Below are 57183 nucleotides of genomic sequence, written 5' to 3' on the forward strand. Positions count from 1 at the left end.
CTGCAGGTGCTCGCCGCGGGCGCGGTGGACCGGGCCCGCACCGCAGCGGTCACCGCCGCAGCATCACCCCTCGTCCCCGTCACGGCCGCTGAAGCGGGCCCGGGTCCGGGCGATGACGGCTCCCGGAACACCGTGGAGTTCCTCCGGGGCAGGCTGCGGATCAGCTCCGCCGAAGCCCGCCGCCGGATCGGGCTGGCCGACTCTGTCCTGCCCAGGGCAGGGTTCGGCGGGCAACAGCTCCCCCCGAGGTACCAAGGAGTTGCCGCCGCGGTCAGCACCGCCCAGATCAGCTCCCGCGCCGCAACCACCATCACCCTGGCCCTGGACCGGGCGCAGCATTTCACCACCCCGGACCACACCGCCGTGATGGAACACGACCTGACCCAAGCCGCCGTCGAAAACGACGCCGACTTCCTCACCCGCGTCGCCAAACACTGGGCCGAAGCCATCGACCAGGACGGGACCGAACCCTCCGAAGCGGCCCTCCGGCAAATCCAGGGCGCGTTCATCCGCCGCCCCAAACACGGCCTGCAGCACCTGGAAATTTTCGCCACCACCGAACAGTTCGAAACGCTCACCACCGCCATGAACACCGCCACCAACCCCCGCACCCCGGCCCCTGCAAAAGGCAACGGCAACGACGGGAACGGCGCCGACGGACCAGGCAGTGACGGACCAAGCAGTGGGGCGGGGAACGCTGAATCGGCCAGCCTTGACGGTTGGGACACCGAGGGTGTCCCGGAGGTCTCCCTGGATCACCGCTCACAGGGGCAGATGCGGCTCGACGGGCTCGTCGGCGCCGTCCAGACCGTCCTTACCACCGACATCCTGCCCGCCAACGGCGGACACCGGCCCCAGATCCTGGCCACCATCAACTACCGCGACCTCCTCGCCGACCTTCGGAAGCGACAAGACGCACAATGGGCCCAAGACTCACAGGGGGACCAGGGCACCCAGTGGGACCAGGGCACCGAGGGCCCGCAGCCGGCCTACACCGGCCGGACCAACGCCGGGAGCACCGGCGGCACCGCACTGTTCGCCTTCTCCGGGCCGGTGAACCCGGCCACGATCCGCAAAATTGCCTGCGACGCCGACATCATCCCCGTCGTCCTCGGCAGCCAGGGCCGGATCCTGGACATCGGCCGCGCCTCACGCGTCTTCCCGCCCCACATCCGCAAGGCCATCATGGCCCGGGACCAAGGCTGTGCGTTCCCCGCCTGCACCATCCCGGCTGCGTGGTGCGAAGCCCACCACATCACCTACTGGTCACGCGGCGGAACCACTGGAACCGGCAACGGCGTCCTGCTCTGCAGCCACCACCACCACCTCATCCACAAAGAAAACTGGACCATCGAAGTCACCAACGAGGTGCCCTGGTTCAAACCCCCACCAGAACTCGACCCCCACCGAAAACCCCGCCGCAACAACTACTTCCACTCACGCCCCCAACGGGAATGATCGGGCCAAGCGGGTGGTACCGCTGCCCGACGGCGGTGAGGACTTCCGGAGCGAGGACTACTCGGACCTCATCACGCTGTCCACGTTTCACCGCGGTCCTGGTCCCCGTGCCAGTTCGCGGGGATTTCGAACCCGCCCGGCAGCCGTGTCTCAGAGTTGCCCCGCGCGCTGTTGAGCTGCGGCTGCGTCAGGTACAGGGCGCGGGACAGATCGGCGCCCTCCAGTCGCGCATCCCTTAGGTCTGCGCCCAGCAGGTCCACCGCCGTCAAATCAGTGCCGCGCAGGTCTGCCGCGATGAGGCAGGCGCCCCGAAGGTCGGCGCCGCAGAGCCGAAGCGTCCGGAGGTTCACGCCCGCCAGGTCCGCCGCCGGCTGCAGCCGTTCATCAAGCTCGTCGCCGGCGGCGAAGTAGGCGGCGCGGACTTCCTCGCTGACCTCTACCAGTACCTGCCGCACCCGCTGATGAAGTGTCCCGGAGTCGAGGGCGAGCAGTCCAGGCAGCGGTCCCTTCGCGGCGCTCCCGATGGCGAGCCGCAGCTCCTGCACCGCGGTGCCGGTCTCGGGGTCGAACGCTCGCTCCTCCGCCTCGGCCAAGTACCAGAGCATCTCGTGAAGCTGCCTCATGATCTTGAAGGCAGCGAACATTGCCGACCTGCCGTCCGGCTTATCGCGCCAGCTGACGCCGTCGAACAGCCCCTGCGACACGGCCTGGCCCGCGCCGAAGCAGTCGAAAACGGTGCAGCCGCGGAAGCCGCGCGGCCGCAGCCGGTCGTGGATGCCGCAGGAGAAGTCAGCGGCCAGGTTCGGGCACGGCGTGCCCGCCGGCTTGTCGAGGGCGAAGTCGGCCGAACGGGAAAATCCGAAAGCGGTGCAGCACAGCGCAAAACAGTTGCTGTAGTCGGGGTGCAGTTCGTCCCGGCCAGGAACGGCGGCCGGCTGCAGAAAAGATGTACGTGGAATGGATGTAGTGCCCAAGTGATCTCCCAAGAATGATGCGGATGTGTATGTCGCATGGGGAACTCGTCGTCGAGTTCCCTCGGCGGACACACCGGATCACCGCTCCGGAAAGGAAAGCGGGAGCATTGCCGCGAGAGGGCAGCTGCTGTGAGCTAGAGAGAAGAATGAAGAATCACTGGCTTCAGAATACCTGCATGGCGCCAGGCTGGATGCAGGGCAATCGGCGCTGATCAGCCTGGTAGTAATCCTTCGCTTCCGTAGCTAAGCTCTCTCCGCTGTGACAGCTGTATCCGCAAACCCGATCAGCCGCACCCGAGGAGAGCACCATGAGCGCTACCTACACCTTTGACGTCTTTTCCAGCCTCGATGGCTTCGGCTCCGCCAGCGGCAACTGGGGCGGCTACTGGGGCAAGCAGGGCCCAGAACTGCTCGAGCACCGCTTCGCCTTGTATGGCGGGGAGCAGCGGATGGTTTTGGGGGCCAACACGTATCGGGCGTTCGCGCAGATGCTGGCGTCAAGCACTGAGGAGTCCGACGTCCGTGACCCCTGGGTTACGCGGATGCGGAACCTGCCTGCAACGGTGGTGTCGAGCACGCTGAAAGTACCGCTCGACTGGCCCGACGCTACGCTCGTGAGCGGCGACGCCGTCGACGTTGTCGTGCGGCTCAAGGAGGAGTCTGAAGTGCCGCTGCGCTCACACGGCAGCCTGTCGATGAACCGGGCGCTGATGGCCGCCGGCCTGGTAGACCGCGTCCAAGTGACGATGTTCCCTGTGATCACCGGTCAGACCGGAGAGGAGCCGATCTTCCAGGGTGCCGCCGACTTCGATCTCGAGCTGATCGAGAGCCGGACGCTCGACGGCCGCACCCAGGAGCTCATCTACCGGCCAACCCTTCACGTCTAAGGCCCCTACCGCACCCGCAACGCGTGGGCGTCCGTGATGCGCTGCAGCTCGTTGTAGCTGATGGAGAACATCGAATGGTGGTCGCCGGCCCCGGCCCAGAGCGTTGAGTGCTCTTCGAGTGAGGCATCCAGCAGCGTGCGGATCTTGGCCGGGTGGCCTAGCGGTGCAACCCCGCCCACTTCCTGGCCCGTGTGGCGCAGGACGAAGTCAGGCGCGGCACGGCGGATCCGTCCGGTGCCCAGCTGGGAGGCGACAAGGCGCACGTCCACTTTCGCGGCGCCGCTGGCGAGGATCAGCAGGGGAGTTCCGTCCACTTCGAACACCAGGCTGTTGGTGATCGCCGCAACGTCGCAGCCAAGCGCATCAGCCGCGGCGGCCGCCGTCGGAACGGCGCCGGCAAGAACCGTCACTGTGTCGCGGGCTCCGGCTGCGGTCAGGGCGCGGCGCACGTTGGCCACCGGATCGGTAAGCATGTCCGTGCTCCTGCCGTCAGTAGCCCTGGGCATCCAGGATCGCGTCTTCCTCTTCCTCCGCCGTCGGGCGCTTGCGCTTCCGGGGCGCCGGCGGACGACGGCGGGCTCCCACGGCCACGGCGGCAGGCTCGCCCTCCGACATCCCGGCATCCTCCGCATCCATGGCGGCGTTCCGCGCCTGCTGCCGGGCTGCATAACCGAAGCCCACAAACATGAGGACGCCAAAGGCGAACCACTGCAGCGAGTAGGACAGGTGCGTCCCTTCGTCCACAGAGGGCATGGGGAACGGTTGCGGCATGTCCGCCACCGGCGGCGTTTCCGACGCGAGCTGCCCATAGGCGCCGGTAAGGAGCGGGGAGCCCAGCTCGGCGGAGTAGGCCGGAAGGTCAATGGAGGCGAGCTGGCCCTCCGGGGCACCGCGCTGCAGCGTGGGTTCGCTGTGCTTGAGCCGCACCACTGCCGTGATCTGCCCGGACGGCGGCGCCGGAATGGAGTCCGGCCGGCCAGGGGTCTTGTTGCCGATCGGCAACCAGCCGCGGTCAATCACCACGGTCTCGCCCGAAACAAGCTTGAACGGCACCACCACCTCGTAGCCGGGCTGGCCGTTGAGCGGGCGGTTGCGCACGATCCGCTGCCCGTCGACGTCGTACGTGCCCTGGAGCTTGACCTGGGTCCATTCCCGCGACGGGTCCAGCTGATTGAACTCGTTGCGCGCCTGATCAAACGTGATGGGAGTTGCCGAGTAGTTGGACGTGACCCGCTGGATTTCGGCCAGGGTCTCGGCCCGGCGGTCCATCTGCCAGCGGCCAAGGAAGACGCAGCCGGTGGCGAAGATCGCGGCCAGCAGGAGGTAGCCCAGCCACTTGCTGGAAAACAGGAACTTGTACATTCAGCCGTTCCCGCCGGTCTCTGCGGCCTCGAGCGGCACGGTTTCCTTCCAGAGTCCGCGCGTCTGCAGGTAGTCCTCCAGCCATGCCTTGTGCTCGCCGCACGCCAGCCACACCTTGCGGCGCTCCGGCGTGTGGATCTTGGGATTGTTCCAGAGCAGCTGCCAGGACGCGTCGGCCCGGCAGGCTTTACGCGAGCAGGTGGCCGAGGATGCCGGGCCGGCAAGATCGCCGCTGCCGCAACCCAGGTTGAAAATGTTCATGAAGCTTTCTGTCCCCGGCCGTCGTCGTCTTCTTGTTCGTCTTCTTCGTCATTGGTGATGAGTTCGCCTTGGAGCACCGTCGGTTCATCCTCCGTGTCGGAGCTTTCCGCAGGTTCGGATTCCTCGGCCGCCCCCAGCTCCGCGTACGGCGCGTAGTCGAGCAGTGCGTCGCTGTGGATCTCCGCCTTGTCTGAACCGTTGGCGATCACCACCGCGACCCATGGCAGGAAGACCGCGCCAGCAACGGCAACCAGCTTGAACCAGCCGTCCACCACGAAGATCAGGATCAGGCACACCATGCGGATGGCCATGGCGAGGGCGTACTTGATCATGCGCTCCCGCATGTCTTCGGAATGCGCTGCGGCGGCGTCCGTGATGCTGATTACTTCCGGATTACCGGAGGTGGCATCACGCCTCCCGGGCAACTGCTGACCGGGCTGAGGTTCAGATGTCACGACTGTTTGATCACGCTCCAATGGCTACCCCAATTCTCTCACCATCCACAGGAGGCTCCCAATCGGGCGATAAGATCGGAGGCAGTCAAAAATCCAGCCACCACGGCGGAGCCATGCTCCGCAGAAAACCGGAGCACACATGTCTGAAGCAGCAACCACGGCCCGCAGCGTCCTCATCACCGGCGGCAACCGCGGCATCGGCCTGGCCATCGCGGAGGCCTTCGTTGCCAACGGGGACAAGGTGGCCGTAACCTATCGCAGCGAATCGAAGCTGCCGGAAGGAGTCCTGGGGGTCAAAGCGGACGTGACCGACGAAGCCTCCGTTGACGCTGCGTTCGCCGAGGTTGAGGCCGCCCACGGCCCGGTCGAGGTGCTGGTGGCCAACGCCGGCATCACCAAGGACACGCTGCTGCTGCGCATGAGCGAGGACGACTTCACGTCCGTCATTGACACCAACCTGACCGGGGCCTTCCGCGTCATCAAGCGCGCTTCTAAGGGCATGATCCGGCTGCGCAGGGGCCGCGTGGTGCTCATCTCCTCCGTTTCGGGGCTGTACGGCGCGCCGGGGCAGATCAACTACTCCGCCTCCAAGGCCGGCCTCGTTGGTATTGCCCGCTCCCTGACCCGCGAGCTTGGTTCGCGCGGCATCACGGCGAACGTCGTCGCACCCGGGTTCATCAACACGGACATGACCGCAGAGCTCCCGGAAGCAACCCAGAAGGATTACCTGTCCAGCATCCCGGCCGGACGCTTCGCCGATGCCTCCGAGGTGGCCAACGTGGTCCGCTGGATCTCCAGCGACGAGGCCGCGTACATTTCCGGCGCCGTGATTCCGGTCGACGGCGGCCTCGGCATGGGCCACTAGGCACCAGGCCGGCCCGGGACCTCAGGCCCGGGGCATCAGGGAAACTTCCGCTCACGGTTGGCCGCCGGCTTCTTTGTCGCGTTCCGACAAAGGAAACCGGTGCGGGCGCTGGCATGATGGACTTCAGGCCATCAGCAATTAGACGTTTTGAACAAAGTTATAGCTTTAGACAAGGGAGCCCACATGGGACAGCTGGACAACAAGACAGCCATCGTCACCGGTTCTTCGCGCGGCATCGGCGCCGAAGTTGCCAAGATCCTCGCCGGCGAGGGTGCCGCCGTCGTCGTTAACTACCGCCAGAAGGCGCCGCGCGCCAACAAGGTGGTGGCCGGGATTGAGGCCGACGGCGGCCGTGCCGTCGCCGTGGGCGCCGACCTGACCAGCATCGAAGGTGTGCAGGCGCTGGCCAGCGCTGCCATGGAAAACTTCGGTTCGCTGGACGTCCTGGTCCTCAATGCCTCGGGCGGCATGGAATCCGGCATGGAAGAGGACTACGCCCTCAAGCTGAACCGTGACGCACAGGTCAACATGCTCAACGCCGCCGCGCCCCTCATGAAGGAGGGTTCCCGCGTGGTGTTCGTGACCAGCCACCAGGCGCACTTCATCAACTCGGTCCCCACCATGCCCGAGTACGAGCCCGTGGCCCGCAGCAAGCGCGCCGGCGAGGACGCCCTGCGCGAGCTCCTGCCGAACCTGGCGGACAAGGGCATCTCCCTGGTGGTCGTGTCCGGCGACATGATCGAGGGCACCGTGACCGCCACGCTGCTGGACCGCTCCAACCCGGGCGCCATCGAGGCCCGCCGCGCCGAGGCCGGCAAGCTGTACTCCGTGGAGGAATTTGCCGCAGTGGTTGCCAGCATGGCCACCGCCGACGTCGAATCCGGCCACACGGAATACGCCGGCGGCGCGGACTACTTCGGCAAGAGCGCCGAATAGTCGCTGCCCGCGCGGGTTTCCCGACGCGGGTCCCTGCACGAAGGCCCGGCGCACCAGCGCCGGGCCTTCGCTGTCTCCTAACCGACGCGGAAATCAGGTCCCGTAGGCGTTGTCCGGGCGGCCCGGGGCGCCTAGGGTCATAGCCATGGCGGAGGACGCAGCAGTACCGAAGAGGAGTTATCCGGCCGGCGTGCCGTGCTGGGTGGACTGCCAGCAGCCCGACGTGGAAGCAGCCAAGAAGTTCTACGGGGGACTGCTGGGGTGGGAGTTCGACGCCCGTACGGCGCCGTCCGGGGACACCGGCAGTTACCTGATTGCCCGGCTCGGCGGCCAGGAGACTGGCGCCATCACGGACTTGGGCCCCGGGCCCCACGGCGTCCCGGCCTGGAGCACGTACATCGCGGTCGACGACGCGGACGCCGCGGTGCGGCACCTGCTGTCAGCCGGCGCAACCCTGAAATCAGCCCCTGCCGACACGGGAGTTGGAGGCGTGCGGGCCTCGCTGGCCGATCCTGAGGGCGCGGAGTTCCGCATCTGGCAGGCCGGGGAGCGGCCGGGCGCCCAGGCGGTCAACCTCCCGGGCGGCTGGAACTTCAGCGACCTCCACACAGCGGACACGGATGGCGCCGCGGACTTCTACGCCCGGGCCTTCGGCTGGGAGTTCGACCGCCTCGACTTCGGCATCATGATCCGCCGCCCCGGCTACGGCGACCATCTGGAGGCCACCATCGACCCCGATATCCGGGCCCGGCAGTCCGGGGACATGGTTCCCGCCGGCTTCGAAGACGCCGTGGGCTGGGTGGCACCGGCCGCCGCGGGGGAGCGGCCGCACTGGCACGTCACCTTCACCGTGGCGGACCGGGACCGGGCGGTCCAGGAAGCGGAGCGCCTTGGCGGCCAGGTCTTGGGACAGGATGACACCGAGTGGACACGGACCGCCCTGATCCGTGACCCCGGCGGGGCTGTGTTCACCGCAAGCCAGTTCACGCCGCCGTCGGGCTAGTTTTGATTCTCCGGCTGGGTCCGGATCGCGTGGCACAGTGTGGTGCTGTCGGCCGGCCAGGGATCTGGATCGCTCCGTTAATCCGAGAGTACGCTGTGGCTATGGCTGAACGGGCAGCACTGGCCGGAGAACCGTCGGAGCGGCTTCAGGCTGTGAAGCCGCTCGCCTGGATCATGGCTGGCCTGTGTGCAGTGCTGTTCTTTGGGCTGGTGGACCTGTCCACGCTCTTCGATTTGGCTGATCCCAGCTATCAGTGGGACGTCCCCTTGGAGGCCAGCTGGGGAAGCTTGTTCACATTCGTACTGGCTGGCGCCTACGTTTGGATTGCCGTGGTGCCCAGCCAGTCATGGCCTGCCGTAGTACAGCTTGGGATCGCCGGGACAGGGCTGGTTGCCAGCAGCCTGGCGGGCCTTGATGTTCGCCCGCTCGTGCTTGGCCTCCCCATTGTCGGCTCGGCCGCCTTGTTCGCCTGGCTGTGCCGGGAGCTTTCCGGACCCTTGCCACGCCGCATCTCGGTGCATTGGCCGCTGCTTGTCCTCGGGGCTGGTGGCGCACCCCTGTGGCTGATGTATGCGCTTTACGCCCTCGAGAAATCCCGGACCCCGCACGAAGGTCCCGATTGGGAAGGCCAGACCATGGGCATTGACCACTGGCCCGTGCAGGGCGCGGCTGGCCTCACACTGGCCGCCTGCTCGTTGGTGATGGCTGTGTGGCCGCCCGCTCGGCCATTGATGCGGCTCAGTGTCAGCCTCTCAGCCACTTTCATAGGCGTGGCCATGCTGGCGTACCCATCGAGGGATGGAGCGATGCCCGGCACCGGCTGGGGAATCGCTTTCGCCATTTGGGGAACGCTTCTCGCATTGCCCGCTGCAGGCCTGGCAGCACAAGCCGCAAGCGCAAGCCGCAAGCGCACGTACCGCCGTACCGGAGCGCGGTGAACGCCTAGACGCCGGCGATATGCCGCACCGCGTCGAGGTAGGGCATGTTGATGGCGGCGTCGGCCACGGCGCGGACGGCTGGCTTGGCGTTGAAGGCCACCCCGATGCCCGCGGCGCCGAGCATGTCCAGGTCGTTGGCCCCGTCACCCACCGCGATGGTGTGCTCCAGCGCGATGCCCTCGGCGGCTGCCCATTCGCGGAGGTATTTTTCCTTGGCGGCGCGATCGATGACGGCCCCGAGGACCTTGCCGGTCAGGGCGCCGTCCACGATCTCCAGCTCGTTGGCAATCCAGTAGTCCATGCCGAGGTCCTCCGCGATGGGGCGCAGGATCTGGTTGAAACCACCGGACACCACCGCCACGGCATGGCCTGCGGCCTTGAACGCGGCCACCAGCTCCGCGGCTCCCTCGCTCAGCTTCACTTCCGCTCGGACGGAGTCGACGACGGCGGCGGGCAGCCCTGCGAGGACGGCCACCCGGGCGTGCAGGCTTTGCGCGAAGTCGAGTTCTCCGCGCATGGCGGCTTCGGTGACGGCGGCGACTTCGTCGCGCTTTCCGGCGTAGGCGGCAAGGAGTTCGATGACCTCCTGCTGGATGAGGGTGGAGTCGACGTCCATGATGAGGAGCTTGCGCTCCGCCTTCCGCAGTTCAGCGGGGACGATGGCGGTGTCCACTCCGGTTCGCTCCGCGTTCTCCTTCGCGGCCGCAATCACGTGCCGCAGGCCGGCGATGTCGGCGGCGGAGCTCGACGGCACGGAAAAGTCCAGGGTGCAGACCTCGAAGCGTCCGTCCCCTGCGCTGGAGGCATCCTCGAAGGTGGCGCCGGAGTCCGCCAGCAGGGACCGCAGGTTTTCCGGTTCCGAGGGGGACAGTTTCAGGCCGTAGCTGACCGCAGTCACGTTCGAAGTCATGGCTGCAATCTTATCCAGCGCGGCGCCGCCGCCCGAATCCGTTGCGCGGCAGCTGTGCACGCATCCGTGGACCGCAACCGCATCCAGCGGGCTCCCAGCCAACGTCCGGCCAGCCCGGAGGCACGTCCGGCAGAATGGCCCGATGATCCTTGCCTTGACTGCCCGCCTGCGCCCGGCGCCTCCGCTGAGGGCGTCGCAGCAGGTACTTTTCTGCTGGGCCGGGGCTCTCCTGGTGGCCGGTGACGCTGTTTTTTGGCTCATGTTCGCTGCGATCCAGTCGGATTCGGGGCTGGCAGTCATGGACGGTCCGGTGCACAGCATGTTGGTGGACTCCCGGAATCCCGCCGCCACCGCGTTTTTGGCCGGCCTGACGATCGTGACAGCGCCGGAAGTCCTGACCGTGATCGGCGCCGTGTTCGCCCTGGCGTGGGCTGTCCGGAAGCGCGAACTGTGGCGCCCGGCGGTGCTTATGGGCGCCATGGTGCTGGCCGTGGTGGTGACCACCCTCATCAAGCAACTTGTCAGCCGGTCCCGCCCGCCGTCGTCGGACTTCCTGCTCGGCCCTGACGACGCGCTCTCGTTCCCCTCGGGTCACACAGTGGGAATCGGGGTGTTCACGGTGGTGCTCGCCTACCTCGTCTTGTCACGGTCGGGAACGCGTACGACGGCGATGCTTGGGTTCGCTGCGACCTTTGCCGTTACAGCGCTGGTTGGCTTGAGCAGGCTGTATCTGGGCTATCACTGGCTCACCGACGTCGTGGCGTCGCTAGGGGTAGCGCTGGCTGTTGCAGCGGTGGCCATGTTCACAGACGCCGCCCGGCACGGTTCCGCGAAAGGCCGCTCCGGAGCGCTCAACAGCCGCGCCCCCAACAGCTTGCCGGCTGCTGATCCCTCAGCTCCGGACGCGCAGCCGTAACAGTGCCGCGGCCGCGGCCGCGACAACCGCCGCCGCCAAGGCGCTGACCCCGGAGTAGCCGGTCAGGCCCATGATGGGTCCCGCCGCCGCGCTTCCCACCGCGCCGGCCAGGGACATGGTGGCGTCCGAGAACCCTTGGACGGGAATGCGCTCCGCAGGGGTCAGGGAGGCAACAAGCAGGGTAGAGCCGGCAACGGTGGTAGCCGACCAGCCCAAGCCGAGCAGGATCAGCCCGACGGTGACCGAGCCCATGCTCTGGGACGCCAGTCCGGTCAATGCCGCAGCCGCGAGCAAAGTAAGCAGGCCGGCCAGTGCGGTGGTGCGCGGTCCGAGCCGGTCGGTGAGGGCACCCATCAGCGGTGACAGGGCGTACATGCCCGCGATGTGCAGTGAGATGGTGAGACCGATCAGCGCGATGGTGTCGGGGTTCCCGGCGGCTTGTCCTGCGTGATGCTGCATGTGCAGCGGCGTCATGGACATGACGGCGACCATCACCGCGTGGGCCGCAATGACCGCTGTGACCGCTCCGCGGGCGGCGGGGTGTTCCCCGATGATCCGCCAGCCTTCCCGCCAGGCACCCGAGCGCTGTGCGACGGGAAGGAGGTCTTCCCCGTCGAGGCCGCGCCGGGTCAGAAGCGGGTCCGGATGCAGGGTCAGCGTCACGATGGCAGCGCCCACCACCATCCCCAGCGCCGAGATCAGGAACGGGCCGGCAGCAGGCGGGATGTCCAGCCAGCCTGCCAGGACGGCCCCGGGAGCCACCATGTTGGGACCTGCGACGGCCCCGATGGTGATGGCCCACACCACCAGGGACAGGTCCCGTCCCCGGTGGGCCGGTTCGGCCAGGTCGGTGGCAGCGAAGCGGGCCTGCAGGTTCACCGCGGAAGCCAGCCCCACAAGGAAGGCCCCGCCAAGCAGGAGCACAAACAGTTCCGTGGTGACGGCGGCGACCATCAGGAACGTACCGGCGATCGCAGCGGCCAGGCCGGTGGTGAGGGCCAGCCGGCGTCCCCGCTGCAGGGCCAGGCGGGAGAGCGGAATCGCCGTGACCGCGGTGCCCAGAGTGAGCGCGGTGTTGACCGACCCGGCCCACGCTTCGGAGCCTGACAGGTCAACGGCAAGGATGGAGCCCAGGGCCAGGGTTGAGCCGTTGCCAAGGCCGGAGAAGATCTGTGCGACCGACAAGGTCCGCACGATGCGGCGCTGGGTTGAACGGGTTGTTTCGGCGGTGCTGGTCAAGTCGGATGGTCCCCTCGGACAGATGCTTGTCGTGGAAAACTCCACAGGATAACTGTGGTGTCATGGGTTTATGCAGTTCAACCATGACAATATGCACGGGGTGCGGCTGGCTGAGTCCCTCGTCAACATGCTCGCCGACGGCCCGTGGGACAGCAACGCTCTGCAGGATCTCCTGACCGGCCACCTGTTCCGCTCGCCCCGGATCACCCCCAAGTACCAGGACGAACTTCGGGAGTGGGCCGTCCGGCTGCAGACGGTTTTCGCCGCCGAGGACCAGGAGGCCCGCTGCTCGGCAGTCAACGCCCTGCTGGCCGGGGGCGTGCGGCGCGTGTTTCTGACCACGCACGACGGCATGCTCCCGCACCTGCATTTTGCGGACGCCAGCGAAACCCTGGTCGAAAGAGTGCGAGCGGTGACCGCCGGCGGACTGGCCATCTTCATGACCGAGGCGGCCGGTGAACGGCTTGGCGTCTGCGCCCTGCGGGACTGCGGCCGCGTCTTTGCCGACACCAGCCGTGGCGGCAACCGTGCGTACTGCTCAGCCCGGTGCGGCAACGCCGATGCCGTGCAGCGCTATCGCGGCCGATTGCGGGCCGGTTATCAGTCGCAAGGTGTTTTGTCCTAGTGTCTACTTCTATGAGTGATGTTCTTGAAATGGCCGCCGTCAGCGTTGTGCGCGGAGCCAAAACGCTCCTGAGCAAGGTGGACTGGCAGGTCAGTGAAGGCGAGCGGTGGGTCATCCTCGGCCCCAACGGCGCCGGCAAGACCACTCTGCTGCAGATCGCGGCTGCGCGGCTCCACCCCACCAGCGGCATCGCCGGCATCCTGGACGAGAGCCTCGGAAAGGTGGACGTCTTCGAACTTCGGCCGCGGATCGGCCTCTCCTCGGCCGCCCTGGCCAACCAGATCCCCGAATACGAGACGGTGCTCAACGTCGTCGTCACTGCCGCCTACGGCGTGACCGGCCGCTGGCGCGAGGGTTACGAGAAGGACGACGAGCGCCGTGCGTTCGCCCTCCTGAACGACTGGGGCATGGGCCCGCTCCTGAACCGCAAGTTCTCCACGCTCTCCGAGGGTGAACGCAAGCGCGTCCAGATTGCCCGGGCCCTCATGACCGACCCCGAACTGCTGCTGCTCGACGAGCCTGCCGCCGGCCTGGACCTTGGCGGCCGCGAGGACCTCGTGCACCGCCTCAGCCAGTTGGCCATGGACGAGGACGCCCCGGCGATCGTGCTGGTCACCCACCACCTTGAAGAAGTCCCGCCGGGCTTCACCCACGCCATGCTCATGCGCGACGGCGAAGTGGTGGCTGCAGGTCCGGTCGAAGAGGTCCTCACCTCGGGCAACCTCAGCGAGACTTTCGGCCTGCCCCTCGACGTCTCGGTGAACGCCGGCCGTTACACGGCAACCGCCCGCCGCTAGCGGCGCGGGCGGCACAGCGTGGAGTTTTTCAGCGGCATCCTTGTGTTCTTCGCCGGCCTCTGGGCCGGCACCATCAACAGCGTTGTCGGGTCCGGAACCCTTGTCACCTTCCCGGTCCTGATCGCCCTGGGCATAGCACCGGTGACGGCCTCCATGAGCAACGCCATGGGCCTCGTCGCCGGAGGGGCGGCGGGCGCGTGGGGTTACCGCCGCGAGCTCAAGGGCCGCGGCCGTCAGCTCCTGCGGCTGCTCCCGGCTTCCCTGCTGGGCGGCATCACCGGAGCCTGGCTCCTGCTTCATTTACCGGAGAAAGTCTTCCACTACGCGGCGCCGGTTCTCATTGTCCTGGCCCTGCTGATGGTGGTGTTCCAGCCCAGGCTTCAACGGTGGGTGCGGAACCGTGAGGAAAACCCCGAGCACGCCCTCCGCGACAAACACCACGGCATTTTGCTGGTGGTTCTTGTATTCCTCGCCGGAGTGTACGGCGGCTACTTCGTCGCGGCACAGGGAATCCTACTGGTGGGCATCCTCGGCGTGTTCATGACAGGCACCATCCAGAACGCCAACGCCATGAAAAACGTCCTGGTGCTGGGCGTGAACCTGATCGCGGCCGCCTCCTATCTGCTGTTTGCCTTCGACCGGATCAACTGGGCAGTGGTGGCCATCATCGCCGTCAGCTCCCTGATCGGCGGCCTCCTTGGCGCCAAGGTGGGCCGCCGGCTGTCGCCGCCTGTACTGCGCGGCGTCATCTTTGCCCTCGGCCTGGTGGCGCTCGGCTTCCTCGTTGCGAACCTGCTCAAATAATTAATGGAATGCAAGTGATTCTCGAAATGACCGCCCGGTGACTTTCCACTATCTCGAGTCGGCCGCGGATCCCCGCGTTGCCGACTACACCCAGCTGACGGATGTCCACCTGCGGAAACTCCGCGAACCCGCCGAGGGCATGTACATCGCCGAATCCTCCCGTGTCCTGCGGCGCGCCCTCTCCGCGGGGCACCGGCCGCGGTCCTTCTTCCTCGCGGAGAAATGGCTTCCGGACCTCGCGGACATCTTCGAGCAGTACCCCGATGTTCCGGCCTATATCGGCAGCGCCGCCCTTCTGGAGGAAATTACCGGGTTCCACCTGCACCGCGGAGCCATGGCGGCCATGCACCGTCCGGCGCCGGTCCCGCTGGCGGAACTGTTGGCCGGCGCCCGGCGCGTGGCGGTGCTTGAGGACATCGTGGACCACACCAACGTGGGGGCCATCTTCCGGTCGGCGGCGGCGCTGGACGTCGACGCCGTCCTGGTCTCGCCCCGCTGCGGCGACCCGCTGTACCGCCGCAGCGTCCGCGTCAGCATGGGCACCGTCTTCCAGGTGCCCTGGGCCAGGCTGGACAGCTGGCCGCAGGACCTGACGCTCCTCAAGGAACAGGGCTTCACGGTGGCGGCGATGGAGCTCACCGACGACGCCGTCGACCTGGACGAGCTGGCTGCCAGAAACCCGGACCGGCTCGCCCTGGTGCTGGGTACGGAAGGTGCCGGCATGAGCGCGGACACGCTCGCCGCCGTCGACCTCGCCGTCAAGATCCCGATGCGCGCTGGCGTTGACTCACTCAACGTTGCGGCGGCGTCCGCCGTCGCATTCTGGGAGCTGCGGCCGCGGGCCTAAACTCGCCGGAACGGCGGTTCGTGAGCACCTTCGGCATCGGCTATGATTGATAGCTGGTTCCCCTGTGTTTTTCGTTGGCCTTGTGGCTGACCGGATCGCGGCGGAAGCCATCCCATTCATACCTGGCAGCTGGCAAAATCCAGTTGCGTGAACAAAGGCCCCATTATGAAGTCGAACACTCACCCGAAGTACGAAGCTGTTGTTTTCAACGACCTGGCCTCCGGCACGAAGTTCCTGACCCGCTCCACCGTGTCTTCCTCGAAGACCATCGAGTGGGAAGACGGCAACACCTACCCGGTCATCGACGTCGAAATCTCCTCCGAGTCCCACCCGTTCTACACGGGCAAGCAGCGCATCATGGACTCCGCTGGCCGCGTCGAGCGCTTCAACGCTCGCTTCAAGGGCTTCGGCGGCAAGAAGTAATTCACTTCTCCCCAAGGTTCTTTGGAAAGCCCGCACCGGCAACGGTGCGGGCTTTTCGCGTTTGTGGGGCAGGATGGAAGGCATGAGTGCCATGCCAAGACCTGCAGCGGGAGAGTCGGCCCCCGGGCTGCACGGTGAGTACAAGGTCCCAGGCGGCAAGCTCGTAGTAGTGGACCTCGACGTCGTGGACGGCGCCTTGGCGGATGTCTCCTTGAGCGGCGACTTCTTCCTCGAACCGGATGAGGCCCTGCTGGCTATCAACGCCGCCGTGGGGGGACTGCCGGAAAGTTCGACGGCGGCTGACATCGCTTCCGCCGTGGAGGCCTCCCTCCCGGAGGACGCCGTGCTGTTCGGGTTCTCCGCCGACGCTGTCGCCATCGCCGTTCGCAGGGCGTTGGCCAAGGCTACCGCGTGGACGGACCACCACTGGAACATCATCGCGCCCAGCGTGCTGCCCACGCACCTGAACGTGGCGCTGGACGAGGTGCTGACCGAGGAGGTTGGCGCCGGGCGCCGCAACCCCACCATACGTTTCTGGGACTGGGAGGAACCGTCGGTGGTGATCGGCAGCTTCCAGTCCTACCGCAATGAGGTGCATCCCGACGGCGTGGCCCGGCACGGCATCACGGTGGTCCGCCGCATCAGCGGCGGGGGAGCGATGTTCATGGAGGCGGGCAACTGCATCACCTACTCGCTCTACCTGCCGCAGACGCTCGTGGACGGTATCAGCTTCGCCGACTCCTACGCGTTCCTCGACGGCTGGGTCATGGCCGCGCTGAAAAAGCTCGGCATTGACGCCTTCTACGTTCCGCTCAACGACATAGCCACCGGCCAGGGCAAGATCGGCGGGGCGGCGCAGAAGCGGCTCGCCAACGGCGGCATGCTCCACCACGTGACCATGAGTTACGACATTGACGCCGACAAGATGGTGGACGTGCTCCGGATCGGCAAGGAAAAGCTCTCGGACAAGGGAACCACCAGCGCCAAGAAACGCGTGGACCCGCTGCGCCGCCAGACCGGCCTGGCCCGGGCGGAGATCGTGGCGGCCATGATGGAGGTGTTCGCCGAGCGCTACGGGGCCACGCCGTCGGAGATCACGGAGCAGGAGCTGGAAACCGCCCGTGGGCGTGTCGCGTCAAAGTTTGGCACGGACGCCTGGCTGCACCGGGTCCCCTGACAAGCCTAGACACGCCCACCCGCTGCTCCGTAAGTGCCCTTTCAGGGGTTATTAGGGCATCTAGGGAGCACTCGATGGGGTTTTCACCGACAGTGCCTGCGCGGATAGCGCACGGTGCAGGTGGCTCCGCTGCTCGATGATGATCCGGCGCAGGGCACGCGGGGCGTCCTGGTGCTCTGAAAGCCAGCGGTCGGTGCGTGCCACCACCGGATGGTCCTCCGGTGCCCCGGCCGAATCCAGGTCCTGGACGGCCGGGTAGAGACCGCGGACGATCCGGCTTGCGATTTCGATGCTCCGCTCCGCCCACACCGTTTCCAGGCACTCGAAGTAGGGCTCCACAAACGGGTCCAGGAGTTCCTCGGAGGCGGTGTTGAACCCGGCAATGGTAGCGCTCAGCAGCTGGTTGGAGAGCGCCGTCCCGCGGACCGCTGCCTCCCAGGCCGCGGCCTTGACCGCCGCCTCAGGCCGGGCTGCCAGCGCCGTAGCGTGCCCTGCCCGCCCGGACGCCGTCGTGTCCCTGGCCAGCTCGGCGCCGAGCTCCTGCTCCGTGGCCAGGCCACGGGCCGCCAGGGCGTGCCACAGGCTCCAGCGGAGCTCCGCGTCCACGGACAGTCCAGGCACCCGCTCACTGCCGTCCAGCAGCCCGAGCAGGAGTCCGGCCTGGCTGCCGTCTGTGCGGCTGACCGTGGCAAGTGTCCTGGCCCAGGCAAGCTGCCGGTCGGAACCCGGCTCCGCCGCGCGCAGCTCCCGTGCCGCGCCCTCGGCAAAGGACTTGCGCAGTGCGTCACGGTCAGTGGCCGGAACGTACTGTTCAAGGGCCATTGTGGCGTTGCCCAGGATGTTCAGCAGGACGCCGATCCCGGACTCGGCGGCAGCGAAGCGGAGGACGGCGTCCACGTACTGCGAGGCAGGTGTAATGGCGTCCCGGGCCGAATTCCACAGCGCGGACCAGCACAGGGCACGGGCCATGGGGTCGCTGATCCGGTCCAGGGAGGAACGGACGGCGGCCTCCGAGACCGGATCCAGCCGCACCTTGGCATAGCTCAGGTCCTCGTCATTGATCAGGAGCAGGGCCGGGCGGCGCTTCCCGGACAGGGCGCTGACTTGCTCGGCCGCGCCAGCCAGGTCGGTCTCCACGGAGTCAGTCCGGACCAGCCTGCCGGCGGCATCGAAGTTGTAGAGCCCGATGCGAAGCCGGTGAGGGCGCGGCTCCTGCCGGCCGGTGACGGGATCGGGCGCGTCCTGCAGCAGCGTGATCCGCTCCAGGGTCTCAGTTCCGTCCGGCGCTACACTCGTCTCCAGCTCGGCGCTCAGCGTGGAAATGCCCGAGGTCTGAAGCCACTGCCGGGCCCACGTGGTGAGGTCCCGGCCGGAGGAAACGGCCAGGGCACCGAGCAGGTCGGCCAGCGTGGTGTTCCCGTACTCGTGGTCCCTGAAGTACTTCCGGGACCCCTCAACGAAGGCGTCGAAGCCGACGTAGGCCACCAGCTGCTTCAGGACGGAGGCGCCCTTCGCGTACGTGATGCCGTCGAAGTTCTGCTTGGCCGCCTCGAGGTCCGGGATGTCGGCCACGATCGGGTGCGTGGTGGGCAGCTGGTCCTGGACGTAGGCCCAGGCCTTGCGGTTGTTCGCGAAGTTGACCCAGGCGGTGTCCCAGTCCGTGGCGCGGTCCACGCCGAGGGTGCCCATGTAGTCCGCGAATGATTCCTTGAGCCAGAGGTCGTCCCACCACTGCATGGTCACGAGGTCGCCGAACCACATGTGGGCCATCTCGTGCAGCAGGGTGTTGGCGCGGCCCTGGTACTGGGAATCGGCGGCCCGTGAGGTGAACACGTAGTTTTCCGTGAAGGTGACCAGCCCGGGATTTTCCATGGCGCCGAGGTTGTATTCGGGGACGAAGGCCTGGTCGTACTTGCCCCACGGGTAGGGGTAGTCAAACAGCTGGTTGAAGAAGTCCAAGCCGTTCTTGGTGAGCCTGAACAGCTCGGCGGCGTCGAACGAGGGCGCCAAGGAGGCCCGGCAGTACAGTGCCAGCGGCACGTCAAGGCGGGCCCCGCCGTCGTCCGTCCTGCTCCAGTGGTCCTCGGCTTTGAAGTAAGGGCCGGCCACCACCGAGGTGATGTAGGTGGACATGGGCAGGGTGGGCACGAAGTCCCAGCGGGCCGCGGCGGCATCGTCCGCCAGGGGCAGGCGCGCCGCCTCGGCGCCGTTGGAGGCCACCTCCCAGCCCACCGGGGCGGTGACGGAGAAGGTGAACCGGGCCTTGAGGTCGGGCTGTTCGAAGTTCGCGAAGACCCGGCGGGCATCGGCCGGTTCGTACTGGGTGTAGAGGTAGCACTGGCCGTCGGCGGGGTCAAAGAACCGGTGCATGCCCTCGCCCGAGCTGCTGTACAGCGCGGTTCCGGTGACAGTCACCCTGTTCTCGGCCTGCAGGTTGTCCAGCCGGATCCGTGCCCCGTCCACCACGTCGGGGACCGGCAGCTCGACGCCGTTGAGGACCACGCTGTGCACGTCGCCGGCGATGAAGTCCAGGAAGGTGGATGCTCCCGGCTTCTCTGCCGAGAAGGCGATGGTGCTGCGGCTGGTGTAGCCGGCCGTGTCCGGATCCGGTGCTCTGCGGACGTCGAGCGCGACGTCGTAGCTGTGGGTGGTGATCAGGGCGGACCGCTCTGCCGCTTCGTTGCGCTGGAGGTTCTGGTTCGACACCAAGCTATTGAATCATGGGGGCTAATGCACCAAGATCAGGTACTGCACCAAGACCAGCTACTGCACCATGAGCAGCGCGGCGGCCAGGCCCAGGACCGCGATCAGCAGCCATGCGGCGAAGGCGGCCAGCACGGCGCGGGCCCCGGTGTGCATCAGGGTGCGGATCCGCACCGCCGAGCCGAGGCCAAACAGGGCAGCGCCGAGCAGCACGTCCTGGAGGCCGGCCGCTGCTTCCAGCCAGCCGCTGGAGAGCCAGCCGCTGGAGCGGAGCGCCACCATCACGATGAACCCGACGACGAACAGCGGGACAAGCGGAGGCTTGCCCGCGGCGGTGCCGCCGGCCCGGCCGCCTGCCTCCCGGCGGTGCCGGATCCGCTGCTCTGCACCGGCCATGGCCACCACCGGCGCCAGGAGGATCACCCGGGTGAGTTTGACGACGACGGCGAGGGCCAGTGCCGCCGGACCCGCGGTTTGCGCCGTGGCCACCACCTGCCCGACGTCGTGGACCGAGGCTCCGGTCCACGCCCCGAAGGCGTCGGCGCTCAGCTGCAGCGGATGGACCAGCAGCGGGAGCACGCCGATGGCCAGCGTCCCGCACAGCGTCACCAGCGCCACGGGCAGGACCGTGTCCCGGTGGCTAATGCGCCGTACGGCGGCCATCGCACCGATCGCCGATGCGCCGCAGATGGAAAACCCGGTAGCGATCAGCAGCGCAGTGTCGGCCGGAAGCCGAAACAGGCGGGAAATCCCATAGGTTCCCGCGAAGCTGGCCACCACCACCGCAGTGATGAGCAGGAGGGCCAGCCAGCCGAGGCCTAACACGTCCGAAAGGCTCACCTTCAGTCCCAGAAGCACGATGCCGCCGCGCATCAGGTGCTTGCCGGCGAAGTCCAGCCCCGGGCGGGCCCGGCCGGCCGTCCACACGGCCGTGCCGGGAAGGTTGGCTGCCAACAGGCCAAGCACCACGGCAAGGGTCATGGCCGGTAGCGCAGGCACGGCGGCGTGTATTGCGAATGCGAAGGCCAAGGCAACGACGGCGGTCAGCAGGCCGGGCAGAATCCGGGTAAAGTTTTGATGCGTCATCCCGCGCAACTGCGACAGCAGCGGCGGCGGAAGTCGGAAGTCTGGCACCTCCCAACCTTGCCGGACGCCGCCGCCAAAGACCAACCGGAAGCCCGCCAACACGCCAGGGCGGGACGGGAAATGAATTCGCAACAAAAAGGTGGTTGGCTAATGACCATGTCTGACCTATTCCAGGATTACTCCGAGGCTGCCGGCCGCACCGGCGCCTACGACGAGATGTTTGCCCCCGGGCAGAAGGCACGCCAGTCGTATGGCCAGGTTGCGGGTGCCCTGCGGGAGCTGTCCCTGGCAGACGTCAGCGCGCGGGCGGACTCGATGGCGAGGACGTTCCTGGACCGCGGTGTGACCTTTGACTTCGCGGGGGAGGAGCGCCCGTTTCCGCTGGACATCGTGCCGCGAGTCATCCCCGCCGACGAATGGGACGTGCTGGAGCGCGGCGTCGCCCAGCGCGTGCGCGCCCTCGAGGCGTTCCTGAACGACGTCTACGACAAGATGACAGTGGTGTCCGACGGCGTGATCCCGCGGCAGCTGGTCACCACCAGCGCGCACTTCCACCGCGCCGTGCACGGCTTCGAACCGGCCGGCGGCGTGCGGGTGCACATCTCCGGCATCGACGTGGTGCGCGACGCCGCCGGAACCTTCCGGGTCCTGGAGGACAACGTCCGCGTGCCCTCGGGCGTGAGCTACGTGCTGGAGAACCGGCGGGCCATGGCAAAGGGCCTGCCGGAGGCCTTCGGCCAGCAGCTCATCCGCCCGGTGGAGGAATACCCGCGCCGGCTGCTTTCGGCGCTCCGCAAGACGGCGCCGTCGGGCGTGGACGACCCCACGGTTGTTGTGCTGACCCCCGGCGTCTTCAACAGCGCGTACTTCGAGCACACCCTCCTGGCAGGACTGATGGGCGTGGAGCTCGTGGAAGGGCGCGACCTCATCTGCCGCGGCAACCGGGTGTACATGCGCACCACCGCCGGCGAACAGCGCGTGGACGTCATCTACAAGCGCATCGACGACGACTTCCTCGACCCCCTGCAGTTCCGCTCCGACTCCATGCTCGGCTGCCCTGGCCTCGTCAACGCAGCCCGCGCCGGCGGCGTCACCATCGCCAACGCGGTGGGCAACGGCGTGGCGGACGACAAGCTCGTCTACAGCTACGTGCCGGACCTGATCCGCTACTACCTCGGCGAGGAACCGGTGATCGCCAACGTGGACACCTTCCGGCTGGAGGAGAAGGAAGCCCGCGAGCACGTCCTGGACCGCCTCCACGAACTCGTGGTCAAGCCGGTTGACGGCTCCGGCGGCAAGGGCCTGGTCATCGGGCCGGACGCGTCCAAAGAAGAGCTCGATGCGCTGCGCAAGCGCGTCATCGCCGACCCGCGCGGCTGGATCGCGCAGCCGGTGCTGCAGCTGTCCACCGTGCCCACACTCAGCGGCGACAAGTTCGGCCCCCGGCACGTGGACCTCCGGCCGTTCGCGGTCAACGACGGCGACGACGTCTGGGTGCTGCCCGGCGGGCTCACCCGCGTGGCCCTGAAGGAGGGGTCGCTGATCGTGAATTCCAGCCAGGGCGGCGGGTCGAAGGACACCTGGGTGCTGGCCGGTTCGCCGCAGGTGCCGGTGGAACGGCTGCCGCAGCAGTCGATCACCGTGCGCGAGCGGGTTTCCGTGTGGCCCGTCGAGAGCAACTGGCGAGACAGGCAGTCGGAACAGCAGCAGCAGCAGATTTCTGACGCGCAGGAGGTAACCGCGAATGCTTAGCCGAATTGCCGAGTCCCTGTTCTGGATCGGCCGCTACGTTGAACGGGCCGATGGCACGGCCCGCATCCTCGACGTCCACCTCGAGCGCCTGAACCACCTGCCCACCGAGGAGCGGCGCAGCGTTGCCCGTGAGCTGCTCGGGGTCATGGGGGCGCGCCCGCAAAGTGAGGACTTCGGGCTGGAGGAACTGCTCCACGCCCTCGCCTACGACAAGCACAGCGCCACCTCGATTGCCGGGTCCCTCGGTGCCGCCCGCGAGAACGCCAGGCGCGCCCGCGAGACGGTCTCCTCCGGCCTCTGGGAGAGCCTGAACACCACCTACTACGGGCTGAACCAGCACCGCAAGGACGTGGTGGGCACCTACCGCTTCTGCCACTGGGTGCTCGAGCGCACCGCCATGGTCAGCGGCCTGGCCGACACCACCGTCAGCCACGACGACAGCTGGCTCTTCCTGGCGCTCGGCCGTTCGCTGGAGCGGGCCGACATGACCGCCCGGATGCTCTCCACCCGTGACGTCCTCTCCGCAGGCATGTCCTGGGTGAACATGCTCCGCTGCGCCGGCGCCTACGAATCGTTCCTGCGGACCCGCCGCGCGGCCTTCGGCGACCAGCATGCGGCCGAGTTCCTCCTGCTGGACCGGCTGTTTCCGCGGTCCATCGTTTACGCCCTCAGTGACGCCGACGAATGCCTGGCCAAGCTGGACCCCTCGGCCCAGCGCGTCGGCTTCATCAACGACGCCCGCCGGATCGTGGGCCAGGCCCGCACGTTCCTGGAGTTCCACCGCACGGATGACCTCATGTCCGAGCTTCCGGAGCACATGGAGCGCGTCCAGAAGGCAGTCGCGCAGGCGTCGGACGCCATTTCCCGTAAGTACTTCAATCAGGCAGATGAACTGGCCTGGGTGGGAGAAGTTTCATGACCCGGCTGAGCATCGTCCACAGGACAGGCTACAAGTACAAGCGGCGCGTCACCCTGTCCTACAACGAGGCCCGGATGACCCCGCTGACCGACCCCCAGCAGGTGGTGCTGGAGTCCTCCATGAAGGTCACGCCGTCGCAGGCAGCGATCAGCAGCTACCGCGACTACTGGGGTACCCGGGTCACCGCGTTCGACATGCAGATGCCGCACGAGCACCTGGAAGTCCTGGCCACCACCACCGTTGAGGTCCACCGGGCGGTGCGTGTACCGTCCGAGGCAGACATCGTGGGCTGGGACGACCTCGCCTCCCCGGAGACACTCAACCAGTTCAGCGACTGGGCGCCGCAGTCCCAGCTGACTGGACCGGGGGAGGAAGTCCTGGCCATCATTCCGGGTGTGGTCGAGGGCAAGAACCCGCATGAGGCAGCCCTTGCCATCTTCGCCTGGATGCGCGGCGAGATGACCTATATGAAAGGCACCACCGGCGTCACCACCAACGCCGAGGAGGCCTGGACGCAGCGCCAGGGCGTGTGCCAGGACCTGGCCCACCTCGCCATCGGTGCCCTGCGCAGCTGCGGCATCCCGGCCCGGTACGTCTCCGGGTACCTGCACCCGCGGTCGACGGCGGACATCGGCGAGACGGTGGCCGGCCAGTCCCATGCGTGGCTGGAATGGTGGGACGGCGAATGGCGCAGCTGGGACCCCACGAACCACAAGCCAGCCGGCGACTTCCACGTGACGGTGGCCCGCGGCCGCGACTACCGGGACGTGCCTCCGCTGAAGGGCATCCTGTCCGGCGGCGGCGGCTCAAACCTGAGCGTCAGCGTGGAGATCACCCGCCTGGCCTAGGCGCACTGTCTGGGCCTGCGCGGCGCTCTACTCGAGAGTCACTCGGCCGAGGACTTCACCGCGCCGCTCAGCTGGGTCCACCAGGTGAGCGGCGGTGTGACCTTGAAACGACGGCCGGTGACCGAGTCGGGCGTGATGCGGATGAAGTGGTCCTTCTGTCCCGCCTGCCACGGGAAGAGGTAGAGCGAGGCGGAATCGAGCACTTCCTCGATCCCCGTGACCGGTGCCGCCTTGCCTTTGACCACCACACTCCACGCCATCCCGGAAACCGCATCCACGCCGTCGGCCTCCAGCGCCACCGGCGCTTCGCCCAGCGCGCCGCCCAGCTTGGTTCCCGTGCCTGTCCGGAACACCAGCGTTCCGTGGTCAACCGTGTAGTTGAGCGGGAAAATATCCGGATGGTCGTCCACCCACACGGCGAGGCGGCCCACCGAAACCTGCCTCAGCAGGTCCCAGCACTGCCGGGATTCGAGATGTTCCACCGACTCCGGGGAGGGGCCGGGTGACGGGTCAGCTGCCATGCACCAGAGCCTACGCCGGAGCCGCCTGTCCTGCCAGAGTCGGGGCAGCCTGCCACTGCGTGGCGCCTTCGGGAGGCGCTACCTACTCGAAGGACGCCCTGCGCTGGTCCTCAAGCCGGGTTGACCAGATGTGCGGAGCAGCAACCCTGAAGCGCCGGCCGGTCAGCACTTGCAGTGACAGGCGGACGTAATGGAATTTGTCGCCGGGCTCCCATGGCTCCAGGCCCAATGCGTCCGCCGCGGCCTGCTCCGTAGTGCTATCCACCAGGGTGGTGGTGCCGTGTGCCACGACGCTCCAGGCCTCCTGGCTGTCCGCATCGTAGCCGTCGATCTCAAACGCCGCATGCGTTTCCTTGCTGGATTGCCAGAGCTTGGTGCCGCCGGCGGTGCGGAAGACTATGCTGCGGTGCTCGATGACAAAATTGACCGGAAATATTTCCGGGCGGCCGTCCACGATGAGGGCGAGCCTGCCCACCACCGAAGCGGCAAGCAGGTCCCAGCACTGGTCGAAGGTGAGCTTTCCGTCCTGCGGTGCGCCGTCCTGTGATGCCGTGTTCATGGAGCCATGCTACAAAACGGCGGCAGCAGCCGCGAGGATTACCAGGGGCTGGACTTGTAGTCCTTCAGGAACACCCCGTACTGGTCTTCGCCCTTTTCGCCCATGACGATCGGATCGTAGACACGGGCTGCACCGTCCACCAGGTCCAACGGCGCGTGGAAGCCTTCCTCCATCAGCCGGACCTTGGTGAAGTGCGGGCGTTCGTCGGTGATCCAGCCGGTATCGACGGCGGTCATGAGGATCCCGTCGGAGTCCAGCATCTCCTGGGCGCTGGTCCGGGTCATCATGTTCAGGGCCGCTTTGGCCATGTTGGTGTGCGGGTGCCCCGGTCCCTTGTAGGCCCGGGAGAACTGGCCCTCCATGGCGGAGACGTTGACGATGTACTTGCGGTGCGCAGTGGACCGCTTCATGGCATCCCGCAGCCGGCTGACCAGCAGGAAGGGCGCGGTGACGTTGCACAGCTGCACCTCGAGCATCTCCAGCGGATCCACCTCGTCCACCACCTGCGTCCAGCTGTTGATGGTGGCAAGGTCCGGAACCAGGCCGCCGGCGTCGATGGCCGTTCCGGCGGCGATCCGCTCCAGCGACGCCGAACCGGTGGACAGGGCAAGGGACGTGACGGCGTCGCCCGCCAGGACCGGGTGTTCAGTGACGCTGCTGGCAATCGCGAGCGGGTGCTTGTCATGCGCATGGCCGAAGGTGACCAGTTCCGGACCACCGTTGGCTGCTTCCAGGGCTGCGGGAAGAGGCTCGTCCTCGGCGTCCACCAGCGGCTTGTACGCATTGCCGGAGCGGCGCACCGTCTGGGCGGCGTTGTTGATGATGATGTCCAGCGGCCCGGCGGCATTGAGGTTGTCGGTGAGGGCCATGACCTGCGAGGGGTCGCGCAGGTCGATGCCCACGATCTTCAGCCGGTGCAGCCATTCCGCGCTGTCCTCCATGGCCGCAAAGCGCCGCGCGGCATCTTTGGGGAAACGCGTGGTGATGGTGGTGTGCGCGCCGTCGCGGAGCAGCCGCAGGGCGATGTACATGCCGATCTTGGCGCGGCCGCCGGTCAGCAGGGCACGCCGGCCTGTGAGGTCCGTACGGGCATCGCGTTTGGAATGGCTGAAAGCCGCGCACTCAGGGCACAGCTGGTGGTAAAAGGCGTCCACCTGGGTGTAGTGCTGCTTGCAGATGTAGCAGGGCCGGGACCTGATGAGGTGGCCGGCGACCTTCCCCGTGGCGGACGTGGCGAGTTTGTTGCCACGCGTCTCGTCGTCGATCCGGTCCGGAGCAGCGGTGGCGGTCTGGGCCAGCACGGCGCGGTCCGCTTCGGCGATCAGGTCCCGCTTGGTGACGCGGCGGTGCCGCTTGACGGCCTTGAACATTTTGCCTGTGGCGCGGCGCACCGAGACGTAGTCAGGGTGCTCCTCGTCGTAGACGTGGATGGTGTTCAAAACCTTGAGGCAGGCCTGAATCTCTTCAGGCGTCAGATCGGCGGAGCTCATTGATCTGATTTTACAGCCTGTGGAGGGTCAGACCTGCCTCAAGGGAGTTGCTTGAACAGGGATCAGGAACGGACGGCCTGCTGCGGGGAGTTCACACCAGCGGCGGCGGCCTGCACTTTGCCCACGTGCTCGGCTGAGCTGCGGATCTCGGGCCAGTTCTCGGTGGCGGCCTTCACAGCGTTCGGGACCAGGTGCAGGTTCGCCGCGGACAGCGCACGCTCGGCGTCGTCCGGTTCCGGCACGACCTGGTGTTTGGAGAGCACCGTGATGCCCGAGTCCGTCACCTTGAAGCCGCGGGCGCGGTCGAGGTCCGGGTCCAGGCCGATGGCCGCTCCTGCGGGGACCTTGACGTTCTTGTCGATGATGGCCCGGCGCACGACGGCGCCCTTGCCGATCGTGACCTTGTCCATGAGCACCGAGTCAATGACGCGGCTGGCAGAGCCGACATAGACGTCGTTGGACAGCACAGAACCTTCCACGATGCCGCCGGAGATGACAACGCCGCTGGCCACGATTGAATCAAGGGCCGTTCCCACGGTGTTGTTGTCGCCGCGGACGAACTTGGCGGGTGGGGAAATGCTCTGGCGGGTGTAGATGGGCCACTCGGAGTTGTACAGGTTGAACACCGGCAGCGGCGAGATCAGGTCCATGTGGGCGTCATAGAAGGAGTCGATGGTACCGACGTCACGCCAATAGGTCCGGTCCCGTTCGGTGGAGCCGGGAATATCGTTGAGGGTGAAGTCGTAAACGCCGGCCTGACCCTGGTTGACGAAGTAGGGAATGATGTCCCCGCCCATGTCGTGCTTGGTGTCCAGCCGCTCGGCGTCAACGTGGAGCGCATCCACCAGGGCGTCGGCGTCGAAGACGTAGTTGCCCATGGAAGCCAGGAACTGGGTGGGGTCTGCGGCCAGCCCGGGGGTGGAGGCGGGCTTCTCCACGAATGCGGCGATCTTCTGGGGGTCCTCGGGATCCACCTCGATCACACCGAACTGGTCGGCCATGTTGAGGGGCTGGCGGACCGCCGCCACGGTGGCCTTGGCGCCGCTCTTGACATGCTGTTCGACCATCTGGGAGAAGTCCATCCGGTAAACGTGGTCCGCGCCCACTACTACGACGATGTCGGGGTTGGCGTCGTGGATCAGGTTCAGCGACTGGTAGATCGCGTTGGCGCTGCCGAGGAACCAGCTCTTGCCCACGCGCTGCTGGGCCGGAACGGACGCGACGTAATTGCCGAGCTGCGTGGACATTCGCCACGTCTCGGAAATGTGGCGGTCGAGGCTGTGCGACTTGTACTGCGTCAGGACCACGATCTGGAGGTACCGGGAGTTGACGAGATTCGACAGCGCGAAATCGATGAGCCGATAACTGCCGGCAAATGGCACAGCAGGTTTGGCCCTATCTGCCGTCAGCGGCATGAGTCGGTTTCCCTCGCCCCCCGCGAGGACAATGGCCAGGACTTTCTTCGTTGACGGCATGGTCGCTCCTGTACGCCTTCGTATCTCCCCAAAAAATCCGGTTTGTCCGGACTTTCTTCACACTAGAACAGTTCAACCGTAACGACTACCTTGGGTAACGTGCGAATAGACATTGTGACTAAAGAGTTTCCGCCCGAAATCTATGGGGGCGCGGGAGTCCACGTGGCCGAGCTGAGCCGGGTCCTGGCCCAGCATGTCGACCTTCAGGTGCGCGCTTTTGGCGCGCCCCGGGATGCCGACTACCATGGCGCCGCCGTGACCTCCTACTCGGTGCCCGAGGATCTGGGTGCGGCGAACGCCGCCGTTCAGACCCTCGGCGTGGACCTGCGCATCGTTCCCGACGTTGCCGGAGCGGACCTGGTGCATTCGCACACGTGGTACGCCAACATGGCCGGCCACCTGGCATCGCTGCTGCACGGCATCCCGCATGTGCTCAGCGCCCACAGCCTGGAACCGCTGCGGCCCTGGAAGGCTGAGCAGCTGGGGGGCGGCTACGCCCTGTCCTCGTGGGTCGAGAAGACCGCCTATGAAGCGGCCGCCGCGATCATCGCGGTGTCCGAGGGCATGCGCCAGGACATCCTGCGCAGCTACCCCGAGGTTGACCCGGCGAAGGTCAAGGTGGTGCACAACGGCATTGACGTCAGCCTGTGGAACCGCGACGAAAACGACGACGTCATCCGCACCCTGGGCATCGACCCCGCCCGCCCCAGCGTAGTTTTCGTTGGGCGCAACACCCGGCAGAAGGGTGTCCCGTACCTGCTGCGGGCCGCCGCCAAGCTCCCCGCGGACGTCCAGCTGGTCCTCTGCCTCGGCGCCGCGGATACGCCGGAACTCGCAGCGGAGACCGCCCGCCTGATCGAGGAGCTGCAGAGCCAGCGCAGCGGCGTGGTCCTGATCGAGCGCATGCTTCCCCGCAATGAGCTGATCCAGGTGCTGAGCCACGCCACAGCGTTCGCCTGCCCCTCCATCTACGAACCGCTGGGCATCGTGAACCTTGAAGCGATGGCCTGTGGCGCTGCCGTAGTGGCCAGTGCAACCGGCGGCATCCCCGAGGTGGTCAACCACGGCGAGACCGGCCTGCTGGTGGAGCTCGAGCAGGTGACCGACGGCACGGGCACGCCGCTGGATCCGGAGAAGTTCGTCACCGAATTCGCCGCGGCCCTGACCGAGGTTGTGTCCGACCCGGCCCGTGCACGCGAAATGGGCCAGGCCGGCCGCAAGCGCGCCGAGGAGCACTTCTCCTGGGAATCGATCACCCAGACCACGCTGGACGTCTACCGTTCAGTCCTCAAGTAGCACAACGCCATGAACGCCCGACGGCGGAGACCTCCTTTGGTGGGTCCCCGCCGTCGGGCGTTGTGCTTAATTAGCGGTGCGGTGTAAGTAACTTTTCCGGCACGGGGGCTGTTCCGCTGGCGCGCTGGACGCGGTAGTAGTCCCGAGCCTCGTCCTGGCGGACCTTTTCGGCGCCGGTGGCGATGGCGGCGCGGAGGTGCGCCGGGCCGTAGCCGAAGGCGTCCACAAGGTCCAGCGCATGCGGGCGCAGCTTGACCAGGAGCCGGTTGATATAGCCGCCTACCGTCCGTGCGCGCTGCATCGAAAGCCTGCCGTTCATCAGGTACCACGACAGGTTGTCCTCGATGAGGGACAGCCCAAATAGATCCCGGAGCCAGGTCAGCACGGTCCTGGTTCCCGGATCGGTGACTTTGCCCAGCGCCTCGGTGAAGGCTTCCCACTGCAGGAGTTCAGCGTGCGCCCGGGCGGCATCGATGAGCTCGTCCTGGTGCTGGTTGAACATCGCGGATGCCTCGCGCTGCGGAAGCCGGTTGGCGCCCCTAAGGGCAGCGGCTGCTTCGGCAACCATCGTCTGGACGCGGTCCGTGAGCAATGCGCGCTGGCTTTCCTCATCGCGGAGGGCAATGGCCGCCTTCTGGACGGAGCCGTTGTCAGCCACGAACTGGGCCACCTGGCGCAGGCCCGTCCGGTGGACGGCGGTGCCGGCGGCCTGGTTGACCACATACCGTGCCAGCACACCGAACGTGGCGCTGCGGAATTCCTTGGCGTAGTCGGCCAGCAGCCGCTTGGCCACGAGCTGCAGCAGGACGGTGTTGTCGCCCTCGAACGTGACATAGACGTCCAGGTCGGCGCGGAGCGAGGCGAAGCGGTTCTCGATCAGGAACCCGGCTCCGCCGCAGGCTTCCCGGCATTCCTGCAGGGTGTCCAGAGCATGCCACGTACTCAGCGGCTTCAGCGCGGCGGCCAAGGTTTCCAGGTCCTGGCGGTCCTCGTCGGAATCGTGGGCGCCGGAAAAGACGTCGTCCAGCTTTTCGAGCAGCTGATCATGCGCGAAGCCCGCGGCGTAAGTGGTGGCCAGCCGGGTGAAGAGCCGGCGCTGGTGCCGCTGGTAGTCCAGCAGCACCTCTTCCTCGACGGGGGACGAGGCGTTGAACTGCCGCCGTTCGGTTGCGTAGGTGATGGCGGTCTTCAGGGCGAGCTTGGACGCGGCGACGGCGGCACCGTCCAGGCTCACGCGGCCCTGCACCAGCGTGCCGAGCATGGTGAAGAACCGCCGTCCGGGGCTCGCAATGGGCGAGGTGTAGTTGCCTTCCGCGTCCACGTCGCCGTAGCGGTTGAGCAGGTTGGTGCGGGGGATGCGGACATGGTCGAAGTGCAGCCGGCCGTTGTCGATGCCGTTGAGACCGCCCTTCACGCCGTCATCCTCGCCGCCGATCCCCGGCAGGAACGCCTTGCTGGCGGGGTCGCGCAAATCCACATAGAACGCGTGTACGCCGTGGGTGACACCGCGCGTCACCAGCTGGGCGAACACCACGGCGCCGAGCCCGTCGATGGCCGCGTTGCCGATGTAGTCCTTCCAGGCGGCACGGAACGGCGTGTGGATCACGAACTCCTGCGCGTCCGGATCATAGGTTGCCGTGGTGGCGATGCTGGCGACGTCTGATCCGTGCCCGGTTTCGGTCATGGCGAAGCAGCCCGGGATGTCCAGGTTCATGATGCCCGGCAGCCACTTCCGGTGGTGCTCCGCGGTGCCGAGGTGCATTACGGCCGAACCGAACAGGCCCCACTGCACACCGGCCTTGATCTGCAGCGACGGGTCGGCGGTGACCAGTTCCTCAAAGCCGGCAATGTTGCCGCCGTGGTCGTCGGACCCGCCGAAGCTGGCAGGGAAGGCGCGGTGGACGGCGCCGCTGTCCACCAAGTGCTTCAGCTGCCCGAAGGTGCGAAGACGGTGCTCCGTGTGCGTGAGTCCTTCCACCTTGTGCAGCTCCTCGCGTGCCGCCAGGTCGCGCGCCTGCCGGCGGACGTCGGCCCACCTGCCCAGCAGCAGCTCATCCAGGGCGGCGACATCGACGGCGGGCAACGGCCCTGCCGTCGCTGGGACCTCCGGCCGGCCGGACGCTGCATGGGTGGTTGTGCCCGCCGGGCGGTCCGCTATTTCAGTCATGTCGATCCCTTCGTTGGTACGGGTCCTTCGTTGGTCCTGGCCGCTTCCGGTGCTATTGAACGTCCGTGAGTTCCGGCGCGATGCCGACGCACAGCCAGTCGGTGATCTGCCGCGCCATGGTTTCCTGGTCAGGTTTGGCGGGGGAGTCCGGAGTGGCCAGCCACTGCTCGCCGGCGTTGCGCACCAGGCCGATGGCTGCGTTGGGCCAGTAGCCGATCACAGATTCCTTGCCTTCGCCGAGGTGGGTGCGCATGGGCGTGGCGATCATGTCCGCAATGGCCTCAAAGAAGTGGCCCAGGGCGCCCGCCGTGGTGATGGTGGTGGGACCGCCGTCGGACTCCGCAGCGGAGTATCGCGTGACAAAGATGTAGACGTTGGGGCTGGTTTCAGCCATCTGGAGGTAGGCCGAGACCATGGCGAACAAGCCCTGCCGGGGCGTCTGCGCGCTTTGCGCCGCCTCCTTGATGCGCTGCTGCATCTGCCCCAGCACTACTTCCCCCACCGCCTGCTGCAGGCCGGCCTTGTCACCGAAGTAGCGGTAGAACACCGACTTCGATGTGCCGGCCGCCGCGGCAATGTCCTCCATGGAGGCATCGCTGCCGAGCGCGTGGACCGCCCGCCGGGCGGCCTTGATGAGTTCCCGCCTCCGTTCTTCGCGGTGCCCCTGCCAGCGCGAGGCGCGGCCGTCCACGGGTTCAGCGGGGGAGTCCGAAGACACGGGCGGAGGAATCAAGTTCACGATACCCAGCGTATCAGGTACGCTGGGTATCGATAACCAGCCGGATCAAAGGAGATAGCACATGCCCGTGGATGGACAGCCTCAAAGCGTGCGGAAGGCCGTGGTGGTCGGCGGCAACAGGATCCCGTTCGCCCGGACGGGCGGCGCGTACACCAAATCGTCCAACCAGGACATGCTCACCGCCGCCCTGGACGGCCTGATCGCCCGCTTCGGCCTGCAGGAGGAGCGCATCGGCGAGGTGGCGGCGGGCGCCGTCCTCAAGCACTCCCGGGACTTTAACCTGACGCGTGAAGCAGTCCTCGGCTCGGCGCTGTCACCGGAAACTCCCGCCTATGATCTCCAGCAGGCCTGCGCCACCGGCCTGGAAACAGTGCTGGGCCTGGCCAACAAGATCAGGCTCGGCCAGTTGGACTCGGCCATCGCGGGCGGTGTGGACTCCGCGTCCGATGCCCCCATTGCCGTCAGCGAAGGCCTCCGCGAGGTGCTGCTGGACCTCAGCCGCGCCAAGACGCTCCCGCAGCGGCTCCAGATCCTGGCCCGGCTGCGCCCCAAGGATCTCGCCCCGGACGCGCCGAACACCGGAGAGCCCCGCACCGGACTGTCGATGGGTGAGCACCAGGCCCTGACCACGGCCCAGTGGAACATCTCCCGCGAGGCGCAGGACGAACTTGCCCTCAACAGCCACCGGAACCTCGCCGCCGCCTACGAGGCCGGGTTCTTCGACGATCTCCTCACGCCCTACCGCGGGCTCACCCGGGACTCCAACCTCAGGCCGGACACGAGCCCCGAAAAGCTGGCAACGCTGAAGCCCGTGTTCGGCCGGAACCTGGGCTCGGAAGCCACCATGACTGCCGGCAACTCCACGCCGCTCACGGACGGCGCCTCCACCGTGCTGCTCGCTTCGGAGGACTGGGCGGACGGGCACGACCTGCCCAAGCTCGCCACCGTCCTGGACGGCGAGGCTGCCGCCGTGGATTTCGTCCACGGCAAGGACGGGCTGCTCATGGCGCCGGTGTTCGCCGTCCCGCGCCTGCTGGCACGCAACGGCCTCACCCTGGACGACATCGACTTCTTCGAGATCCACGAAGCCTTTGCCGGGACGGTACTGAGCACGCTGGCCGCGTGGGAGGACGAAAAGTTCGGCCGCGAGCGCCTCGGCCTGGATGGCGCCTTCGGCAAGGTCGACCGGTCCAGGCTGAACGTCAACGGATCGTCGCTGGCCGCCGGGCACCCGTTTGCTGCCACGGGCGGCCGCATCGTGGCCACCCTGGCTAAAATGCTGCATGAGAAGGGAACTTCCGGCGGGCGCCCCGCGCTGGGGCTCGTGTCGGTTTGTGCCGCCGGCGGCCAGGGCGTCGTCGCACTGCTTGAGGCGTACTCGGCAGGAACTACCCCGGGGGACATCCATGACTGACACCTACGCGAGGCTGGTTAACCACGGCCTTGGACGGGACCTGGCCCGGAAGCTCGGCCTGCCGCAGCCGGCCGAGCTTCGGCGCTACCACCCGGGCCAGCCACTGATCGACGGGCCGGTCCTGGTCGGCGGCTCCGGACCAGGCGCAGACGGGATCGCGGCGGCGCTGCTTTCCTGGGGCCTCGACGTCCGCCGCCACGCCGTTCCCAAGGAAAAGCTTGGCGGAATCGTGCTAGTCCTTGATGCCGTCGAAGCGCCCGTCGACCTGCAGCAGCCGGTCCTTGCGGCAGCGCCCTCACTCCGCGACCTTACCCCCGGCGGCCGCGTGGTAACGGTCTCGCGCGTGCCCGGCGGAACGCCGTCCACGGCCGCCGCCAGGCAAGGCGTGGACGGGCTGCTGCGGTCCCTGGCCAAGGAACTGCGCGGGGGCGCCACCGGCAACGGCATCCTCCTGGCAGAAGACATCAGTCCCACCGCCCCGTCAGCCCTGGGCGCGCTGCGCTTCTTCCTCTCCGGCCGGTCAGCGTTCGTGGACGGCCAGTTCGTCCGCGTCAGTTCCGCGGACGGCAGGATGCCCGACGACGCCGACGCACCGCTCGCGGGGAAGGTCGCCGTGGTGACCGGGGCGGCCCGCGGGATCGGCGCGGCCATCGCCCGGACACTGCACCGCGACGGCGCCACCGTTGTGGCGGTGGACGTTCCCGCGGCCGGGGACCACCTGGCGGAGGTCGCAAACGGGATCAGCGGGACCGCGCTGCAACTGGACATCACCCGCGACGATGCCGGGCAACGAATCATTGAGCATGCCGTGCAGCGCCACGGCCGGCTCGACGTCGTGGTCCATAATGCCGGCATCACCCGCGACAAACTGCTGGCCAACATGGACCAGGCCCGCTGGGGTTCGGTCATAGATGTGAACATCGGCGCCCAACTGCGCATCAATGAGGCGCTCCTGGCCTCCGAGCACTTCCGTTCCGCGCCGCGCATCGTTGCGGTTGCCTCCACAAGCGGCATTGCCGGCAATCGCGGACAAACCAACTATGCTGCATCCAAGGGCGGGGTGATGGGCATGGTCCGGGCCACCGCGCCCCTGCTGGCCGAATACGGCGGTTCGATCAATGCCGTGGCGCCTGGATTCATCGAGACAGAGATGACCGCGCGGATTCCCTTCGCCACCCGGGAGATTGCCCGGCGTCTGAATTCGCTGCAGCAGGGCGGGCGGCCGGAGGACGTCGCCGAGGCGATTTCCTTCCTCGCGGGCGATTCCGGAGGGGGCATTTCCGGAGAGGTGCTGAGGGTGTGCGGACAAAACCTGGTGGGGGCATGACCGCCAGCCAGCCCCTCATCCTGGGGGAAATGCCGTCCCTCTCCAAGCTGTACGTGAACGCGGCGGCCACGGCGGCGCGCCGCCGGATCCTGGGCTCGCATGCCGACGGCGTGCTGCCCGCCGTGAGCCACGAAGTCCGCGACGTCCGTCCCGACGTCGAAAACCTCACGGCCTACCAGCACCTGCTGGGAGAGACTGCCAGTGACGTGCTCCCGGCAGGGTTCATCCATGCCCTGGCGTTTCCTGTGGCCATGAGCGTCATGAACCGCGACGACTTCCCGCTGCCCCTGCTGGGGATGATCCATCTGCGGAACGTGATTGAGTACCGCAGGCCGGTCAGGTTCACTGAACCGCTGGACATTGTGGCGAGGGCGGCGACGCTCCGGGCCCACCGCGCCGGAACGCAGCTGGACATCGTGGCGGAGGTTCGCGCTTCCGGTGGCGGCGACATCTGCTGGAGCGGCGTGTCCACCTACCTGGCCAAGGGGGTGTTCCTGCCGGGCATCGACAAGGCCTCGGCCGCCGTCGCGCCGCAGGGTTTTTCGGCTCCGGACCCCACGGCCCTCTGGCAACTTGGCGTGGACACCGGCCGTGCCTACGCTGCCGTGTCCGGGGACTTCAACCCGATCCACCTGAGTGTACTTTCCGCCAAGGCACTGGGGTTTCGCCGGTCCATCGCCCACGGCATGTACCTGGCGTCGAGGGCGCTGGCGGATGTGGGCGCTGCCAAAGGCGACGCGTTCCGCTGGGAGGTGGCGTTCGAGGCCCCGGTTTTCCTTCCCGCACGGGTGGCGCTGGACATTTCGACGGCGGAGACCGGGGACGGCGGCTGGCTGCGGTCCGGCTACGTGGCCTGGAGTCCGCGGTCCGGCCGCAAGCACTTCAGCGGATCGGTGGCGGCGCTGTAGCAAGGCGTGGTGCGGTGCGGTGCGGTACTGCAGCCTGGGTGGTGCAGTCGGGCTACTTGGCGTTCGGGTTGGCGACCCGGAGGATGCGGTGCAGGCTAAGCAGGATTGATCCTGCCGCGCTCGGCGTGCCGGCCCCGTTGCCTTCGGCGGCGGTGCGGTCTTCGAGGGAGGCGACCGCCGCATGGGCTGCCTGGAACAGCTCTGCCTGCCGGTCGGCGTCGTCCTCCTCCGCCGAACGAAGCACCTCGCCCACGGCGAAAAGGGCCTCGGCAAGCGGTTCGCTGTAGGGCAGGGGGATGGTGAAGGGCATGTCCTCGCTCCAGATGACGTCGGCCAGCACCTCTGTCATGTCCTGGATGTGGAAGGTGATCTGCTCGAGGTCGCGGACGCTCTGGTAGTCCTTGTCCACGTCGCGCGGATGGAACCGGCGGCGCGGATTGGCCTCCCGGCTGGCGTCAGCCTTCTGCACGGCTGCCCGCACGGAGCGGGCTGACTGCGCCAGGTCCTCGGACCGGCGCGACCAGTCCTCGTGTTCGGGCGGCCATTTTTCGTGCATGGCCGCCCCCATATCCTGCAGCTGCCGGGCCAGGGACAGCCGCAGCTCCGCCAGGCTCAGGGCCGCGGCGTTAAAGTGCAGTGGAGGAAACACGAGCAGGTTGACGGCGACGCCGACCACCACGCCCACGCCCATCTGCAGCAAGTAGCCGTAAGAGAAATCGTCCGGGTTCTGCCTGCCCACCAGCAGCACCAGCAGGGCCGCCGTCGGAATCCAGTCCCGACCCGCGCCCAGGCGCGGGAGCCCTGCGAGCAGGACGCCCAGTGCCATGACCAATGCCACAGTGAGAGGCGTGGCCCCGAAGCTGATGAGGAGGAAAGCCAGTCCGACGCCCGCGCCCAGGCCCACCAGGGTCTGGAAACCCTGGCGCATGGAACCCGACACGTTTTCGTACATTGCCACCAGCGCACCGAGCGGGGCGTAGTACGCATAGTGTGCGGCAGACCCGGGCATGAAAGGCGCAACCCAAAACGCGATGCCTGCGGCCAGTCCCGCTTTGGCGGCAAGCTGCAGGCGCGGTGCTGCCAGGGCGCGGGCTACCCTTGTGGACACTGACCGCCAGATCCTGTGCGGCAGCGGATCACGGTGCTGTTTTGGGGTGCTCATCCGGCCCCTGCGGCGCTAACCGGCTCCGTGGCCGGCGGCCACTTCCTCGCCCGCCTTCACCGGGCCTGGCGGAGTGCCGTCGCCGAAGGGGCTTCCTCCCAGGGACTCCCTGCCATGGTCGCTCAGCCAGCCGGACAGCTCCGGGCCCGCGGGGACGATCTGCGTGGGGTTAATGTCCTCGTGCACTATGTAGTAGTGCTGTTTGATCTGCACGAAGTCGATGGTGTCACCGAAGCCGGGCGTCTGAAACAGGTCCCGGGCATAACCCCACAGTGCGGGCATTTCGCTGAGCTTGTTCCGGTTGCACTTGAAGTGGCCGTGGTACACGGCATCGAAGCGCGCGAGGGTGGTGAAGAGCCGGACGTCCGCCTCGGTCATGGAGTCACCCACCAGATATCTCTGGCCGGTGAGCCGTTCCTCCAGCCAGTCCATCGCGTTCCACAGCCGGGTGTAGGCAGCATCGTAGGCCTCCTGGGACCCGGCGAAGCCACACCTGTAAACACCGTTGTTGACCTCCGTGAAAACGCGTTTGTTAACACTGTCGATTTCCCCGCGCAGGTGTTCCGGGTACAGCTGCGGCGCACCCGGGCGGTGGAAATCCGTCCATTCCGTGGAGAAATCCAGAGTGATCTGAGGGTAGTTGTTGGTGACCACCGCTCCGCTGGCGATGTCCACCACAGCAGGAACTGTGATGCCGCGGGGGTAGTCCGGGAAACGCCGGAAGTAGGCCTGCTGCAGCCGCTCGATGCCCAGCACCGGGTCCTTGCCGCCCGTGTCCAGGTCAAAGGTCCAGGACCGGGCATCGTGGGTGGGGCCGGGCTGGCCGAGGCTGATGACGTCCTCGAGCCCCAGGAGCCTGCGGACGATGACGGTGCGGTTGGCCCACGGGCATGCCCGCGCGGCAATCAGCCGGTAGCGCCCCGGTTCCACGGGCCAGCCTGGTTCGCCGTTCGGGCCGGGCGTGCCGTCCCGGGTGATCCGGTCCTCGATGTAGCTGGTGTCCCGGTTGAACTCGCCGCCGGTGACGTACGCGCCCTTGGTGCTGTGTGATTCTTTGCTGTGTGATTCTTTGCTGTGTGGTTCTTTGCTGTCTGGTTCTCTGATGCGGGGCTCGGCGATGTGAAATTCGGTGCCTTGCGGTTCCCCTGCGTGGCGTCCCCTGCCGTGTGCTTCGACTGTGCTGGTCTTCTCACTCATGGCTCCAGACTATGTTGCCGCTCCAAAGACCCGCGACATCGGCTGCCATGCAACCAGCCAGCAGGCCGCCACCACCAGGGAGAACAGGGCGATCCAGACGCCGGAGGGCACTGCAGTGGCGCGGTAGAGGATGTAGGCGTCGGAGGACCGCAGCTGGTCGCGGCGGCGGAGGTGGACATTCGTCAGCTTGAGCAGGTCCCGGACGGCAGCAACGAGAAGGGCGACGCCAAGAATGATGGACACGTGGCCCGTGAACGCGGCGGGCACATTGATGATCATGGCAGCCACCGCCACCACCGACCCAAGGAGGATCAGCACGCCGGCGGCGTTGCGGATGAAGAGCAGTGACGCCAGCAGGATCAGCAGTCCGGCAGACATGGCGGCCGGGCCCCAGCCGCTGAAGCCCGCCCACACCAGGGCAGCGCCGGTCACTCCGGGAACCGGATAGCCCCAAAATCCTGACCACACAGCGGCGGCGCGCCCCCGGGTATAGGACGTGGTGGTGCCGCCGTGATTCAGCTGGAGCCGGATGCCGCCCAGCCGCTGGCCGCTGGTCAGGGCAGCAAAGGCGTGCCCCAGTTCATGGGTCACGGTGGCGAGCAGGCCGAAATATCGCCATGTGGCCTTGGGAACGGACAGTGCAGCCGCGAGGAGCACCACCGCGAGGAGCTCAGTGACGGAGACCGCGGGAACAGCAGTCTGGGTGAATCCGGCCGTCACACGGTCCCACCATTGTTCGGGGAGGGACGGGCCGGGGACTTGCAGGTAAACCATAGGAATCAAGGCTACAGGGGCAGTGCCCTTCGGGCCCTGCTCACAGCCCGGGCAGGGTTGGCGGATCCTCCATCAGCGATGAGGCGTCGTCAGGGACCACCAGATGCAGCATGCTTTCCACGGGGGCTTCGCCCATCGCGATAAGGAGCTCATTGATAGACATCTGCCCGGCAAGTTCACCGGGATGTTCCTCTTCCATACCTAGAACATATGTGCGAAGACCGCCGGCAGCGGAGAAGGACACGCGGCAACACCTGATCCTGGACGGCACCGGCGCCTCGCAGCGCAGGTTTCTGCGCGGTGCGGGGTACTCGGCATTGCTGTGTCCTAGGCGCTACGGGCCTGCGGGTCCACGATTGAGGTACACACCATCGTCGGGAGAAGGAAGCCATGGCCACGCTGAAGGAACGCCTGCACGGGGATGTCGTTGCACATCTGAAGGAGCACAACAAGGTGGCCCTGGGCACCGTGCGCAGCGTCCTGGGCGAGATCGAGACCCGGGAGAAGTCCGGCAAGACGCCGGTGGAGCTCGACGACACGCAGGTGACGGCATTGCTGCAGAAGGAGGCGGCGAAACGGCGCGACACCGCCCGCATTTACACCGAAGCGGGGGAATCGGAGCGGGCCGCTGCGGAAGTCGCCGAAGCAGAGGTTATTGAGGCGTACCTGCCGAAGGCTCTCACCGCCGCCGAGGTGGAGGGCATCGTGGACGAGGTCATCGACGGTTTGCGGGCGGACGGCACGGAGCTGTCCGTGCGGCACATGGGCGCCGTGATGAAGCCGGTGACAGCCCGGGTGGCAGGCCGTTTCGACGGCAAGGCCGTGAGCGATATCGTCCGCCAGCGGCTGACCTGAGCAGGGTGGGGCGGGGCGACCTTCAAACCACCGACGCTGCCTGCCAATCGACACAGAACGGCAATCGACACTGCCCGGCAATGGGAGGACGATGAATGTACACCAACTGTTAGGAGGTCGGTGATGTGCTATTCATCGTGTGAGGGATGGCGGAATTACAGGAAGGAAGCGGCCAAGGAGGCCGAGGGACGCCCGGAAGCAAGGCCTGCCGAGACCCCCGAACCCCAGGTGCAGGCAGAGGAAAGCAGGATGTGGGCCTACCTCGCCCGGCTGGAGGAAACCGCTGACCGTGACCGTGACCGCATCCGCGAGAACGCGTAGGCACAGCAAAGAAAGGCCCCGCCGCTGCGGGACCTTTCTTTCTGCTTGCGGCCATACTTCAGGAGGCCGGATGGCAAGTGCTACTGGTGCCGAAGTCCCGCTGCTATCTCCTGTCCGATCCGGTGCAGCAGTGCGGCGGTAAGTCCGGGGTCTTTGGAGGAGTCCCGGTCCGTGTAGTCCGCCAGCGTGTACACCCGGTTCAACGACATCTCGGACCAGCGCTCCTGCGGGAGCAGCGAGCGCCCGGCCACCGCGATGAGCGGGCGGGCGCCCGAGCGGCGGGCGACAGCGGCGGGAAGCTTGCCGGCCAGGGTCTGTTCGTCGATGCTTCCTTCGCCGGTGATGACGACGTCGCAGCTGTCCTTGCGCGTGTCGAAGTCCAGCAGGTCCAGGAAGTAGTCGGCGCCGGAAACCTGTTTCGCTCCCAGCAGCAGACAGGCGTAGCCGAGTCCGCCTGCGCTTCCCGCGCCTTCGTGCTCCGCCAGGGCAGCGGCGTAGGGCAAACCGGCCTCTGACAGCTTGGCCACGAGGTGCGCCAGGCCGTCATCGAGGGCCGCGATCTCCGTGGACCCGGCGCCCTTCTGCGGTCCGAAGACGGCAGGGGCACCGGTGGGACCGAGCAGCGGATTGTGCACATCGCTGGCCACGATGAACTCTGTATCAGCGAGTTCCGGGAAGTCTCTCCGCTGGATGGAGTGGATCTGGACCAGCGTCCTGCCGTTGCCCTCCAGCTGCCGCCCTTGGACGTCGAGGAAGCTGTAGCCCAGGGCGGTGAGCATTCCCATGCCGCCGTCGGTGCTGGCACTTCCGCCCAGTGCCAGCACGATCCTGGCGGGCTTGAGGCTGAGGGCGAACAGGACGGCTTCGCCGAAACCACGGCTGGAGGCGTTCAGCGGTTCCAGCTTCCCGTCGGGCAGGAGTGCCAGTCCGCAGGTGTTGGCGACCTCAACCACTGCGGTGGAGCCGTCGAAAGCGATGCCGGCCTGGACCGGCTGGCCGGTGGGGCCGGCGACCGTGTAGCTGCGGCGGGTGAAGCCGGAGGCGACGGCGGCGTCGACGCTGCCGTCGCCGCCGTCGGCCAGTGGAAGCAGTTCGCACTGGACCGCTCCGGCCGTGCCGGACACATCAGCTGCGGAGCGGATCCCCGCGGCCAGCGCCTGGGCAACCTCGGCCGCGGTGAGGCTGCCTTTGAACTTGTCAGGGGCAATGAGGGTCCGCACGAATTTCGGGGCGGTGGTGATGGTCATGTCAGACGTTTTCCGAGTAGGCGGGGCGGCGGTCAGCAGACGGTGCGGGTACGACGTCGGCAGCATGCCTGGGAGCCGGATCCCCGGATCCGTGGTGCTTCGGGTTGTGGTGGCCGTATTCGGTCAGGTCGTCGTCGATGTCGGTGACGTCGTCGACGTGCACGGGGTCCTCTGCGGGCATCGGCTCGACGGTTTCTCCGGCGAAGACGCGGCGTGCGCGGTCGGCGTCGAGGGTCCGGTCCCACCAGGCGATGAAAAGGGTGGCAACGGCATTGCCGGTGAAGTTCACGATGGCGCGGCATTCGGACATGAACTTGTCGATGCCGAAGATGAGCATGATGCCGGCGGCCGGGATGGTGCCGATGGTGGTCAGGGTGGCGGTCAGGGCGATGAAGCCGCCGCCGGCGACGCCTGCTGCACCCTTGGAGGTCAGCAGCATGACGGCGAGCAGGCCCAGCTGCTGGCCGATGGTCAGGTCGGTGTTGGTGGCCTGGGCGATGTAGAGGGCTGCCAGGGATAGGTAGATGGCGGCGCCGTCGAGGTTGAAGCTGTAGCCGGTGGGCACGACGAGGCCGACGGTTTCCTTCTTCACGCCGGCGTGCTCGAGCTTGCGCATCAGGCCGGGGAGGGCCGGTTCGGCGGTGGAGGTGCCCAGAATGAGCATGTATTCCTCTTTGAGGTGCCGGATCATCGCGAAGATGTTCAGCTTCAGGAACGCCATCACGGAACCGAGGACCACCACGATGAACAGGATGGACGTGACGTAGAAGAGGGCGATCAATCCGCCCATGCTGGTCAGCGAGGACACCCCGTACTTGCCGACGGCGAACGCCATCGCGCCGAAGGCACCCAGCGGGGCGGCCTTCATGATGAAGCTGAGGATCTTGAACATAACCGCGGTCAGGCGCTGCACACCGTCCAGGACAGGAGCGCCGACCTTGCCCATGGCGTTCAGGGCGATGCCGAAGACGACGGCGATGAAGATGATCTGCAGGATGTCGCCCTCAACGAACGGGCCCACGATGCTGCTGGGGATGATGTGGGTGAGGAACTGCCACCATTCCTGGTGTGCGCCGGCGTCGATGAGCTTCGCGGCGGACTCGGATGTCTTGATGGTGGACGCGTCCGCGTTGACGCCGTCGCCGAGGCGGAAGACATTAATGGCGACCAGGCCAAAGACCATGGCGCAGATGGTGCCGATCTGGAAGTAAGTCAGGGCCTTCAGGCCCGTCATGCCGACCTTCTTCAGGTCCGCGACGCTGGCGATGCCGCCCACGATGGTCAGGAACACGATCGGGCCGATGAGCATCTTCATGGAATTCACGAAGGTAGTGCCGATGGGTTCCATGGCGATGCCCGTGGACGGCGCGAGCCAGCCGACCAGGATGCCGATGAGAATGGCGGTCAGAACCCAGAAGTACAGCTGCTTGTACCAGCGGGTCTTGCGGGCAGGTGCTGCCTGACCGGCGGTGGTGATGTGGTCCATGATTCCTACCTCATTGTGGAACGTCGCTGGAGATGTCTTGAAGAATGAATGTGCGGGACGGGCGGGAGTTCTGCTACCTCGCCGCCCGTCCCGGGGCTGGTTGTGCGCTCGGCGGGCCGGGCGCGGGAGGTGCTGTGGTTAGACGGTTGCCAGGGTGCTGGTCAGGGCCTTGATGATCGCCTCGGTGACGTCCTCGGTGTTGGCTTCGCCGCCGATGTCGCGGGTCAGGTACCCGGCGCCGGTGGTCTGCTCGATGGCGGCCTCCACCTTCCGGGCTTCCTCGTGCAGGCCGAAGTGGTCCAGCATCAGGGCGGCGCTGGCGATCGCGCCGATCGGGTTGCTGATGCCCTTGCCGGCGATGTCGGGGGCGGATCCGTGGACCGGTTCGAACATGGACGGGAAGCGGCGCTCGGGGTTCAGGTTGGCGCTCGCGGCCAGGCCCAGGCTCCCAGCTAGTGCCGAGCCCAGGTCCGACAGGATGTCGGCGTTCAGGTTCGAGGCCACGACGACGGAGAGGTCCTCGGGCTTGAGGATGAACTTCGCGCTCATGGCGTCCACCAGGACGCTTTCGGTCTGTACGTCCGGGTAGTCCAGGGCCACGCGGTTGAAGACTTCGTCCCAGAGGACCATGCCGTACTGCTGGGCGTTGGACTTGGTGACCGAGGAAACCTTCTTCACCGTGCGGGTCCGGGCCAGGTCGAAGGCGAAGCGCATGATGCGTTCGCAGCCCTTCTCGGTGAACAGTGCGGTTTGCAGAGCCACTTCGTTGCCGGGGCCGCGGCCGCTGAGGTTCCGGCCGCCGAGGCCCGCGTACTCGCCTTCGCTGTTCTCGCGGACAACGATCCAGTCGAGTTCGGTGTTGTCGGCCTTGCGGAGCGGGGACTCGACGCCGGGGAGGAACTTGACCGGGCGAATGTTGGCCCACTGGTCGAAGTTCTGGGTGATGTTCAGGCGCAGGCCCCACAGGCTGATGTGGTCCGGGACGTTTTCCCAGCCGACGGCGCCGAAGTAGATGGCGTCGAAGTCCTTCAGGGCCTCCAGGCCGTTGGGGTCCATCATCTGGCCGGTCTTTTCGTAGTAGCCGCAGCCCCAGGGGAACTCGGTCCAGTCGAAGGCGAACTTGCCGCCGGAGTTCTCTGCCAGGGCGTCCAGGACGCGGCGGCCGGCGGAGACAACTTCCTTGCCGACGCCGTCTGCGGGGATTGAAGCGATGCTGAATTTCTGGGTGGCGCTCATGTGCCGACCTCCTCGTTGAGTTTTTTGGCAGCGTGGTCCTGTTAGCGGGGTCACACTGTTTTCTTCCTCTTCAAGTAGACGGCCCGGCGGTTATTCGCGTCCAAGACTTAGTTTGGATACGGCAGATAGGTTCTGCCTATCGCTCCAGCGACCGGTCGGCGTCCGGTTCCTTAACCACGTGCAGCTCAGCAACCTTCAAGAATGCACGGGCAGCGGGTGTCAGGCCGTCCTTCCGGCTCAGGATAGCCACGTCCAGGTGGGAAACGGGCTCGATCTGAAGGGTGCGCAGTCCGGCCTTGTGTGCCGTCGGCGCCCAGGAAGATGGCATGACGGCGTGCCCGACGCCCGCCAGCACCAGGGGCAGGATCGAGGTCCGGTGCGCGACTTCGACGACGATTTCGGCTTTGACGCCATGGGCCAGGGCGTCGTCCACGAGCCACCTCATCAGTGACCCGCGCTGGCTGGCGATCAGCCGGTGCCCGTCCAGGTTCTCCCGCTGCATGGTGCTCCCGGCGGTGAACGTGTCTGCGTGGGGGTTGACGATGAGGATGAGCGGCTGGCGTTCCAGGTCCAGGACGTTGACGCCGGGGACCCGGATGGGACTGGAGGAGCCGGCCAAGCCAATTTCGGTGCTGCCGCTGCGGACCGACTCGATGACCTCCTCTGGAGTGAAGGCGGCGCTGACGTTGAGGCGAACTTCCGGGTGCAGCCTGGTGAACTCGGCGGTCATGGATGTCAGCGGCTCGATGCCGGGGGAGGGCATAGTGATGATGTCCAGGCGGCCGCTCCGCAGGCCGCGGAGCGCCTGCACGGCAGACTGGGCTGCGTCCAGATCCCGCATCACCAGCCGGGCGGGGCCCACCAGTTCCTTTCCGGCCTCGCTGAGGACAGCCCGGCGCCCGATGCGGTGGAACAGCGGCACGCCCAGGTCCTTCTCCAGGCTGGCGATGGTCTGGGACAGGGACGGCTGCGCGATGAGCAGGTGTTCTGCCGCCCGGTTGAATCCCTCGTGGTCAACCACCGCCAGGAAATACTTCAGCTTCCGGGTGTCCACGCCAACTCCTTTTCCCGGCCCGTTCTGCTGTTTGGCCCGGACCTGGGCCTGCCCCTTCGTGGCGGAGGCCGGCCGAGGCTCTGATAGCTTACGCCTATCAGCGGCCGCGGGACGTGATTCGAAAGCCGGCAACGCGCTGGTGAAACTGCTGGAATACTCTGAGCATGGCCGTCACCCTCCAATGCACCTCGCAGACAACCATCGGGATGACCGAACTGTTCGACCTCTCCCGGAGCATAGACGCCCATAAGGACTCGATGGCCCGTTCCCAGGAGGAAGCCGTTGGAGGCGTCACGTCGGGCCTTATCTCATTGGGGCAGGAGGTCACCTGGCGCGCCTGGCACTTCGGGCTGCCTATACGGATGACGAGCCGGATCACGGAGATGCAGGCACCGCACTACTTTGTCGATGAACAGGTCCGGGGGCCGTTCCTTCGCTTTCGCCACGTCCACGAATTCAGTGAAGTTCCGGCCGGAACTGTCATGGTGGACCGGATCGACTTCGCGGCGCCGTTCGGGCTCCTGGGACGGGTGGCGGAGAAACTCTTCCTGGCGCGCTACCTCCGAAAGCTCATTGAGACGCGCAACCAGCACCTGACCGCCGGAGCACGGGCTGAATGATGCTTCGGCGGTCAAGCGCAAGGACCCTGCTTATTGAACTGCGAGTTTCTGCAGGGCAAGCTCCTGTTCTGCCGCCTTCCGGGATTTCCTCGACTGGGCGAAACGAAGGTAGAGCGACGGCACGATAAACAGGTTGAGCAGCGTGGAGGTCAGGAGTCCGCCGAGGATGACCACGGCCATCGGGTATTCAATCTCGTGACCGGGCACATCCCCCATGACGACCAGTGGCACCAGGGCAAGTCCGGTGGCAAGGGTGGTCATGAGGATCGGGGAGAGCCGTTCACCGGCGCCCCGCAGCACGAGCGAGCCGCCGAACGGAACCCCCTCGATCCTTTCCAGGTGTTGGCAGTGGCTGATGAGCAGGATGCCGTTCCGGGCCGCGATTCCCATGACCGTCAGGAACCCCACGAGCGAACCCAGCGACAGTACCCCGCCGGTGAAGTACGCGGCCAGGACCGCTCCTACGAGCGCGATGGGCAGCGTCAGGAGGGCCAGAACGGCCAGCCGCCAGCTGCGGAAGGACGCCTGCAGGAGCACGAGGATCAGAATCAGCGCCGCAACAGCGAAAATCGTGAGTCGCTCAGTGGCTGCCTGCCGCTCAGTGTATTCGCCCAATAGCTGGACGCTGTAGCCGGCGGGCAGGTTGAGGGACTCCAGGCGTTCCTGCAGCTGTGTGACCACGCGGCCGAGGTCCGCTCCGGCGTCGATGAAGGATCCCACCTCAACCCTGCGGGAACCGTTCGTGCGGTCGATGAGGTTCGGGGTGGGCTGCACGCTGACGTCGGCGACGTCGGCGAGGCGCACACGCTTCCCGCTTGGCGTATCGATGGGCAGGTCCTGGATGGTGGTGACGCTTGCCCGGGTTTCCGGTGTACTCCAGACCTGGACGTCGTAGGCCCTTCCGTCCCGGAAGACGTCGCCCACCTCTTCCCCGGCCACGAGTGTCGCAGCAGCGCGCCGCACGTCCCCGGGCTTGAGGCCGTACTTCTCCGCCTCGGCCAGGTTCACTTTAACAGCGATCTGCGGGACGTCGACCTCAAGGGAGATGTGGGGATCGTCGGTCCCGTTTATCTCGCTGAGGATTTGTTTGACCCTCTGGGCCTGCTCGCGCAGCACGTTAAGGTCGTCGCCGTAAACCCGGACGAGGATGGGTTCGCTGGCACCCGTTAGGACTTCTTCGATCCGTTCCTTCAGATACGTCTGCACATCGCGGTGCAGGCCCGGGTATCCGTCCACGACTTCCTGGACGGCTGCGACTGTCTGCTCGTAGTTGGCGTGGCGGTCGATGCTGATCCAGTGTTCACCGGCATTGACGCCAACTATCTCGTCCGCCTGGAAGGCCTGGCCAATATGCGTTCCACAGTTAAGCACGCCGGGCACCTTGAGGAACGCCGCGCAGCCCCGCTGGGCGATGCGGTATTCCTCCGCCGCCGACGTGCCGGGTTCCGACACCCAGTGCATCAGGAAGTCGCGTTCCTTGAACGTGGGAAACAAGGACTGCCCAAGCAGCGGGGCGATCGCCAGACCAACCAGCGCCAGAGCCCCGAACCCGGCATAGCCGTATCGCGGCCGGTTCATGATGCGGGAAAGGACGGTATGGTACCCGCGCTTGAGCACCCGGACCAGCGGCGGGTCGCGTTGCTCCAGCTTTGCCCTGGCCAACAGGATCAGGGCAAGTGCCGGCGTCACGGTCAGGGCCACGAGCATCGATGCCAGGACGGCCAGCGTGTAGGACACGGCAAGGGGCCTGAAAAACACTCCCGTCAGCCCGTCCAGGAAGAAAATGGGAAGGGCAGCCACCACAATGATCAAGGTGGCGTAGACGATGGGGCTCCGCATTTCCAGGGAAGCCTTCAGCACCACAGAGGCCGTCGATTCGCTCCCGCCGCGGCTGCGGTGCTGCCGCAAGCGGCGCATGATGTTTTCGACGTCGATGATTGCGTCGTCGACGACGACCCCCACCGCAATGACCAGCCCGGCCAGGATCATGGTGTTGACCGATCCACCGGTTAAGTACAGCACCATGACGGCGGTGAGGAGGGAGAGCGGAATGGCGATCAGGCTGATGAGTGCTGTCCGCCACTGGAACAGGAACGCGCTGAGGATCATGACCACCAGCAGGCAGCCCAAGAGGAGGGCAAGGCTAAGGTTGGAAACGGCCTCCTCGATGAAGCTCGCCGGACGGAAGATGGTGGTGTCGAAGGTGATGCCGCTCATGCCCGGCTGAAGTTCGTGAAGGGCTTCCTCAACGCCCTTGGTCACGTCCAGCGTGTTGCCCCAGGGGAGCTTCTCAACAATAAGCATCAGTCCATGGCCGTTGTTGATGACTGCATCGCCGATCAGCGGCTGATGGTCCTCGACCACCCGCGCCACGTCGCCCAGATGCAGTGCGGTGCCGTGGTCTTCGCGGATGGTCACACGGGCCAGGTCCGCAGGGCTGGTGATGGGCTGGACGTGGCGGATGCTCATCTGCTGGTTCGGGCTGCCGACGAAGCCGCCGGTGCCGATAAATTTTCCAGGCGAGTACTGGAGCAGGCCTGCGTCCACAGCCCCGGCCGTTACTTCCATGACCTGGTTGAGTGAGACATTCTTGGCTTTGAGCTGCTCCGGCTTGACCTGGACCTGCAGCATCTGGAGCCTCTCGCCCCAGATGGCCACGTTGGCCACGCCGGGGACCCGCAGAAGTCGGGCCCGGATGGTCCAATACGAAAGCATGGACATCTCGATCATGGACCGGCTGGACGATGTCATGCCGATTTTCATGACCCGGCTGGTCGAGGACAGCGGCTGCAGCATCACCGGGGGAGCGGCCCACGTGGGCAGGGCCGCCGTCACGGCGGCCATCCGCTCGGATACCTGCTGCCGCGCGTTGAGCAGGTCTGTGCCCTGCTTGAAGATCAGGATGATCGAGGACAGCTGGGGCACGGATTTTGACCTCAGCTCATCCAGGCCCGGCATTCCGGAGAGGGACGCCTCGATCGGCACAGAGACAAGTTCCTCCACCTCCTGGGCCGTGAGACCAAGGCACGCAGTCTGCACCTCGACCCGCGGTGGCGCGAACTCCGGAAAAACATCCAACGATGCCCTACTGAGCTGGACGGATCCCAGCAGCATCACCACGCAGGCGAGGGCAACTACGATCGTCCTGAACCTGAGGCTGATTCCTACTATCCACCGCATGTCAGCTCGCCACATCCAGTTCAGCGCCGAACAGCTCTGCGGCTCCCAGGGTCACCACAGTCGTGCCCGGGGCCGGACCGTCGCTCAGCGTGGCCTGTTCGCCGTCGATCCGCTCCACCGTGATGGACTGGCGGACGTAGACCCGCGGGCCGGCAATTGTGTAGACCCAGGTTTTTCCTTCGCTGTCGTAGAGGACCGCCAGGTAGGGGACGGTGAGTTTCCCGCTCTTGGCGTCCAGTTTCGTGGCCGACGTCTGGAGGCCGAGGTTCCCGGCGGCGTGTTCGTTCAGTGTGATGCGCTTCAGGTCGGTCCCGGGCACCTCCTCAAGGCTCGCGGCAGCGTCGCCGGCGGCCGCAGTCTCCGGCGAGTGCTGGCTGCAGGCCGGCAATGCCGGTGTGAGGAGACCCAGAACGATAAGAACCATCAGGCCGCGCATCCGCGGCGAGGTCGTTGTCATGATGCATCCCGGCTTTCAGGCGCCCGTCCGGGCTTCGGTGACTTCGGCGTGTGTCGTTGCTGTTCGTGTCCCTGCCTGGCTGCGTTCGAAGCGGAGCAGGATTGCGGGAAGCACGAACAGGACGAAAAGGGTGGTCGTCAGCAGGCCGCCCCAGATGATGATCGCGATGGGCTGGAGGACCTCAGTGCCTGTGACACCGCCCAGAAGCACGAGCGGAATCAGGGCGACGGCCGTGGTCACCACGGAGGCGAGGGTCGGCTTGAGCCTGTCGCGTGCGGCGCGGATAACCACCGATGGCCCCGTTGCTTGGCTATGCCTGGCGCGGAGGTTCCGGACCTCGCCGGCGAGCAGCAGGCAGCCGCGGACTGCGATGCCCAGGACGGCTGAGAACGCGACAAACGCCGTCAGGTAGTTGGCCCCGCCGTCCGCCAGGGCTGCAAAAACTCCACCCGACAGGCACGCGATCAGGCCAAGGAAAACGGCCGCTGCAAGCCGCCACCCGCCCAGCGCTGTCTGCAGCAGCACCAGGATGCCGAAGGCAGCTACCGCTGCCAGCAGCCACAGCCACTGGAAGGAGGCTTGCTGCTGCGCGTACTGGGTCAGGATCTCCGCGTGGTAGGCCACCGGGAACTGGATCTGCTGCAGGCCTCTTTCGATGTCCTGCTGCACATCAGTCAGCCCGCGCCCTTGGATGTCCGCCCTTACATCCACGCGCCGGGAAGTGTCGTCATGCAGGATGACCGCATCGTTTGGAACGACACTGACCTCAGCGACGTCGCCAAGGCGCACATGCCCGCCTTTGGGGGTGTCGATCAGCAGCTCACTGACGCTGGTGAGGCTGTTCCGGGTTGCAGGTGTTCCCTTGACCACCACGGAGAAGACCTTCTGCTGCTCGTAGACGTTGCCCACCTCGATGCCCTGCAGCAGCGCGGCCGCTGCACGCCGGACTTCGCCGGGTACGACGCCCGCCTTCTGTGCCTTCGCCAAGTCCACCTTGACCTGGATGGTCGGCTGTTCGACGGGGGCTTCAACGCGGGGATTCACCACACCGGCCGTGTGCGCGAGAACCTGCCGGACTTCCTCCGCCTTTGCCCGGAGGGTGGCCATGTCGACGCCGTAGACCCGAACGCCAAATCCGGAATCGGCAGCTTCCCGGATTTGGTCGATTTTCTGTTGCGGGTAGGTGGAGACCGTTGCGCTCAAACCCGGGTACCCTGCCACGACCCTTTGTACGTCCTCAAGGGTGCTGGAGTACGAGGCATCCTTCGCCACTCCCACCCACAGCTCCCCGGAACTGATGTCTCCCACGTGGTCGGACGTAATGGCGCGCCCAACCTCGGTGGCCACGTTGGAGACGCCCTGCACCGCCCGCAGTTCGCGGGCCGCGGTATCGGTGATCCGGACCATCTCCTGGTCGGAGGTGCCAGGCGCGGCACGCCACTGGACCACCAGCGTGTTGTCCGCCAGCACCGGCACCACAGGGTGGTTGGGGACCAGCTGCGGCGCCAACGCCAGGGCGGCGAGCGCCATGACCGCCGCGGCGGCAAAGACCAGCGCGGGCCTGCCCGGCCGGCGGGACAGCGTCCGCCCATACCGGATCCGCAGGCGCTGCATGGCTTGGCGCTCGCGGCCCGGAGCCGTTGGGGCCGGCGGCAGCAAGAACGCCAGGGCCGCTGTCACTGTGAGCGCCACGATCATGGCGACCGCCAGCGCCAGCAGATATGCAATGACCAGGGGCCCGAACATGGCGCCGTTTTCGCCGGGGACAAAGAGCATGGGGAGCACGCTCAGTGCCATGATCAGCAGCGCGTAGAACAGGGAGGTGCGGACAGGCCGTAACGCACCCGCGAGCAGGGCGATCCTCGAATCCCCGGGGCCGCTTGCCTTGGATGCCCGGTAGGCCCTTGCGGCGCAGTTCAGGTCTTCCGCTACATCCCCGATGATGACGCTCAGGGCGAGGATCATGCCGGCGAAGACCATGGTGTTCAGCCCGGCCCCGCGCAGGGTCAGCAGCAGGGCCGCAGCAATGAGGGAGAGCGGAACGGTGACCAGGGTGATCAGTGCGCTGCGCCAGGACCGGAAGACCACTCCGAACGCCGCCGCGACCAGCAGCAGCGTGACAAGCAGCGCGACACCAAGGGTGCCCATTTCCTGCTCGACGAACGACTCCTGCCGGTACACGGTGGTGTCGACGGTTACGCCGGGCAGCCCGGCCTGGAGCTCGCGCATAGTCTCGTCGAGCCCCTTCGTGACGTCCGCGGTGTTTGTCTCCGGGAATTTTTCAATCACCAGCAACAGCTCAGCGTCCTGGCCGGGCTGCGCATCACCGATCAACGGCTGATGATCAGTCTGGACCTGCGCGACATCCCCCAGGAGCAATTTGTCACTGCTGCCCTGGACGCTGACTTTTCCGAGGTCCTCGGGAGTGGTGATGGGAAGGACATGCTGGACGCCCAGCCGCTGATGTCCCGTCTCCAGGAAGCCGCCCGTGCCCGGCGTTGAGGCCTCAAGGTAGCTCAGCGGGGACACCCAGACGGAGTTGCCCGTGGTCCTGATGACCTGGTCCAGTGTCACGCCCTTGGCTTCGAGCTGCTTGGGGTCCACGAGTACCTGCAACTGCTGGTCGCGCTGGCCCCAGATGGAAATGTTCGCTACTCCGGGAACGGCCAAAAGCGCGGGCTTCATGGTCCACCGTGCCAGCACGGACATGTCGATGGGGGACATGTCCGTGGACGTGAGCCTGACCATCATCACCCGGCTGGTGGAGGACAGTGGTTGCATGAGCACGGGTGCTGCCGACACGTTGGGCAGCGCCCTGGCCTGGGTCAGGCGCTCAGCGACGAGCTGGCGTGCCCGGAACATGTCCGTACCCGGCTGGAAGACCAGCTGGATTGAGGACAGGCCGGGAAGTGACTTGGAACGGATAGCCTCCACCCATGCCACGCCGTTGAGCAGGTCGGCCTCCATGGGGGACGTGATGAGCTGCTCGACTTCCGCGGCAGAGAGCCCCAGGGCCTCGGTCTGTATTTCGACCTGCGGCGGGGCGAACTCGGGGAAAGCGTCAACCGGCATGGTGGGCAGAGCGGTGAAGCCATACCCGAGGACGCCGGCCGCCACGACCAGGACAAGGATCCGGAACTGCAGAACCCAGCCGAGAATGGCGCCCATCATGGCCTGTTCGCCGCCAATGTCATCCCCGTTGACTTCACGGGCGACGCAAGGTGGCTGATGCGGCGGCCGGGCCGCTGGCGATATCGGTGTTTACCGGGCAGTCCACCGATTGTTTGCGTTTCAGTAAGCCCTGCATGCGGGTTCACGTTCAGATCTTCTCTGAGGTGACCGGGGAAAAAAGTCTCAAATGCCAAATAGATGTTCACGGCGCGGCTCCATTGCTACTGCCTTCGCGCCCCCCAAACGTCTAGCAGTATGCTGGCCCTCGCGGAGGGCCAAGTCAATGCCTCAGGCAACCTATTTTCGGCAGGTCACACTTAGCCGCCCGCAGCCCGCCGACATACGGACGCCTTGGTAGGCTCACCGGCCTGCAATGAGCTCCGCGACCCGGACCAGCTCTTCCTCGAGATTGTAGAAATGGGTCGCCAGCCGGATCCGGCCGGCCCGGAGTGACACAACGACGTTCGCCCGGCGCAGCCGGGCCATGACCGCGTCCGGGTCGCCTACCGGAACGGAGATGATGGTGGAACGGTGTTCTGCGGGGAAGGACCGGAAGCTGACACCAGCCGCTTCCAGCGCGTTATGCAGGTGAAGCGCAAGCCGTGCGTTCCGCTCCAGGATCGCGCCCATACCGAACCGGCGAAGGACACCAAGTCCCGCCTGGTCGGCGAGCGCCGGAAACCACGCCAACGAAGAGTCCAGCTTCGACGCCGTCGGCGACAGGTCCATGTCCGGGCCAAGGAAGCTTTCGAACGGCAGTCGGGCCGCTTTCCAGCCCGGCACGACGGGTCGAAGGCCGTCAAGCAGCCCGGGGCGGACGTAGAGGTAGCCCATGCCCCGCGACCCGAGAAGAAATTTGTGGCTGGCGGTGGCCAGGAAATCCACGCCGTCGCGCACCACGTCGAGGGGAACGGCACCGGCCGCCTGGCAGGCGTCGACGAAAAGCCAGGCTCCTGAGCCAGCCGCGACGCGGCTGATCGACCCCAGGTTTGCCCGAAACCCGGTGACGGGATGAACGGCGCTGACAGCGATCAGGCGGGTTCCGCCGTCGGCCGCCCGGCCGAGGGCGTCGGCCGACACTACGTCCCTTTCCGCCGCGACTGCCCGCACGTCGTAGCCACGCTCCCTCAGCAAGAGCCAGGGGTAGTAGTTTGAGGCGAATTCGTTTTCTGCCACCACGATGTTCTCCCCGCGCCTGGCGGGTCGCAGATTCGCGGCCACAATCCCCGCCGCAGTGCTGACGGCGGGGACGATGGCAATGTCGGCCGCCGTGGCTCCAACGATCTCGGCGAACATCAAGCGGGCGTGCTCGCCCGCTTGCTCGGCCTCCATCCAGTCGAACCGCCCGCCGGACCAGCGCTCGGCGGCCAGTTCGTATGCTTCCCTGGCAGGGGCGCAGCCGACGCACATGGTGGCAGTGTTCAGGTAGATGGTGTCTTCGAGCCCGGGGAAAAGCCCTCGGATGTCGCTGACGTTCATGGCATGGCCGTCCTTCATCTAGGCCACGGGTGACGGCCCTCCCCGGCTCCACGAAAGCCCGGGGCCGCGGGTTGCTGTGTTGCGGGTTGGCTGTCCGCTGACGTTGCCCTCCAGTTCCTTTGTACGCCCGTCCGACCCACTCGTGAAGAGAGGGGTTCTGGCCGAGGCAGGGGATGCACGAGCCGGCATGGCTGGCGTTCCCGACGCCGACGTTGGCTCGGGATCTGCCGGTATGTCCGCGTATATTAGCTTGGGGCTATTCACGAGACTGGGGGACGGATGCCGCTTCGTTTATTGACGCGTGCAAAACAACGCGCGCTGGCGTCGGCAACGACGTTTTCGGCAATTGGACTGCTGGTGGTGGTGGCCGTCATCCATCCGGGATTCCGGACCACGCAGATCGACCTGAATGACGGCGGCGTGTGGGTGACCAATTCCGACATGAACCTCGTGGGCCACCTGAACTTCCAGTCGAAAACCCTGGACGGCGGCCTCATGGCAGCCAGCGCCGACTTCGACGTCCTCCAACACAGCAGCAGCGTGCTCGTTTCCGACCGCGGCAACGCCTCCCTGGGCAGGGTCAAGGTCTCCGAGGTCACCCTTGAACCGCCCCAGCAGCTTCCGGGATCGGCGGTCCCGGCTTTCGGGGAAAAAGCGGTGGCGCTGGCTGATCCCAACTCGGGCCGTCTCTGGGTGACGCAGAGCAGCATGCTCGGCTCTGTCGACTTCGATTCACAGGAACCCGTCCTGAGCGACGCCAAAGGCGTCGTCGCGACGGTAGGAGCCGACGACGTCGTTTACGCTGCGGACCCTGCGCGCGGGGAGGTGACTTCCCTTCGTGTGAATGCGACCGGCGGAGTGGATTCCCGCAACACCGTCCAGTACCAGTCGATCCGCAATAAGGAAAACGTCCAGGTCGCCGCGGTCGGGGATCAGCCCGTCATATTCGACGCCGACGCCGGGACCCTTCACCTTCCATCCGGCCGACTGGCGCATTTGCCGGATGCGGCGGACGCCAAGCTGCAGCAAAGCGGTGCCGCCTCGGACTATGTCGCCGTCTCCACAAAGAAGGGCCTGGTCAAGCAACCCCTGGACGGTTCGGCGGCGACGGTTGTGGAGCTCGGAACATCGGGGACACCTGCCACTCCGGTCCATGTCAACGGCTGCGTCTACGCGGCGTGGTCCGGGGCAGGCAAATACCTGCGGGATTGTGCGAACGCCGCTGATAGCCGGAGGTCTGACATTCCCGGGGCAGGCGCCCGCTCCAACCTGGTCTTTCGCGTCAACCGGGACGTCGTGGTCCTCAACGACGTCACGTCCGGCAACGTCTGGCTGGTCACCGAGAACATGAGGCTCGTTGCCAACTGGGACGAGATCATTCCTCCGCCGAGCAAGACCGAGGCCCAGGACGAACCCGCCGCGGAAGACAACCTGGTGGACACTCTCCCGGACCGCACCAAAGAGAACCGGCCGCCCTCCGCCACAGACGACCAGTTCGGAGTGCGGCCCGGCCGGACAACGCTCCTGCCAGTCCTGGACAACGACTCGGACCCGGACGGAGACGTCCTCACCGTCCAGCTCCAGGGCGACAACCCCGGCGCCGGCAGCGTGCAGGCCGTCTACAACGGAACCGGCCTGCAAGTGAAGGTGCCGGCCAATGCGACTGGAACGTCCCAGTTCCGGTACCTGGCCAGTGACGGCCGCGGCGGCACCGCCGGAGCCACGGTCACCCTGACCGTAAAGGACCCAGCCAGCAACGGGGCGCCGGCACAGAAACGCGTGCCCACGATCATCCTGGAGCAGGGCAAAAGCATCTCCCAGAACATCCTCACCGACTGGACCGATCCCGACGGCGACGACCTGCTGCTCCTGGGAGCACGCACTGCCAGTGAAGGCGACCAGGTGCGCACCCGGGCGGACGGTCTCCTGACCTTCAAGGATGTGGGATCAACGCTGGGCAAAAAGGACGTCGTGATCACTGTCTCCGACGGCCGGGACCAGGTCGAGGGCACGGTGGTGGTGGATGTCCGCGCCAAAGGCGACCTTCCGCCGAAGGCCAACGCGGACCACGTTTCGGGTACCGCCGGGCAGGACATTCTGGTTTTTCCGCTGAAGAACGACAGCGACCCCACCGGCGAAGGACTGCGGCTGACGCGCGTGGCCGGCGCCAAGGAGCAGGCCATCACCCCCGACTACCAGGCGGGGACCTTCACCTTCCGTGCAGCCAACGCCGGAACGTATTACGTGACGTATCTGGTAACCAATGGACCTGACAGCTCTGAGGGACTCGTGCGGATCGATGTCAGTGCCGCCGGGGCGGGGCGGGGTGAACCGGTCGCCGTCGCCGATACAGCGCTGCTGCCGGTAGGCGGCGAAGTGCTGCTGGACGCGCTCGCCAACGACTCGGACCCGGCCGGGGGCGTTCTTGTCATCCAGTCCGTCGGGCTTCCACGGAATACGGCAGTAGCCGTCGCCGTCGTCAATCACCAGATCCTGCGCATTACCGACGTCCGTGGCCTGACTGCACCCACCAGCCTGACGTACACAGTGTCCAACGGCGTGGCCAGCTCAACGGGGCAGGTCACCATCCTGCCCATTCCGGCGCCCGCCAAACTGCTCCCGCCTGTCGCGGCCCCGGATGAAATCACAGTGCGGGCCAACGACGTCGCCACCATCACAGTGCTTGCCAATGACACCCACCCCAACGGCGCCAAGCTGAAGCTCAAGCCGGTCCTCGTGCAGGGAATCAGCTCCGCCCAAGGCCTCCTCGCAGTGTCGGGGGACGTGCTTCGCTTCAAGGCAGGCAGGGCAGGAGGAACGGTGCACGCGATCTACGCCGTTGCCGGACCGGACGGGCAGGAAG

The 57183-nt window shown here is 66.6% G+C and carries 51 protein-coding genes (1 of these 51 only partly in view); 24 read left to right on the top strand and 27 right to left on the bottom strand.

Going from position 1 to position 57183, the window contains the following annotated elements:
* On the top strand, positions 1 to 1458 hold a 1458-nt coding region (locus DBZ45_RS15420; protein WP_111904762.1), incomplete at its 5' end, for an HNH endonuclease signature motif containing protein.
* A gap of 71 nt (positions 1459 to 1529) precedes the next feature.
* Here the strand turns inward: DBZ45_RS15420 and DBZ45_RS15425 are convergent.
* Complete coding sequence (locus DBZ45_RS15425) at positions 1530 to 2432, bottom strand: pentapeptide repeat-containing protein (RefSeq protein WP_440130526.1); 903 nt, start codon at positions 2430 to 2432, stop codon at positions 1530 to 1532.
* 308 nt (positions 2433 to 2740) lie between these two features.
* Between DBZ45_RS15425 and DBZ45_RS15430 the strand changes: the two genes are divergently transcribed.
* Positions 2741 to 3319, top strand: a complete 579-nt coding sequence (locus tag DBZ45_RS15430) for a dihydrofolate reductase family protein (RefSeq protein WP_111904763.1) — start codon at positions 2741 to 2743, stop codon at positions 3317 to 3319.
* A 5-nt stretch (positions 3320 to 3324) separates the two neighbouring features.
* Here the strand turns inward: DBZ45_RS15430 and DBZ45_RS15435 are convergent, their stop codons facing one another.
* From DBZ45_RS15435 to DBZ45_RS15450, 4 genes are read right to left on the bottom strand one after another with little or no spacing between them, the layout of a single operon-like run.
* Positions 3325 to 3792: a YbaK/EbsC family protein gene (locus tag DBZ45_RS15435; protein ID WP_111904764.1), complete on the bottom strand. Its 468-nt coding sequence runs from the start codon at positions 3790 to 3792 to the stop codon at positions 3325 to 3327.
* A gap of 16 nt (positions 3793 to 3808) precedes the next feature.
* Positions 3809 to 4681 (bottom strand): SURF1 family cytochrome oxidase biogenesis protein, encoded by an 873-nt coding sequence (locus DBZ45_RS15440; protein WP_111904765.1) that lies wholly within the window; start codon positions 4679 to 4681, stop codon positions 3809 to 3811.
* Positions 4682 to 4942 carry a hypothetical protein gene (locus DBZ45_RS15445; protein ID WP_111904766.1) on the bottom strand — a complete coding sequence of 87 codons (261 nt, stop codon included), beginning with the start codon at positions 4940 to 4942 and terminating at the stop codon, positions 4682 to 4684.
* The gene (locus DBZ45_RS15450; protein ID WP_223257109.1) at positions 4939 to 5397 is read right to left on the bottom strand and encodes a DUF3099 domain-containing protein; all 459 of its coding nucleotides are present in this window, start codon (positions 5395 to 5397) and stop codon (positions 4939 to 4941) included. Before DBZ45_RS15450 ends, DBZ45_RS15445 begins: the two co-directional genes overlap by 4 nt.
* A 139-nt stretch (positions 5398 to 5536) precedes the next feature.
* On the opposite strand from DBZ45_RS15450, the gene DBZ45_RS15455 reads away from it, so the two are divergent.
* From DBZ45_RS15455 to DBZ45_RS15470, 4 genes are all read left to right on the top strand, one after another.
* Positions 5537 to 6262 carry a beta-ketoacyl-ACP reductase gene (locus DBZ45_RS15455; RefSeq protein ID WP_111904768.1) on the top strand — a complete coding sequence of 242 codons (726 nt, stop codon included), beginning with the start codon at positions 5537 to 5539 and terminating at the stop codon, positions 6260 to 6262.
* Positions 6263 to 6445: 183 nt separating this feature from the next.
* Positions 6446 to 7198 (top strand): SDR family oxidoreductase, encoded by a 753-nt coding sequence (locus DBZ45_RS15460; protein ID WP_111904769.1) that lies wholly within the window; start codon positions 6446 to 6448, stop codon positions 7196 to 7198.
* A gap of 145 nt (positions 7199 to 7343) precedes the next feature.
* Positions 7344 to 8201 (top strand): VOC family protein, encoded by an 858-nt coding sequence (locus DBZ45_RS15465; protein ID WP_111904770.1) that lies wholly within the window; start codon positions 7344 to 7346, stop codon positions 8199 to 8201.
* A gap of 101 nt (positions 8202 to 8302) precedes the next feature.
* A complete protein-coding gene (locus DBZ45_RS15470) occupies positions 8303 to 9139 on the top strand; it encodes a hypothetical protein (RefSeq protein WP_111904771.1) in 837 nt (278 codons plus the stop codon).
* A 4-nt stretch (positions 9140 to 9143) separates the two neighbouring features.
* Here DBZ45_RS15470 and serB read toward each other — a convergent pair whose 3' ends face one another.
* A complete protein-coding gene (serB, locus tag DBZ45_RS15475; protein ID WP_111904842.1) occupies positions 9144 to 10049 on the bottom strand; it encodes a phosphoserine phosphatase SerB in 906 nt (301 codons plus the stop codon).
* A gap of 142 nt (positions 10050 to 10191) precedes the next feature.
* Between serB and DBZ45_RS15480 the strand changes: the two genes are divergently transcribed.
* On the top strand, positions 10192 to 10965 hold the full coding sequence (locus DBZ45_RS15480; RefSeq protein ID WP_111904772.1) for a phosphatase PAP2 family protein: 774 nt from the start codon (positions 10192 to 10194) through the stop codon (positions 10963 to 10965).
* On the opposite strand, the gene DBZ45_RS15485 is transcribed toward DBZ45_RS15480, so the two are convergent.
* A complete protein-coding gene (locus DBZ45_RS15485; protein ID WP_111904773.1) occupies positions 10942 to 12204 on the bottom strand; it encodes an MFS transporter in 1263 nt (420 codons plus the stop codon). The genes DBZ45_RS15480 and DBZ45_RS15485 overlap by 24 nt on opposite strands.
* A 70-nt stretch (positions 12205 to 12274) precedes the next feature.
* Between DBZ45_RS15485 and DBZ45_RS15490 the strand changes: the two genes are divergently transcribed.
* From DBZ45_RS15490 to DBZ45_RS15515, 6 genes are all read left to right on the top strand, one after another.
* On the top strand, positions 12275 to 12829 hold the full coding sequence (locus DBZ45_RS15490) for a CGNR zinc finger domain-containing protein (protein WP_111904774.1): 555 nt from the start codon (positions 12275 to 12277) through the stop codon (positions 12827 to 12829).
* A gap of 11 nt (positions 12830 to 12840) precedes the next feature.
* Positions 12841 to 13626: an ABC transporter ATP-binding protein gene (locus tag DBZ45_RS15495; RefSeq protein ID WP_111904775.1), complete on the top strand. Its 786-nt coding sequence runs from the start codon at positions 12841 to 12843 to the stop codon at positions 13624 to 13626.
* Positions 13627 to 13644: 18 nt separating this feature from the next.
* Complete coding sequence (locus tag DBZ45_RS15500) at positions 13645 to 14430, top strand: sulfite exporter TauE/SafE family protein (protein WP_111904776.1); 786 nt, start codon at positions 13645 to 13647, stop codon at positions 14428 to 14430.
* Between the two features lie 37 nt (positions 14431 to 14467).
* Entirely contained in the window at positions 14468 to 15277 is an 810-nt protein-coding gene (locus tag DBZ45_RS15505; protein WP_111904777.1) for a TrmH family RNA methyltransferase, read from the top strand.
* Between the two features lie 165 nt (positions 15278 to 15442).
* Positions 15443 to 15700 (top strand): type B 50S ribosomal protein L31, encoded by a 258-nt coding sequence (locus DBZ45_RS15510; RefSeq protein ID WP_102973586.1) that lies wholly within the window; start codon positions 15443 to 15445, stop codon positions 15698 to 15700.
* Between the two features lie 82 nt (positions 15701 to 15782).
* On the top strand, positions 15783 to 16877 hold the full coding sequence (locus tag DBZ45_RS15515; RefSeq protein ID WP_111904778.1) for a lipoate--protein ligase family protein: 1095 nt from the start codon (positions 15783 to 15785) through the stop codon (positions 16875 to 16877).
* A gap of 60 nt (positions 16878 to 16937) precedes the next feature.
* Here DBZ45_RS15515 and pepN read toward each other — a convergent pair whose 3' ends face one another.
* Together pepN and DBZ45_RS15525 are read right to left on the bottom strand one after the other, a co-directional pair.
* Positions 16938 to 19583 (bottom strand): aminopeptidase N, encoded by a 2646-nt coding sequence (gene pepN / locus DBZ45_RS15520; protein ID WP_111904843.1) that lies wholly within the window; start codon positions 19581 to 19583, stop codon positions 16938 to 16940.
* A 57-nt stretch (positions 19584 to 19640) separates the two neighbouring features.
* Entirely contained in the window at positions 19641 to 20666 is a 1026-nt protein-coding gene (locus DBZ45_RS15525) for a YeiH family protein (RefSeq protein ID WP_111904844.1), read from the bottom strand.
* 156 nt (positions 20667 to 20822) lie between these two features.
* Between DBZ45_RS15525 and DBZ45_RS15530 the strand changes: the two genes are divergently transcribed.
* Genes DBZ45_RS15530 through DBZ45_RS15540 form a run of 3 tightly spaced genes read left to right on the top strand, consistent with a single transcriptional unit; the run spans position 20823 to position 24185 of the window.
* Positions 20823 to 22418, top strand: a complete 1596-nt coding sequence (locus DBZ45_RS15530) for a circularly permuted type 2 ATP-grasp protein (RefSeq protein WP_111904845.1) — start codon at positions 20823 to 20825, stop codon at positions 22416 to 22418.
* The gene (locus DBZ45_RS15535; RefSeq protein ID WP_111904779.1) at positions 22411 to 23337 is read left to right on the top strand and encodes an alpha-E domain-containing protein; all 927 of its coding nucleotides are present in this window, start codon (positions 22411 to 22413) and stop codon (positions 23335 to 23337) included. Before DBZ45_RS15530 ends, DBZ45_RS15535 begins: the two co-directional genes overlap by 8 nt.
* On the top strand, positions 23334 to 24185 hold the full coding sequence (locus tag DBZ45_RS15540; RefSeq protein ID WP_111904780.1) for a transglutaminase family protein: 852 nt from the start codon (positions 23334 to 23336) through the stop codon (positions 24183 to 24185). The genes DBZ45_RS15535 and DBZ45_RS15540 overlap by 4 nt, the downstream gene beginning before the upstream one ends.
* A 38-nt stretch (positions 24186 to 24223) precedes the next feature.
* Here the strand turns inward: DBZ45_RS15540 and DBZ45_RS15545 are convergent, their stop codons facing one another.
* The 4 genes from DBZ45_RS15545 to glgC form a co-directional block, all read right to left on the bottom strand.
* Entirely contained in the window at positions 24224 to 24706 is a 483-nt protein-coding gene (locus DBZ45_RS15545; RefSeq protein WP_111904781.1) for a pyridoxamine 5'-phosphate oxidase family protein, read from the bottom strand.
* A gap of 82 nt (positions 24707 to 24788) precedes the next feature.
* A complete protein-coding gene (locus DBZ45_RS15550) occupies positions 24789 to 25265 on the bottom strand; it encodes a pyridoxamine 5'-phosphate oxidase family protein (protein WP_111904782.1) in 477 nt (158 codons plus the stop codon).
* A gap of 38 nt (positions 25266 to 25303) precedes the next feature.
* A complete protein-coding gene (locus DBZ45_RS15555; protein WP_111904783.1) occupies positions 25304 to 26755 on the bottom strand; it encodes an SDR family NAD(P)-dependent oxidoreductase in 1452 nt (483 codons plus the stop codon).
* A gap of 62 nt (positions 26756 to 26817) precedes the next feature.
* A complete protein-coding gene (gene glgC / locus DBZ45_RS15560; RefSeq protein WP_111904784.1) occupies positions 26818 to 28230 on the bottom strand; it encodes a glucose-1-phosphate adenylyltransferase in 1413 nt (470 codons plus the stop codon).
* Between the two features lie 99 nt (positions 28231 to 28329).
* On the opposite strand from glgC, the gene glgA reads away from it, so the two are divergent.
* Entirely contained in the window at positions 28330 to 29526 is a 1197-nt protein-coding gene (gene glgA / locus DBZ45_RS15565; RefSeq protein WP_111904785.1) for a glycogen synthase, read from the top strand.
* Between the two features lie 70 nt (positions 29527 to 29596).
* Here the strand turns inward: glgA and DBZ45_RS15570 are convergent, their stop codons facing one another.
* Both DBZ45_RS15570 and DBZ45_RS15575 read right to left on the bottom strand, forming a co-directional pair.
* Complete coding sequence (locus DBZ45_RS15570; protein WP_111904786.1) at positions 29597 to 31693, bottom strand: acyl-CoA dehydrogenase family protein; 2097 nt, start codon at positions 31691 to 31693, stop codon at positions 29597 to 29599.
* A gap of 52 nt (positions 31694 to 31745) precedes the next feature.
* Positions 31746 to 32432 (bottom strand): TetR/AcrR family transcriptional regulator, encoded by a 687-nt coding sequence (locus tag DBZ45_RS15575; RefSeq protein WP_223257110.1) that lies wholly within the window; start codon positions 32430 to 32432, stop codon positions 31746 to 31748.
* 61 nt (positions 32433 to 32493) lie between these two features.
* Here DBZ45_RS15575 and DBZ45_RS15580 point away from each other — a divergent pair, with 61 nt between their 5' ends.
* Genes DBZ45_RS15580 through DBZ45_RS15590 form a run of 3 tightly spaced genes read left to right on the top strand, consistent with a single transcriptional unit; the run spans position 32494 to position 36081 of the window.
* Positions 32494 to 33846 (top strand): acetyl-CoA C-acetyltransferase, encoded by a 1353-nt coding sequence (locus tag DBZ45_RS15580; protein ID WP_111904788.1) that lies wholly within the window; start codon positions 32494 to 32496, stop codon positions 33844 to 33846.
* Entirely contained in the window at positions 33839 to 35173 is a 1335-nt protein-coding gene (locus DBZ45_RS15585) for a 3-oxoacyl-ACP reductase (RefSeq protein ID WP_111904789.1), read from the top strand. Before DBZ45_RS15580 ends, DBZ45_RS15585 begins: the two co-directional genes overlap by 8 nt.
* Positions 35170 to 36081, top strand: coding sequence for a MaoC family dehydratase (locus DBZ45_RS15590; protein ID WP_111904790.1), 912 nt, complete (start codon positions 35170 to 35172; stop codon positions 36079 to 36081). Before DBZ45_RS15585 ends, DBZ45_RS15590 begins: the two co-directional genes overlap by 4 nt.
* A gap of 52 nt (positions 36082 to 36133) precedes the next feature.
* Here the strand turns inward: DBZ45_RS15590 and DBZ45_RS15595 are convergent, their stop codons facing one another.
* From DBZ45_RS15595 to DBZ45_RS22990, 4 genes are all read right to left on the bottom strand, one after another.
* Positions 36134 to 37189 carry an FUSC family protein gene (locus tag DBZ45_RS15595; protein ID WP_111904791.1) on the bottom strand — a complete coding sequence of 352 codons (1056 nt, stop codon included), beginning with the start codon at positions 37187 to 37189 and terminating at the stop codon, positions 36134 to 36136.
* A gap of 69 nt (positions 37190 to 37258) precedes the next feature.
* On the bottom strand, positions 37259 to 38440 hold the full coding sequence (locus DBZ45_RS15600) for a glutathione S-transferase family protein (protein WP_223257111.1): 1182 nt from the start codon (positions 38438 to 38440) through the stop codon (positions 37259 to 37261).
* Positions 38441 to 38449: 9 nt separating this feature from the next.
* A complete protein-coding gene (locus DBZ45_RS15605) occupies positions 38450 to 39214 on the bottom strand; it encodes a M50 family metallopeptidase (protein ID WP_111904792.1) in 765 nt (254 codons plus the stop codon).
* 40 nt (positions 39215 to 39254) lie between these two features.
* A complete protein-coding gene (locus DBZ45_RS22990; protein ID WP_190243154.1) occupies positions 39255 to 39413 on the bottom strand; it encodes a hypothetical protein in 159 nt (52 codons plus the stop codon).
* Positions 39414 to 39604: 191 nt separating this feature from the next.
* On the opposite strand from DBZ45_RS22990, the gene DBZ45_RS15610 reads away from it, so the two are divergent.
* Both DBZ45_RS15610 and DBZ45_RS15615 read left to right on the top strand, forming a co-directional pair.
* Complete coding sequence (locus DBZ45_RS15610; protein ID WP_111904793.1) at positions 39605 to 40069, top strand: GatB/YqeY domain-containing protein; 465 nt, start codon at positions 39605 to 39607, stop codon at positions 40067 to 40069.
* Positions 40070 to 40189: 120 nt separating this feature from the next.
* The gene (locus tag DBZ45_RS15615) at positions 40190 to 40390 is read left to right on the top strand and encodes a hypothetical protein (RefSeq protein WP_146617531.1); all 201 of its coding nucleotides are present in this window, start codon (positions 40190 to 40192) and stop codon (positions 40388 to 40390) included.
* A gap of 80 nt (positions 40391 to 40470) precedes the next feature.
* Here the strand turns inward: DBZ45_RS15615 and DBZ45_RS15620 are convergent, their stop codons facing one another.
* The 4 genes from DBZ45_RS15620 to DBZ45_RS15635 all read right to left on the bottom strand — a co-directional run bounded on the left by DBZ45_RS15620 (position 40471) and on the right by DBZ45_RS15635 (position 45413).
* Positions 40471 to 41637: a glycerate kinase gene (locus DBZ45_RS15620; RefSeq protein ID WP_111904795.1), complete on the bottom strand. Its 1167-nt coding sequence runs from the start codon at positions 41635 to 41637 to the stop codon at positions 40471 to 40473.
* Between the two features lies 1 nt (position 41638).
* Positions 41639 to 43123 (bottom strand): C4-dicarboxylate transporter DctA, encoded by a 1485-nt coding sequence (gene dctA / locus DBZ45_RS15625; RefSeq protein WP_111904796.1) that lies wholly within the window; start codon positions 43121 to 43123, stop codon positions 41639 to 41641.
* A 138-nt stretch (positions 43124 to 43261) separates the two neighbouring features.
* Entirely contained in the window at positions 43262 to 44359 is a 1098-nt protein-coding gene (locus DBZ45_RS15630; RefSeq protein ID WP_111904797.1) for a tartrate dehydrogenase, read from the bottom strand.
* A gap of 136 nt (positions 44360 to 44495) precedes the next feature.
* Entirely contained in the window at positions 44496 to 45413 is a 918-nt protein-coding gene (locus tag DBZ45_RS15635) for a LysR family transcriptional regulator (protein WP_111904798.1), read from the bottom strand.
* A gap of 164 nt (positions 45414 to 45577) precedes the next feature.
* Here DBZ45_RS15635 and DBZ45_RS15640 point away from each other — a divergent pair, with 164 nt between their 5' ends.
* Positions 45578 to 46033 (top strand): SRPBCC family protein, encoded by a 456-nt coding sequence (locus tag DBZ45_RS15640; protein WP_190243155.1) that lies wholly within the window; start codon positions 45578 to 45580, stop codon positions 46031 to 46033.
* Between the two features lie 30 nt (positions 46034 to 46063).
* On the opposite strand, the gene DBZ45_RS15645 is transcribed toward DBZ45_RS15640, so the two are convergent.
* The 4 genes from DBZ45_RS15645 to DBZ45_RS15660 form a co-directional block, all read right to left on the bottom strand.
* The gene (locus DBZ45_RS15645) at positions 46064 to 49213 is read right to left on the bottom strand and encodes an efflux RND transporter permease subunit (RefSeq protein ID WP_111904799.1); all 3150 of its coding nucleotides are present in this window, start codon (positions 49211 to 49213) and stop codon (positions 46064 to 46066) included.
* A gap of 1 nt (position 49214) precedes the next feature.
* The gene (locus DBZ45_RS15650) at positions 49215 to 49670 is read right to left on the bottom strand and encodes a hypothetical protein (protein ID WP_223257112.1); all 456 of its coding nucleotides are present in this window, start codon (positions 49668 to 49670) and stop codon (positions 49215 to 49217) included.
* 15 nt (positions 49671 to 49685) lie between these two features.
* Positions 49686 to 52841, bottom strand: a complete 3156-nt coding sequence (locus tag DBZ45_RS15655) for an efflux RND transporter permease subunit (protein ID WP_223257113.1) — start codon at positions 52839 to 52841, stop codon at positions 49686 to 49688.
* A 360-nt stretch (positions 52842 to 53201) separates the two neighbouring features.
* Positions 53202 to 54320 (bottom strand): aminotransferase class V-fold PLP-dependent enzyme, encoded by a 1119-nt coding sequence (locus tag DBZ45_RS15660; RefSeq protein WP_111904849.1) that lies wholly within the window; start codon positions 54318 to 54320, stop codon positions 53202 to 53204.
* A 294-nt stretch (positions 54321 to 54614) separates the two neighbouring features.
* On the opposite strand from DBZ45_RS15660, the gene DBZ45_RS15665 reads away from it, so the two are divergent.
* Positions 54615 to 57183, top strand: partial view of an Ig-like domain-containing protein gene (locus DBZ45_RS15665; protein ID WP_190243156.1) — the start only. Its footprint extends 3479 nt past the window's final position; 2569 of the gene's 6048 nt are visible here — the first part of the coding sequence; the start codon lies at positions 54615 to 54617; the stop codon falls past the right edge of the window.

Origin of the sequence: Arthrobacter globiformis (genome assembly GCF_003261175.1) — a bacterium.
GTDB lineage: Bacteria > Actinomycetota > Actinomycetes > Actinomycetales > Micrococcaceae > Arthrobacter > Arthrobacter globiformis_A.

Bases quoted from the DNA above. Each gene is read 5' to 3' on its own strand.
- DBZ45_RS15580 (WP_111904788.1), top strand. From the start codon at position 32,494: ATGCCCGTGGATGGACAGCCTCAAAGCGTGCGGAAGGCCGTGGTGGTC.
- DBZ45_RS15620 (WP_111904795.1), bottom strand. From the start codon at position 41,637: ATGACCATCACCACCGCCCCGAAATTCGTGCGGACCCTCATTGCCCCT.
- DBZ45_RS15610 (WP_111904793.1), top strand. From the start codon at position 39,605: ATGGCCACGCTGAAGGAACGCCTGCACGGGGATGTCGTTGCACATCTG.
- DBZ45_RS15435 (WP_111904764.1), bottom strand. From the start codon at position 3,792: ATGCTTACCGATCCGGTGGCCAACGTGCGCCGCGCCCTGACCGCAGCC.
- DBZ45_RS15640 (WP_190243155.1), top strand. From the start codon at position 45,578: ATGGCCGTCACCCTCCAATGCACCTCGCAGACAACCATCGGGATGACC.
- DBZ45_RS15465 (WP_111904770.1), top strand. From the start codon at position 7,344: ATGGCGGAGGACGCAGCAGTACCGAAGAGGAGTTATCCGGCCGGCGTG.
- DBZ45_RS15570 (WP_111904786.1), bottom strand. From the start codon at position 31,693: ATGACTGAAATAGCGGACCGCCCGGCGGGCACAACCACCCATGCAGCG.
- DBZ45_RS15530 (WP_111904845.1), top strand. From the start codon at position 20,823: ATGTCTGACCTATTCCAGGATTACTCCGAGGCTGCCGGCCGCACCGGC.
- DBZ45_RS15585 (WP_111904789.1), top strand. From the start codon at position 33,839: ATGACTGACACCTACGCGAGGCTGGTTAACCACGGCCTTGGACGGGAC.
- DBZ45_RS15630 (WP_111904797.1), bottom strand. From the start codon at position 44,359: ATGAGCGCCACCCAGAAATTCAGCATCGCTTCAATCCCCGCAGACGGC.
- DBZ45_RS15600 (WP_223257111.1), bottom strand. From the start codon at position 38,440: ATGAGTGAGAAGACCAGCACAGTCGAAGCACACGGCAGGGGACGCCAC.
- DBZ45_RS15460 (WP_111904769.1), top strand. From the start codon at position 6,446: ATGGGACAGCTGGACAACAAGACAGCCATCGTCACCGGTTCTTCGCGC.
- DBZ45_RS15590 (WP_111904790.1), top strand. From the start codon at position 35,170: ATGACCGCCAGCCAGCCCCTCATCCTGGGGGAAATGCCGTCCCTCTCC.
- DBZ45_RS15470 (WP_111904771.1), top strand. From the start codon at position 8,303: ATGGCTGAACGGGCAGCACTGGCCGGAGAACCGTCGGAGCGGCTTCAG.
- DBZ45_RS15540 (WP_111904780.1), top strand. From the start codon at position 23,334: ATGACCCGGCTGAGCATCGTCCACAGGACAGGCTACAAGTACAAGCGG.
- glgC (WP_111904784.1), bottom strand. From the start codon at position 28,230: ATGCCGTCAACGAAGAAAGTCCTGGCCATTGTCCTCGCGGGGGGCGAG.
- DBZ45_RS15535 (WP_111904779.1), top strand. From the start codon at position 22,411: ATGCTTAGCCGAATTGCCGAGTCCCTGTTCTGGATCGGCCGCTACGTT.
- DBZ45_RS15525 (WP_111904844.1), bottom strand. From the start codon at position 20,666: ATGACGCATCAAAACTTTACCCGGATTCTGCCCGGCCTGCTGACCGCC.
- DBZ45_RS15440 (WP_111904765.1), bottom strand. From the start codon at position 4,681: ATGTACAAGTTCCTGTTTTCCAGCAAGTGGCTGGGCTACCTCCTGCTG.
- DBZ45_RS15555 (WP_111904783.1), bottom strand. From the start codon at position 26,755: ATGAGCTCCGCCGATCTGACGCCTGAAGAGATTCAGGCCTGCCTCAAG.
- DBZ45_RS15550 (WP_111904782.1), bottom strand. From the start codon at position 25,265: ATGAACACGGCATCACAGGACGGCGCACCGCAGGACGGAAAGCTCACC.
- DBZ45_RS15545 (WP_111904781.1), bottom strand. From the start codon at position 24,706: ATGGCAGCTGACCCGTCACCCGGCCCCTCCCCGGAGTCGGTGGAACAT.
- DBZ45_RS15480 (WP_111904772.1), top strand. From the start codon at position 10,192: ATGATCCTTGCCTTGACTGCCCGCCTGCGCCCGGCGCCTCCGCTGAGG.
- DBZ45_RS15605 (WP_111904792.1), bottom strand. From the start codon at position 39,214: ATGGTTTACCTGCAAGTCCCCGGCCCGTCCCTCCCCGAACAATGGTGG.
- DBZ45_RS15515 (WP_111904778.1), top strand. From the start codon at position 15,783: ATGAGTGCCATGCCAAGACCTGCAGCGGGAGAGTCGGCCCCCGGGCTG.
- DBZ45_RS15495 (WP_111904775.1), top strand. From the start codon at position 12,841: ATGAGTGATGTTCTTGAAATGGCCGCCGTCAGCGTTGTGCGCGGAGCC.
- DBZ45_RS15490 (WP_111904774.1), top strand. From the start codon at position 12,275: ATGCAGTTCAACCATGACAATATGCACGGGGTGCGGCTGGCTGAGTCC.
- dctA (WP_111904796.1), bottom strand. From the start codon at position 43,123: ATGGACCACATCACCACCGCCGGTCAGGCAGCACCTGCCCGCAAGACC.
- DBZ45_RS15445 (WP_111904766.1), bottom strand. From the start codon at position 4,942: ATGAACATTTTCAACCTGGGTTGCGGCAGCGGCGATCTTGCCGGCCCG.
- serB (WP_111904842.1), bottom strand. From the start codon at position 10,049: ATGACTTCGAACGTGACTGCGGTCAGCTACGGCCTGAAACTGTCCCCC.
- DBZ45_RS15645 (WP_111904799.1), bottom strand. From the start codon at position 49,213: ATGCGGTGGATAGTAGGAATCAGCCTCAGGTTCAGGACGATCGTAGTT.
- DBZ45_RS22990 (WP_190243154.1), bottom strand. From the start codon at position 39,413: ATGGAAGAGGAACATCCCGGTGAACTTGCCGGGCAGATGTCTATCAAT.
- DBZ45_RS15455 (WP_111904768.1), top strand. From the start codon at position 5,537: ATGTCTGAAGCAGCAACCACGGCCCGCAGCGTCCTCATCACCGGCGGC.
- DBZ45_RS15650 (WP_223257112.1), bottom strand. From the start codon at position 49,670: ATGACAACGACCTCGCCGCGGATGCGCGGCCTGATGGTTCTTATCGTT.
- DBZ45_RS15430 (WP_111904763.1), top strand. From the start codon at position 2,741: ATGAGCGCTACCTACACCTTTGACGTCTTTTCCAGCCTCGATGGCTTC.
- DBZ45_RS15510 (WP_102973586.1), top strand. From the start codon at position 15,443: ATGAAGTCGAACACTCACCCGAAGTACGAAGCTGTTGTTTTCAACGAC.
- DBZ45_RS15655 (WP_223257113.1), bottom strand. From the start codon at position 52,841: ATGATGGGCGCCATTCTCGGCTGGGTTCTGCAGTTCCGGATCCTTGTC.
- DBZ45_RS15660 (WP_111904849.1), bottom strand. From the start codon at position 54,320: ATGAACGTCAGCGACATCCGAGGGCTTTTCCCCGGGCTCGAAGACACC.